This is a genomic window from Clostridium aciditolerans, assembly GCF_016316925.1.
GTDB classification, from domain to species: Bacteria; Bacillota; Clostridia; order Clostridiales; family Clostridiaceae; genus Clostridium_AM; species Clostridium_AM aciditolerans.
Map to the genome: position 1 here is coordinate 57,672 of NZ_JAEEGB010000010.1, position 57,671 is coordinate 115,342.

The 57,671-nt window shown below is 30.2% G+C and carries 66 protein-coding genes (2 of these 66 cut by a window edge); 1 reads left to right on the forward strand and 65 read right to left on the reverse strand.

Translation table 11 applies throughout. The features are described 5' to 3' along the window. The 41 genes from I6U51_RS09950 to dapF form a co-directional block, all read right to left on the reverse strand. Nucleotides 1-176: the 5' portion of a D-alanyl-D-alanine carboxypeptidase family protein gene (locus I6U51_RS09950; RefSeq protein ID WP_211142501.1), read on the reverse strand. It extends 1,021 nt beyond the left edge of the window; 176 of the gene's 1,197 nt are visible here — the first part of the coding sequence; it begins with the start codon at nucleotides 174-176; its stop codon lies beyond the left edge, outside the window. A 134-nt stretch (nucleotides 177-310) separates the two neighbouring features. Continuing rightward, the gene (locus tag I6U51_RS09955; RefSeq protein WP_211142502.1) at nucleotides 311-1,483 is read right to left on the reverse strand and encodes a phosphopentomutase; all 1,173 of its coding nucleotides are present in this window, start codon (nucleotides 1,481-1,483) and stop codon (nucleotides 311-313) included. A 91-nt stretch (nucleotides 1,484-1,574) separates the two neighbouring features. Further along, a complete protein-coding gene (gene xerD / locus I6U51_RS09960) occupies nucleotides 1,575-2,453 on the reverse strand; it encodes a site-specific tyrosine recombinase XerD (RefSeq protein WP_211142503.1) in 879 nt (292 codons plus the stop codon). A gap of 259 nt (nucleotides 2,454-2,712) precedes the next feature. After that, nucleotides 2,713-3,363: a stage II sporulation protein M gene (spoIIM, locus tag I6U51_RS09965; RefSeq protein ID WP_211142504.1), complete on the reverse strand. Its 651-nt coding sequence runs from the start codon at nucleotides 3,361-3,363 to the stop codon at nucleotides 2,713-2,715. An 83-nt stretch (nucleotides 3,364-3,446) separates the two neighbouring features. After that, nucleotides 3,447-3,968, reverse strand: coding sequence for an NUDIX hydrolase (locus I6U51_RS09970; RefSeq protein WP_211142505.1), 522 nt, complete (start codon nucleotides 3,966-3,968; stop codon nucleotides 3,447-3,449). A gap of 287 nt (nucleotides 3,969-4,255) precedes the next feature. Beyond that, on the reverse strand, nucleotides 4,256-4,432 hold the full coding sequence (locus I6U51_RS09975) for a hypothetical protein (protein WP_211142506.1): 177 nt from the start codon (nucleotides 4,430-4,432) through the stop codon (nucleotides 4,256-4,258). 126 nt (nucleotides 4,433-4,558) lie between these two features. Continuing rightward, a complete protein-coding gene (gene spo0A / locus I6U51_RS09980) occupies nucleotides 4,559-5,374 on the reverse strand; it encodes a sporulation transcription factor Spo0A (RefSeq protein WP_211142507.1) in 816 nt (271 codons plus the stop codon). A 237-nt stretch (nucleotides 5,375-5,611) separates the two neighbouring features. After that, a complete protein-coding gene (spoIVB, locus tag I6U51_RS09985; protein ID WP_211142508.1) occupies nucleotides 5,612-6,829 on the reverse strand; it encodes a SpoIVB peptidase in 1,218 nt (405 codons plus the stop codon). Between the two features lie 216 nt (nucleotides 6,830-7,045). Next, nucleotides 7,046-8,752: a DNA repair protein RecN gene (recN, locus tag I6U51_RS09990; protein ID WP_211142509.1), complete on the reverse strand. Its 1,707-nt coding sequence runs from the start codon at nucleotides 8,750-8,752 to the stop codon at nucleotides 7,046-7,048. Between the two features lie 14 nt (nucleotides 8,753-8,766). After that, nucleotides 8,767-9,219, reverse strand: a complete 453-nt coding sequence (locus tag I6U51_RS09995; RefSeq protein WP_211142510.1) for an arginine repressor — start codon at nucleotides 9,217-9,219, stop codon at nucleotides 8,767-8,769. Then, nucleotides 9,197-10,069, reverse strand: coding sequence for an NAD(+)/NADH kinase (locus I6U51_RS10000; protein ID WP_211142511.1), 873 nt, complete (start codon nucleotides 10,067-10,069; stop codon nucleotides 9,197-9,199). The genes I6U51_RS09995 and I6U51_RS10000 overlap by 23 nt, the downstream gene beginning before the upstream one ends. Next, on the reverse strand, nucleotides 10,066-10,890 hold the full coding sequence (locus I6U51_RS10005) for a TlyA family RNA methyltransferase (RefSeq protein WP_211142512.1): 825 nt from the start codon (nucleotides 10,888-10,890) through the stop codon (nucleotides 10,066-10,068). The genes I6U51_RS10000 and I6U51_RS10005 overlap by 4 nt, the downstream gene beginning before the upstream one ends. 263 nt (nucleotides 10,891-11,153) lie before the next feature. Beyond that, nucleotides 11,154-13,016: a 1-deoxy-D-xylulose-5-phosphate synthase gene (dxs, locus tag I6U51_RS10010; RefSeq protein WP_211142513.1), complete on the reverse strand. Its 1,863-nt coding sequence runs from the start codon at nucleotides 13,014-13,016 to the stop codon at nucleotides 11,154-11,156. Between the two features lie 38 nt (nucleotides 13,017-13,054). After that, nucleotides 13,055-13,942: a polyprenyl synthetase family protein gene (locus tag I6U51_RS10015; RefSeq protein WP_246517222.1), complete on the reverse strand. Its 888-nt coding sequence runs from the start codon at nucleotides 13,940-13,942 to the stop codon at nucleotides 13,055-13,057. A gap of 94 nt (nucleotides 13,943-14,036) precedes the next feature. Continuing rightward, complete coding sequence (locus tag I6U51_RS10020) at nucleotides 14,037-14,252, reverse strand: exodeoxyribonuclease VII small subunit (protein WP_211142514.1); 216 nt, start codon at nucleotides 14,250-14,252, stop codon at nucleotides 14,037-14,039. Between the two features lie 24 nt (nucleotides 14,253-14,276). After that, entirely contained in the window at nucleotides 14,277-15,488 is a 1,212-nt protein-coding gene (xseA, locus tag I6U51_RS10025; protein ID WP_211142515.1) for an exodeoxyribonuclease VII large subunit, read from the reverse strand. 77 nt (nucleotides 15,489-15,565) lie between these two features. Beyond that, complete coding sequence (nusB, locus tag I6U51_RS10030) at nucleotides 15,566-16,039, reverse strand: transcription antitermination factor NusB (protein WP_178908040.1); 474 nt, start codon at nucleotides 16,037-16,039, stop codon at nucleotides 15,566-15,568. 412 nt (nucleotides 16,040-16,451) lie between these two features. Continuing rightward, the gene (locus I6U51_RS10035) at nucleotides 16,452-16,844 is read right to left on the reverse strand and encodes an Asp23/Gls24 family envelope stress response protein (RefSeq protein WP_211142516.1); all 393 of its coding nucleotides are present in this window, start codon (nucleotides 16,842-16,844) and stop codon (nucleotides 16,452-16,454) included. 191 nt (nucleotides 16,845-17,035) lie between these two features. After that, entirely contained in the window at nucleotides 17,036-17,551 is a 516-nt protein-coding gene (locus I6U51_RS10040) for a SpoIIIAH-like family protein (protein WP_211142517.1), read from the reverse strand. A gap of 60 nt (nucleotides 17,552-17,611) precedes the next feature. Next, a complete protein-coding gene (spoIIIAG, locus tag I6U51_RS10045; RefSeq protein ID WP_211142518.1) occupies nucleotides 17,612-18,247 on the reverse strand; it encodes a stage III sporulation protein AG in 636 nt (211 codons plus the stop codon). Between the two features lie 104 nt (nucleotides 18,248-18,351). After that, nucleotides 18,352-18,942 carry a stage III sporulation protein AF gene (gene spoIIIAF / locus I6U51_RS10050; protein ID WP_211142519.1) on the reverse strand — a complete coding sequence of 197 codons (591 nt, stop codon included), beginning with the start codon at nucleotides 18,940-18,942 and terminating at the stop codon, nucleotides 18,352-18,354. A gap of 97 nt (nucleotides 18,943-19,039) precedes the next feature. Further along, a complete protein-coding gene (gene spoIIIAE / locus I6U51_RS10055; RefSeq protein ID WP_211142520.1) occupies nucleotides 19,040-20,203 on the reverse strand; it encodes a stage III sporulation protein AE in 1,164 nt (387 codons plus the stop codon). Between the two features lie 9 nt (nucleotides 20,204-20,212). Continuing rightward, nucleotides 20,213-20,596 (reverse strand): stage III sporulation protein AD, encoded by a 384-nt coding sequence (gene spoIIIAD, locus I6U51_RS10060; RefSeq protein ID WP_211142521.1) that lies wholly within the window; start codon nucleotides 20,594-20,596, stop codon nucleotides 20,213-20,215. Between the two features lie 90 nt (nucleotides 20,597-20,686). Beyond that, complete coding sequence (spoIIIAC, locus tag I6U51_RS10065; RefSeq protein ID WP_178908047.1) at nucleotides 20,687-20,884, reverse strand: stage III sporulation protein AC; 198 nt, start codon at nucleotides 20,882-20,884, stop codon at nucleotides 20,687-20,689. Nucleotides 20,885-20,913: 29 nt separating this feature from the next. Further along, nucleotides 20,914-21,432, reverse strand: a complete 519-nt coding sequence (gene spoIIIAB / locus I6U51_RS10070) for a stage III sporulation protein SpoIIIAB (protein WP_211142522.1) — start codon at nucleotides 21,430-21,432, stop codon at nucleotides 20,914-20,916. Nucleotide 21,433: 1 nt separating this feature from the next. Then, on the reverse strand, nucleotides 21,434-22,351 hold the full coding sequence (gene spoIIIAA, locus I6U51_RS10075) for a stage III sporulation protein AA (RefSeq protein ID WP_211142585.1): 918 nt from the start codon (nucleotides 22,349-22,351) through the stop codon (nucleotides 21,434-21,436). Nucleotides 22,352-22,561: 210 nt separating this feature from the next. After that, nucleotides 22,562-22,951 carry a CD1247 N-terminal domain-containing protein gene (locus tag I6U51_RS10080; protein ID WP_178908049.1) on the reverse strand — a complete coding sequence of 130 codons (390 nt, stop codon included), beginning with the start codon at nucleotides 22,949-22,951 and terminating at the stop codon, nucleotides 22,562-22,564. A 41-nt stretch (nucleotides 22,952-22,992) separates the two neighbouring features. After that, entirely contained in the window at nucleotides 22,993-23,550 is a 558-nt protein-coding gene (gene efp, locus I6U51_RS10085; protein ID WP_211142523.1) for an elongation factor P, read from the reverse strand. A 70-nt stretch (nucleotides 23,551-23,620) separates the two neighbouring features. Continuing rightward, nucleotides 23,621-24,697 (reverse strand): M24 family metallopeptidase, encoded by a 1,077-nt coding sequence (locus I6U51_RS10090; protein WP_211142524.1) that lies wholly within the window; start codon nucleotides 24,695-24,697, stop codon nucleotides 23,621-23,623. A 223-nt stretch (nucleotides 24,698-24,920) separates the two neighbouring features. After that, nucleotides 24,921-25,337 (reverse strand): hypothetical protein, encoded by a 417-nt coding sequence (locus tag I6U51_RS10095; RefSeq protein WP_211142525.1) that lies wholly within the window; start codon nucleotides 25,335-25,337, stop codon nucleotides 24,921-24,923. Between the two features lie 13 nt (nucleotides 25,338-25,350). Beyond that, the gene (locus I6U51_RS10100; RefSeq protein WP_211142526.1) at nucleotides 25,351-25,695 is read right to left on the reverse strand and encodes a hypothetical protein; all 345 of its coding nucleotides are present in this window, start codon (nucleotides 25,693-25,695) and stop codon (nucleotides 25,351-25,353) included. 153 nt (nucleotides 25,696-25,848) lie between these two features. Continuing rightward, nucleotides 25,849-26,607: a hypothetical protein gene (locus I6U51_RS10105; protein ID WP_211142527.1), complete on the reverse strand. Its 759-nt coding sequence runs from the start codon at nucleotides 26,605-26,607 to the stop codon at nucleotides 25,849-25,851. Further along, nucleotides 26,604-26,957 (reverse strand): hypothetical protein, encoded by a 354-nt coding sequence (locus I6U51_RS10110; RefSeq protein ID WP_211142528.1) that lies wholly within the window; start codon nucleotides 26,955-26,957, stop codon nucleotides 26,604-26,606. The genes I6U51_RS10105 and I6U51_RS10110 overlap by 4 nt, the downstream gene beginning before the upstream one ends. Nucleotides 26,958-27,013: 56 nt before the next feature. Beyond that, the gene (locus I6U51_RS10115) at nucleotides 27,014-27,511 is read right to left on the reverse strand and encodes a prepilin-type N-terminal cleavage/methylation domain-containing protein (RefSeq protein ID WP_211142529.1); all 498 of its coding nucleotides are present in this window, start codon (nucleotides 27,509-27,511) and stop codon (nucleotides 27,014-27,016) included. Next, a complete protein-coding gene (locus tag I6U51_RS10120) occupies nucleotides 27,480-27,941 on the reverse strand; it encodes a type IV pilus modification PilV family protein (RefSeq protein WP_343069614.1) in 462 nt (153 codons plus the stop codon). The genes I6U51_RS10115 and I6U51_RS10120 overlap by 32 nt, the downstream gene beginning before the upstream one ends. Continuing rightward, nucleotides 27,907-28,350: a type II secretion system protein gene (locus I6U51_RS10125; protein WP_211142531.1), complete on the reverse strand. Its 444-nt coding sequence runs from the start codon at nucleotides 28,348-28,350 to the stop codon at nucleotides 27,907-27,909. Before I6U51_RS10125 ends, I6U51_RS10120 begins: the two co-directional genes overlap by 35 nt. A 33-nt stretch (nucleotides 28,351-28,383) precedes the next feature. Then, complete coding sequence (locus I6U51_RS10130; RefSeq protein WP_211142532.1) at nucleotides 28,384-28,842, reverse strand: type II secretion system protein; 459 nt, start codon at nucleotides 28,840-28,842, stop codon at nucleotides 28,384-28,386. Between the two features lie 100 nt (nucleotides 28,843-28,942). After that, nucleotides 28,943-30,025: a type II secretion system F family protein gene (locus I6U51_RS10135; RefSeq protein ID WP_246517226.1), complete on the reverse strand. Its 1,083-nt coding sequence runs from the start codon at nucleotides 30,023-30,025 to the stop codon at nucleotides 28,943-28,945. Between the two features lie 190 nt (nucleotides 30,026-30,215). Then, complete coding sequence (locus I6U51_RS10140) at nucleotides 30,216-31,718, reverse strand: GspE/PulE family protein (RefSeq protein ID WP_211142533.1); 1,503 nt, start codon at nucleotides 31,716-31,718, stop codon at nucleotides 30,216-30,218. Nucleotides 31,719-31,872: 154 nt separating this feature from the next. Beyond that, the gene (locus I6U51_RS10145; protein ID WP_211142534.1) at nucleotides 31,873-32,949 is read right to left on the reverse strand and encodes a DPP IV N-terminal domain-containing protein; all 1,077 of its coding nucleotides are present in this window, start codon (nucleotides 32,947-32,949) and stop codon (nucleotides 31,873-31,875) included. After that, nucleotides 32,950-33,771 carry a diaminopimelate epimerase gene (dapF, locus tag I6U51_RS10150; RefSeq protein ID WP_211142535.1) on the reverse strand — a complete coding sequence of 274 codons (822 nt, stop codon included), beginning with the start codon at nucleotides 33,769-33,771 and terminating at the stop codon, nucleotides 32,950-32,952. It abuts the gene before it with no gap. 208 nt (nucleotides 33,772-33,979) lie between these two features. Here dapF and I6U51_RS10155 point away from each other — a divergent pair, with 208 nt between their 5' ends. Further along, on the forward strand, nucleotides 33,980-35,713 hold the full coding sequence (locus I6U51_RS10155) for an NFACT RNA binding domain-containing protein (protein ID WP_211142536.1): 1,734 nt from the start codon (nucleotides 33,980-33,982) through the stop codon (nucleotides 35,711-35,713). Between the two features lie 42 nt (nucleotides 35,714-35,755). Here the strand turns inward: I6U51_RS10155 and I6U51_RS10160 are convergent, their stop codons facing one another. From I6U51_RS10160 to I6U51_RS10275, 24 genes are all read right to left on the reverse strand, one after another. Further along, entirely contained in the window at nucleotides 35,756-36,895 is a 1,140-nt protein-coding gene (locus I6U51_RS10160) for a THUMP domain-containing class I SAM-dependent RNA methyltransferase (RefSeq protein ID WP_211142537.1), read from the reverse strand. An 84-nt stretch (nucleotides 36,896-36,979) separates the two neighbouring features. Beyond that, nucleotides 36,980-37,825, reverse strand: coding sequence for an N-acetylmuramoyl-L-alanine amidase family protein (locus tag I6U51_RS10165; protein ID WP_211142538.1), 846 nt, complete (start codon nucleotides 37,823-37,825; stop codon nucleotides 36,980-36,982). Nucleotides 37,826-37,959: 134 nt separating this feature from the next. Continuing rightward, nucleotides 37,960-39,294: a uracil permease gene (uraA, locus tag I6U51_RS10170; RefSeq protein ID WP_211142539.1), complete on the reverse strand. Its 1,335-nt coding sequence runs from the start codon at nucleotides 39,292-39,294 to the stop codon at nucleotides 37,960-37,962. A gap of 125 nt (nucleotides 39,295-39,419) precedes the next feature. Then, a complete protein-coding gene (gene pyrR, locus I6U51_RS10175; RefSeq protein WP_211142540.1) occupies nucleotides 39,420-39,953 on the reverse strand; it encodes a bifunctional pyr operon transcriptional regulator/uracil phosphoribosyltransferase PyrR in 534 nt (177 codons plus the stop codon). A gap of 275 nt (nucleotides 39,954-40,228) precedes the next feature. Then, a complete protein-coding gene (locus I6U51_RS10180; RefSeq protein ID WP_211142541.1) occupies nucleotides 40,229-41,146 on the reverse strand; it encodes an RluA family pseudouridine synthase in 918 nt (305 codons plus the stop codon). Further along, on the reverse strand, nucleotides 41,136-41,591 hold the full coding sequence (gene lspA / locus I6U51_RS10185) for a signal peptidase II (RefSeq protein ID WP_178906594.1): 456 nt from the start codon (nucleotides 41,589-41,591) through the stop codon (nucleotides 41,136-41,138). Before lspA ends, I6U51_RS10180 begins: the two co-directional genes overlap by 11 nt. Before the next feature lie 488 nt (nucleotides 41,592-42,079). After that, entirely contained in the window at nucleotides 42,080-42,694 is a 615-nt protein-coding gene (locus I6U51_RS10190) for a TraR/DksA C4-type zinc finger protein (protein WP_211142542.1), read from the reverse strand. A 248-nt stretch (nucleotides 42,695-42,942) separates the two neighbouring features. After that, nucleotides 42,943-44,244: a 3-phosphoshikimate 1-carboxyvinyltransferase gene (aroA, locus tag I6U51_RS10195; RefSeq protein ID WP_211142543.1), complete on the reverse strand. Its 1,302-nt coding sequence runs from the start codon at nucleotides 44,242-44,244 to the stop codon at nucleotides 42,943-42,945. 286 nt (nucleotides 44,245-44,530) lie between these two features. Beyond that, nucleotides 44,531-45,331: a 3-deoxy-7-phosphoheptulonate synthase gene (gene aroF, locus I6U51_RS10200; protein ID WP_211142544.1), complete on the reverse strand. Its 801-nt coding sequence runs from the start codon at nucleotides 45,329-45,331 to the stop codon at nucleotides 44,531-44,533. A 24-nt stretch (nucleotides 45,332-45,355) separates the two neighbouring features. Beyond that, a complete protein-coding gene (locus I6U51_RS10205; RefSeq protein WP_211142545.1) occupies nucleotides 45,356-46,048 on the reverse strand; it encodes a 5'-methylthioadenosine/adenosylhomocysteine nucleosidase in 693 nt (230 codons plus the stop codon). Nucleotides 46,049-46,053: 5 nt separating this feature from the next. Continuing rightward, complete coding sequence (aroB, locus tag I6U51_RS10210) at nucleotides 46,054-47,136, reverse strand: 3-dehydroquinate synthase (RefSeq protein WP_211142546.1); 1,083 nt, start codon at nucleotides 47,134-47,136, stop codon at nucleotides 46,054-46,056. 86 nt (nucleotides 47,137-47,222) lie between these two features. Next, a complete protein-coding gene (locus I6U51_RS10215; protein ID WP_211142547.1) occupies nucleotides 47,223-47,864 on the reverse strand; it encodes a DivIVA domain-containing protein in 642 nt (213 codons plus the stop codon). Between the two features lie 15 nt (nucleotides 47,865-47,879). Continuing rightward, nucleotides 47,880-48,650: a YlmH family RNA-binding protein gene (locus I6U51_RS10220; RefSeq protein WP_211142548.1), complete on the reverse strand. Its 771-nt coding sequence runs from the start codon at nucleotides 48,648-48,650 to the stop codon at nucleotides 47,880-47,882. A 7-nt stretch (nucleotides 48,651-48,657) separates the two neighbouring features. Then, entirely contained in the window at nucleotides 48,658-48,924 is a 267-nt protein-coding gene (locus I6U51_RS10225; protein WP_211142549.1) for a YggT family protein, read from the reverse strand. A 15-nt stretch (nucleotides 48,925-48,939) separates the two neighbouring features. Continuing rightward, nucleotides 48,940-49,404, reverse strand: a complete 465-nt coding sequence (locus I6U51_RS10230; RefSeq protein ID WP_211142550.1) for a cell division protein SepF — start codon at nucleotides 49,402-49,404, stop codon at nucleotides 48,940-48,942. 12 nt (nucleotides 49,405-49,416) lie between these two features. Continuing rightward, the gene (locus I6U51_RS10235; RefSeq protein WP_211142551.1) at nucleotides 49,417-50,082 is read right to left on the reverse strand and encodes a YggS family pyridoxal phosphate-dependent enzyme; all 666 of its coding nucleotides are present in this window, start codon (nucleotides 50,080-50,082) and stop codon (nucleotides 49,417-49,419) included. Between the two features lie 159 nt (nucleotides 50,083-50,241). Further along, nucleotides 50,242-50,967, reverse strand: a complete 726-nt coding sequence (locus I6U51_RS10240; protein WP_211142552.1) for a DUF881 domain-containing protein — start codon at nucleotides 50,965-50,967, stop codon at nucleotides 50,242-50,244. A gap of 10 nt (nucleotides 50,968-50,977) precedes the next feature. Beyond that, nucleotides 50,978-51,319, reverse strand: coding sequence for a small basic family protein (locus I6U51_RS10245; RefSeq protein WP_211142553.1), 342 nt, complete (start codon nucleotides 51,317-51,319; stop codon nucleotides 50,978-50,980). A 14-nt stretch (nucleotides 51,320-51,333) separates the two neighbouring features. Next, nucleotides 51,334-52,044 carry a DUF881 domain-containing protein gene (locus I6U51_RS10250; RefSeq protein WP_211142554.1) on the reverse strand — a complete coding sequence of 237 codons (711 nt, stop codon included), beginning with the start codon at nucleotides 52,042-52,044 and terminating at the stop codon, nucleotides 51,334-51,336. A gap of 13 nt (nucleotides 52,045-52,057) precedes the next feature. After that, nucleotides 52,058-52,828 (reverse strand): cell division protein FtsQ/DivIB, encoded by a 771-nt coding sequence (locus tag I6U51_RS10255; protein WP_211142555.1) that lies wholly within the window; start codon nucleotides 52,826-52,828, stop codon nucleotides 52,058-52,060. A gap of 190 nt (nucleotides 52,829-53,018) precedes the next feature. Further along, nucleotides 53,019-54,134: a stage V sporulation protein E gene (gene spoVE, locus I6U51_RS10260; RefSeq protein ID WP_211142556.1), complete on the reverse strand. Its 1,116-nt coding sequence runs from the start codon at nucleotides 54,132-54,134 to the stop codon at nucleotides 53,019-53,021. A 68-nt stretch (nucleotides 54,135-54,202) separates the two neighbouring features. Continuing rightward, nucleotides 54,203-55,168, reverse strand: a complete 966-nt coding sequence (gene mraY, locus I6U51_RS10265; protein ID WP_211142557.1) for a phospho-N-acetylmuramoyl-pentapeptide-transferase — start codon at nucleotides 55,166-55,168, stop codon at nucleotides 54,203-54,205. Between the two features lie 42 nt (nucleotides 55,169-55,210). Further along, the gene (locus tag I6U51_RS10270; RefSeq protein WP_211142558.1) at nucleotides 55,211-56,605 is read right to left on the reverse strand and encodes a UDP-N-acetylmuramoyl-tripeptide--D-alanyl-D-alanine ligase; all 1,395 of its coding nucleotides are present in this window, start codon (nucleotides 56,603-56,605) and stop codon (nucleotides 55,211-55,213) included. Between the two features lie 234 nt (nucleotides 56,606-56,839). Beyond that, nucleotides 56,840-57,671, reverse strand: the 3' portion of a protein-coding gene (locus I6U51_RS10275; RefSeq protein ID WP_211142559.1) for a UDP-N-acetylmuramoyl-L-alanyl-D-glutamate--2,6-diaminopimelate ligase. 620 nt of this gene lie beyond the right edge of the window; 832 of the gene's 1,452 nt are visible here — the last part of the coding sequence; the start codon falls outside the window, past its right edge — the gene reads right to left on this strand; it ends in the stop codon at nucleotides 56,840-56,842.

The window sequence follows — 57,671 nt, forward strand, 5'->3', positions numbered from 1 at the left end:
TTACCACTTGTTGGTTCCATCAATAATGCAGATCTTGCATCTACATTTAGTCCAGCTTCTGTTACATTAGTTTCTTCTTTTTTGTTTGGTTCCGCTTTAACAATTGTTGAAAAAATACCTATAACAAAAAATAGAATTAATAGTAAACTTACTAAGGCTTTATTTCTCTTTTTCATTTCAATTTCCTCCTTCCTTCAATTCTATTTTTTCCCGAAATTAATAATATTATCACCAAAATATTTAAAATAGACGTGAAATAACAAACCAGAGATATCTAATTTGACACCTCTGGTTTGTTATTAAATTTAAATTATTTTAATATTTCCTTTGCGAAGCTATCTCCATATAAGTTATTCTCAATTTTGAGCAAATCAAGTATAGTCTTGCCAATATCAGAAAAGCTTTTTCTTACACCTATGTTTATACCACTTTTTATTTTTTTACCATATACAATCACTGGTATGTATTCTCTAGAGTGATCTGTACTTTCAGTAGTTGGGTCACAACCATGATCCGCAGTTAATATTAAAATATCATCTTCCTTCATAGCGGATATAACTTCAGGTATTCTATTGTCTACGTCCACTAAAGCTTTAGCATACCCTACAGCGTCATTTCTATGTCCATACAACATATCAAAATCAACTAAGTTAGTAAATATAAGTCCATTCTTGTTTTCTTTCATGTATTCTAATGTCTTATCTATTCCATCCATGTTATTCTTGATATGAACAGCATCTGTTATTCCTTTTTTGTTATATATGTCTTCTATTTTCCCTACAGCCATAACACTTATGCCCTTTTCTTTGATATACTCCAACATAGTTTTATCAAAAGGATCTAGCGCAAAATCTCTTCTATTTGATGTCCTAGTGAATTGCCCTGGCTCTCCTATAAAAGGCCTTGCAATTATTCTTCCTACAGCCTTTTCTCCTATAAACATTTTTCTTGCTATCTGGCACATATTGTAAAGCTCATCTAAAGGTATAACATCCTCATGAGCAGCTATTTGAAATACACTATCAGCTGATGTATAGACTATAGGCGATCCAGTTTTTATGTGTTCCTCTCCTAATTCTTTGATTATTTCCGTTCCTGATGCTACTTTATTTCCAATTATTTTTCTTCCAATCTTTGATTCAAATTCTTTTATTATATCTTCAGAAAAACCTTCAGGATAGGTATTAAGTGGTTCTTCGAGCACAACTCCTGCTATTTCCCAATGTCCTGTTACTGTATCTTTTCCTATAGATAACTCTGCACATTTACCAAAGGAGCCCATTGGATTCTCACACTTAGTTATATTTTTTACTCCATCTATATTACCTAAGCCTAACTTCTCCATATTAGGTAACTTAAGTCCTCCAACAGCCTTAGATACATTTCCTAAAGTATCACTTCCTACATCTCCATATTTTGCTGAATCTGGCATTTCTCCAATACCAACGCTATCTAATACAATCAATATAGTTCTTTTTATCATATATATCTTCCTTTCTTCCCATATATCATATGTTTAAAGGACAGTTGAAAATTTCCAACCGTCCATTATTATTTTCAATTATTAACTTTTATTATGCTCTTGGGTGAGCATTTTTATAAATTTCAGCTATTTTGTTTTTTCTAGAAATACTAGAGTATATTTGTGTTGCAGATAAATCTTTATGTCCTAATAGCTCCTGTACAGATTTAATATCTGCACCATTTTGAAGCAAATGTACAGCAAAAGAATGCCTTAGAGTAAAAGAATTTATAGTCTTATCTATTTTAGCCTCTTCTGCATAATATTTAACTATTTTCCAAAAACCCTGTCTTGTCATTTGAACACCTTTTATATTTAAGAAAAGCAAGTCCAAATTATATGTATTCAACTCAGCTCGAATATTTAAATAATCTTCTAGACACTTTATTGCTACCGATCCTATAGGTATTATCCTTTCCTGCTCCTTTGAGCCCTTACATTTAACATAACATAATTTTAAATTTATATCATAAATAGTAAGATTTAAAAGTTCAGATACTTTCATACCTGTAGCATACATTACTTCAAGCATTGCTTTATCCCTTATACCCTTATTTAGTTTTAAATCTGGTGCCTCTAAAAGTTTATCTACTTCTTCTATTGTTAATACTTTTGGGATATTATGCTTAATTTTTGGTATTTGATAACTTGTTACTGGATTCTCACTAACAATTCCTTTTACTAGTAAATATTTATAAAAATTTCTTAATGATACAATATTCCTAACTATTGACGAAACAGCTCTCCCTTGCTTCTGTAGATATTGAACATATGCCATTACTGAAACTGTTCCAACATCTTGAATTTTCTCTTCTCTTTCTTTTATAAAATCACAAAACCTACTTACATCTCTAATGTATGCATCCATAGTATTTTTACTAGCATGTTTTTTCTCTAAATTATTAATATACTTTAATAGATAGTTATCCATAACCTTCTCCTACCTTTTGGGTATTATATTTATTAAAATCCCAAAAATTTTTCAAAAACGTAAATATAATTATAAATTATGTCTAAATTTCTACGAACTAAACTGTGCACAAATATACTGTTGTCATACACATTAGGCTTACTTATAAAATTATATAATAAATAATCTAAAAATCTAGGTAAAAATAATCCAAAAAAAATAAGTATAAAGAAACATTTTAACACAATTATGAAAAATGAAACAAGTTCTTCATTTCTAATCATATAGCTACACTTCCTATACTTGCTACTATCAATTTAATCATATGAGGGGTAATATATGCTTCCGTAAAAAATCCTATAAACATAACAACTATAAGAAGTACAAACGAAAGTGAATAAGAGGTTATTCTAATCCATATATTAGAAATCCAATGCTTATTCGTCTTATCTTTTAATATAGTTAATGAAAATTCCATAGCAAGTACAGATGCGAATATTATACATGGAATATAAATAATATTTTGTGGAAGTACGCCTATAAGTGAAAACCACATTCCTTTTATACCCATTCCATTTATTACAAAACTAATGGTAAATCCTATGGTAAATCCTTTTATGATGTCAATTATTAATATTACAGGTATACCTATCATAGTTAAACCTAAAAACCACACAACTGCCAATATAGGTATATTACTTTTTATTGTCTCAATAAAAATAGACTTGTAATTTATGTTTCCCGATCCAATTGAACTATTAAAGTTCTTTAAATAACTTAAAAGGTCACTTTTTTCAAAGCTTCCCATATACTTTACACTGTATATTCCCAGTACTATTCCTGTACATATACATAAAAGACTTATAACATAGAGCCAAAAATTATTTTGTACGTGTTTATTTATGATATTTAACATTTTGTTTTCTGACATAGTTTTATCCCCCTTTGTTTAGTTACCTTTTTAATATTTATGATATTCAAAGGAGTTATATGACTATGTTTAAAATCATATATTTACAAAAACATAAATGCACTTATGGTCTTAGCGTCTATTATTTCACCACTTTTTATCATTTCTTTAATTTTCTCTATCTTCATCTCTCTAACATTAATGAATTCATCTTCATCAGCTAAATTATCTTTACCTTTATACAAATTCTCAGCCTTATATATATAAATATACTCATTACAAAATCCTGGGCTAGTAACCATCTTACCTAAATAGCTAAATTCTTTAGCTTTATATCCAGTTTCCTCTTCCAATTCTCTAATACCACATAGTTCTATATCTTCATCTTTTTCAATTTTCCCCGCAGGTAACTCTAAAATAACTTTTTCTATTGGCTTTCTGAATTGTTCAACTAAAAGTATTGTATCTTTATCCTTGTATGCTATTATGGCAACTCCTCCAGAATGATTAACAATTTCTCTACTAGATTTTCTTCCATTTGGTAATTCAACAGTGTGAACATCTACATCAATAATTTTGCCATTATATATATTTTTAACTTCTAAGGTCTTTTCATTAAAATTCATATTAGTATCCCTCCGCTATATTAGCATATAAAAACTTTACTCCGAAAATTATAATAATGTATTTTCAGTAATTTATTATAATTTTATACTTTCAATATATAATTGTCAATTAAAGGAACATACTCAAGTCTAGTCATATAAGATAAAATAACAAGTCAAAGATTCTAGGGATAAATTTATCCCCTAGATTTCTACAATCCAGGGGATAAATTAATTTCTAAAAACAAAGCATAGACTTTATAAACATAAAATCAATAATAAAACTTACGCAAGGTGAAGTAAAACTTTTACTCTTCTATTTGCTCATTAATTTTCTTCATAAGTCTTTTATAATATCTAATAATTTCTCTTAATTCTTCTTCCTTATCGTCATCGTCTACAAGTTTTTCTCTTAATTCGTTAATTCTATTTGATATGAGATTTTCTATGTTTTTTATTTCTTCAAATTCTAATTCTAGTTTCATTATATCACCTTCCTTGTTAAATTATTATGTCAAGATTTTTTATTTTAGAATATTATATAAAAAAAAGGCAGATTTTCAAATTCTATTATCTGCCATTTTTGAAATCATCTACCTTTGAGTTTGTTTTTAAGATACCTTATTTTTTAATCTCAATTTATCAGCTACCATTGCTATAAATTCACTATTTGTAGGCTTACCTTTATCATTATGTATAGTATAGCCAAATATTTTATTAATAGTTTCAACTTGACCTCTTGACCATGCCACTTCAATAGCATGTCTTATAGCTCTTTCTACTCTACTAGCTGTTGTATTATATTTTTTTGCAATGGAAGGATACAATTCCTTAGTTACTGCAGATAAAAGTTCCATATTATTTACTACCATTGTTATAGCTTCTCTTAAATACATATAACCTTTAATATGAGCAGGCACTCCTATTTCATGTATTATATTGGTTATTTCTTGCTCAAGATTTGTAGGTTCGCTCTTAGTAAATTTTATTTCTGTTGTGTCAATTAATGATATTGTCTTTTTTGTCTCATCTCCACTGCTTATTGTGTTATTAAACATTTGTCTAATTCTTTTCGTAAATACATCCATATCAAAAGGTTTTACAACATAATAGTCTGCTCCTAATGTAATTGCTCTTTGAGTAATTTTATCTTGCCCTACTGCAGAGAGTACAATTACTCTTGGCATAGGATTTATATCCATACTATTTAATCTTTCTAAAACTCCAAGTCCATCAAGATGAGGCATAATTATATCTAATACTACTAAATCTGGTTTCTTTTCTTCAATAAGCTTTAAAGCTTCTACTCCATCTTTTGCAATGCCTGTAACAACAATATCCCTTTGGTTTAGCAGATAATCATTTAGAATGTTACAAAATTCTTTATTGTCATCTGCTATAATTACACTTATTTTTGATTGTTCCATATTCCTTACTCCCCTTTGTTTTTATTTCATTCCCATATCTTAACAAATAATAGATTCGACAAAACAATTTTAATTCCTTCTTGTAATGAAAAATTTTTATCAAATATGAATAAAAGATAGCATAATTATCATGCTATCTTTTATTATACTACTTTTTATATTCATTTTGCCATAGATTTTGATATTATTAAAATTTTTTACAGTATTTTTTTCATTATTCTTAGTTTTACTACTACTTTATTTTGTTAGTATATTTGCATCTTTAAGCATCCATTCTATATATATCCCATACCCAACATCTGGTTTATTTATCAGTACATGGGTTACAGCTCCTATTATTTTATTATCTTGTATAATTGGACTTCCACTCATACCTTGAACAATTCCTCCTGTTTTCTCTAAAAGTACTGGGTCTGTAACTTTTATAATCATGCTTTTAGGTCCAGGGGTATCTTGAGATAGAAGTTTCTCTATTTGTATATCATAATATTTAGGCTCATCTCCATCTATAGTCGTTAATATTTTTGCTGGTCCTTCTTTTATCTCATTACGTAATGCAACTTTCATTGGTTTATTATATTTGTTTACCAATTTGGTATTACTTTTACCGAATACGCCACATTCAGTATTCTTTTGTATATGACCTAGTATTGTTTCTTCATTTACAAATATACCTTTTAATTCTCCTGGATTTCCTCTTAACCCTTTTTTAACTGACACTATTGAAGATGATACTATTTCTCCAGAGTTTATGCTTAAAATTGTGCCTGTGTCAATATCCGTTATAGGATGACCAAGAGCAGCAAACATCTCTGTTTTTTCATCATAGAATGTTAGAGTTCCTACTCCAGCTGTAGAATCTCTTATCCAAAGTCCTATCTTATAATTTTTATCTTCTGAACTTTTAATAGGCTTTATTATTTTTTCAAGTTGTTCTCCTTTTCGATCAATAGTGATTTTTAAATTCTTTCCTTCTGAACTATTAATCTGACTTTGTGTTTGTTCTGCATTTTTAACCAATGTATCATTAATTTTTGTTATGTTATCTCCTATTTGTATCCCACCTAAGGCTGCTGGGCTTGGTGCTTTTCCATTTTCAGTTTTTATATCTGATAAAGCTACGACCAGTACTCCTTTTGTACTTAGTTTTACTCCAACTGGCTGACCTCCAGGATATAAAACTATATCATTGCTTACAGATTTTATTGAAACAGATTTCACTGGAAAAATTCCTAATAAATTTACACTTGCTTTTTTCTCTTTATTAGTATTATTAGCAGCTTTTACAGTATCAGTTTCTTCACATACCTTTACAAATGTATTGGATTTTATGGATTGACCTTCTCTTATAAATATTGTTGTAGGTATATTTTGAATTTTAAAATAGGCAACTAATGTTATTAACAGGATTGGAATTAACATCCAGCACAATATTTTGCTCGTTTTTTTAACCATGCTTTTACCTCCTGTCACTTTTGCATTTTTATAATTTTAAGTTGCCCTCTTAAATATCTTATTATGCTACTATATACTTTCAATTAAAGTTAATACTTTGATGTAAAAACTAATTTTTTGACTATCGTTAATTTTTTTATAAATCAATCTTATTTTTACCAAAAGAATACAATTTTATGACTAAAATAAATAAAAAAGACTGCAATTAATGCAGTCTTATCCAACACTGGATTTTAATTCTATTTTTTTAGAATTTGCCATATCAATTAACTCTCTTGCATGTTCTAATGTTAGCTTTGTAACCTCAGATCCACCTATCATTCTTGCTATTTCGTATTCCTTTTCATTTTCACTCATTTGTCTTACTCTTGTAAATGTTTTATCTTCTTTAACTTCTTTAGATACCCAATAATGCATGTCAGATATGCAGGCAATTTGAGGTAAATGTGTAACACAAAATACCTGATGACCTTTAGAAATAGTGTACATTTTTTCAGCCACACATTGTGCTATTCTTCCACTTATTCCAGTATCTATTTCATCAAATATAACAGATGGAATTTTATCTTTATCCACAAATACTGTTTTTAAGGCTAGCATTATTCTAGATAATTCTCCTCCGGAAACAACTTTTTCGAGAGGTTTTAAAGGTTCTCCTGGATTTGTAGATATAGAAAATTGTACCTTATCTAAACCATTTTGAGTAAATTTATCTTCTAGATCTACATCAATTTTAAATGTACTTTTTTCTAGTCCAACAAAATTCAATTCACCTTTAATTTTCATTTCTAGACTTTCAGCTATCCTACATCTTTCCTTGTGAAGTTTTTCTCCTTCGACTTTTAGTTCTTCTATTATCTTAGCTTTATCTTTTTTTAGCTTTTCTACAATTTCACTACTATTTATCATCTCTTCATATTGAAGTTTTATTTTATCTCTATAATTAAGAATATCCTTAATAGCATTTCCATACTTTTTCTTGTAGGAATTAATTAAATATATTCTACTATTTATATATTCTAGTTCTTTTTCATCATAATAAATATTTTCTTTTATACTTCTAATTTGTTCTATACTACCCTCTATATTATAGAAGGCTTCTTCTAATGAACCTTTTATATCCTTTACTTTAGGAAGATTCTTTTCTAAGGAAGATATCTCCTTTATGACCATCGATAAACCATCATAAATCGATAAAACACCCTCATCATTAGTATAGAGATTGTTATAACACATGTTTAATGTATTATTTATTTTTTCTGCGTTAGAAAGAATTTTATACTTTTCTTCTAGCTCTTCCTCTTCGCCTTCCTTTAAGTTCGCAGAATTTATTTCATCTATTTGATACTTAAAGAAATCGATAAGTTTCTCCTTCTCTCCATCTTTACCTAGAAGCTGAGAAATTTTATCTTCAAGTTCATTTAGCTTATAATACTTTTCCCTATAATTTTTTAATAATCTTCTTATATTATCCTCACCATAGTAGTCCACATAATGAATATGATTCTCATTTGATAATAAATTTTGATTTTCATGCTGTCCATGGATATCCAGTAATGTACTACTTATAGACTTAAGTGATGATAGTAATATTGATTTACCATTAACTTTAGCAATACTTTTGCCGGATTGAAAGGTTTCTCTACTTATTATAATTAAATCATCATACTCTATATCTTGTTCTTTTAAAGTTTCTTCAGTTTTAGGATTTTCCATCGAAAAAATTGCCTCAACAAAAGTTTTATTTTCTCCTGTTCTTATCAAATCTTTACTGAATTTGCTTCCTAATACGTAATTAATAGCATCAATAAGTATTGATTTACCCGCTCCTGTTTCACCTGAAAGCACATTAAAACCTTTTTCAAATGAAATAGTTAAATCCTCTATTAATGCAAAGTTTTTTATGTTTAATTGAAGAAGCATAGAATAAAAGCCCCCTACTGTGCAATCATTTTTTTCATTTTTTGAGTTATAGTTAGTGCCTTTTCAGCATCTCTTGCCATTACAAAAATAGTATTATCTCCAGCAAGAGTTCCTGCAATTCCTTCAAAATTTAATGAATCTATAGCTTCTGCCGCTGCAGATGCTGATCCTGATATAGTTTTTATAACAACAAAGTTATTAACATTTTCAACCCCTATAACAGTTTGAGAAAATATATTTACAAGTTTATTAGACAAAAAATTTTCAGTGTGCATTATAGTAGCATACTTGTACTTTCCACTATCTGATAAAACCTTTATAAGTTTTAGCTCTTTTATGTCCCTAGATACGGTAGCTTGTGTAACATTCATTCCACCTTTTCTAAGTTCTTCTGCTAGTTCTTCCTGTGTCTCTATATCCCTTGAGTTTATAATTTCTAATATTTTAGCGTGCCTTGTCACTTTCATATTGTTCACCTTCACATTCCTTTGCTCTAAAAGTAATTTTTTTTCGTAAAGTGTTAAAATAATCGTTATCACCAAATCTTACAAGTTTACATTTATAATTTGATTTACTAATATCTACTGCTACTGTACTATCAGTTTCAATCCACTCCTGTCCATCTACTGACAAAAATATGTTTTCATTATTTTTCTTAACTCTAATAGATATTTTACTTTTTCCATCTAGTACAACTGTTCTAGCAGTAAGCGACTGAGAATACATTGGAGTTAAGGCTAAAACGTCAAGTTCAGGATGTATTATAGGTCCACCTGCTGAAAGATTATATGCAGTAGAACCTGTTGAAGTACAAACAACAACTCCGTCAGCATTAAAAGTGTTATAAAATTTATCATTAATAAATACTTCGTATTTTTGTATTCTTGACCAAACACCTTTGTACATTACTATGTCATTTAATCCATGATATACCTTAGTTTCCCCATTATAACTATAGGTACATTGAAGCATTGTTCGTTCTTCAACATCATATTTTCCGTCGATTAAATTTTTAATAGAAGTCTTAATATTTGAATTTTCTACCTGAGCTAAAAAGCCTAAATGTCCTATATTTATTCCTAGAATAGGTATGCTATGCTTATAAATACGTCTCGTAGTGCTTAATATTGTTCCGTCTCCACCTAGCACAATAATTGCATCCAATTTAGCACTTTCTTTTTCATCAAGGCCATTACCGTCTTCATAAACCTTAACTTCTATATTCTTTTTTTCGCTGCGAATCAAGTTTACAATAAAATCTAACGTATCCCCATTGTTATCTTTTGTTGTATTTACATTAATCCCTATACTTTTCATAATGCCTCCCCATTAAGCCCTTGATGAGCTGAGCCAACTACGCTTTTCATATCTTCGTATTCAAATGTTTCATTAAATTCCTTATTTTTTGTAAAATAAATTAAGTATTCTATATTTCCCTCTGGTCCTTTTATTGGCGAATAATCTAATGCAATTATTTTGCAATCACATTCCTTAACAAATTCTATAATATTGCCTACTACTTCCTCATGAGTTGATTTTTCTCTTACAACTCCTTTTTTACCAACTTTTTCTCTTCCAGCTTCAAATTGAGGTTTTATTAATGCCATGATACTTCCATTATCATCAAGCAACTTTAAAACAGTAGGAACAACCTTTTTTAGTGATATAAAGGATACATCTATACTAGCGAAATCACTATACTCACCAATATCATCTATAGTAACATATCTTATATTAGTTCTTTCCATACATACTACTCTTGGATCAATTCTAAGCTTCCATGCAAACTGACCATATCCTACATCTATAGAAAATACTTTTTTTGCACCATTTTGAAGCATACAATCTGTAAATCCTCCAGTAGAAGCCCCTATGTCAAGACAAATTTTATCATTTAAATCTATATTAAAATTCTTGACAGCCTTTTGTAATTTTAATCCTCCACGGCTTACAAAAGGTAATTGTTCTCCTTTAAATTCAATATTTGAACTTTCTTTAACCTTTTCACCGCATTTATCTACTCTGTGACCATCAATAAATATTTCACCAGCCATTATGCTAGCCTTAGCTCTTTCCCTTGAGTCAAAAATTCCTTTTTTCACTAATAGAATATCAAGTCTTTCTTTATTATCCGACATAACAAACTCCTTTTAATATTATATCCTAGCTAAACATCTGAAAAAATAATAAGTCAAAAATGTTAGTATATTTTGTGCTAGGCAAGGCAACAGTTCCTCTTATAATAGAGTATAAGCTGGATCCGTTGTCGCAGTATGGCATAAAATATACTGGCATACTGACTTATTATTTTTTAAAAATACCTTATTCAACTAAACTAAAAATACAAGCTAATTATACAAAATTCTTGTTTGATATTATTTTATCATTAATTTACTATTTATCATACTATTTTTAATATGTTTTTTATGATCCCGTCAACATCTAATCCATAAGTTTTATATAATATATCTGTTTTCCCATGAGGAATAAATTCATCATTAAATCCTAAATTTAAAACTTTTACCTTTTTATCTAAAGTATTCATGTACTCAAGTACACTAGATCCTAATCCTCCATGCACCACATTATCTTCAATAGTTACAATATTGACGTTTTGCTCTGACAGATCTTTAATTAATTCTTTATCAATAGGCTTTACAAAGCAAGCATTTATAACTCTTACATCTATTCCTGAATTCAACAATTTTTGCCTAGCCATAATAGCATGCTGTACCATTTTTCCTTGGGCAACTAAAGCTATGCTTCCTTTATCATATATCTTTTCCCATTTTCCACGTTCAAAATCCTTCAATGGTTCGATTGAATCATTTATACTGTCACCACCTCTTGGATATCTTAATGCTATAGGATAATTTTGCATAGTTGCCCACTTAAGCATATACCTAAGCTCTGGTATACTCTTAGGTGACATTACCGTCATGTTAGGTATATGTGTTAAATATGATAAATCAAATACACCTTGATGAGTTTCTCCATCATCACCAACTATCCCTGCTCTATCGATAGCAAAAACCACTGGAAGCTTTTGAATACACACATCATGCAGAATTTGATCGTATGCCCTCTGCAGGAATGTAGAGTATACAGCAAAAACTGGTTTTAATCCTTCTCTTGCCATACCTGCTGCCAAAGTTACAGCATGTTGTTCGGCAATTCCGACATCAAAGAATCTATCCGGGAACTCTTCTGAAAACGGTTTAAGTCCCGTCCCATCTCGCATTGCTGCTGTTATAGCTACAATATTTTTATTTTTTGCTGCAAGTTCTACCATCTCTTCTCCAAAGGCTTTTGAATAGGAATCGCATGAACTAAAACATACTTCCCCACTATCACAATGAAAAGGGCCTATACCATGAAATTTACCTGGATTTTTTTCTGCAAACTCATATCCCTTTCCTTTCTTTGTTATAACATGTATAATAACTGGTCCTTTTATATTTCTAGCTCTAGATAGAACTTCAGTTAATCCTTCTAAGTCATGCCCATCAATAGGTCCTAGATACTTTATGCCCATATCTTCAAAAAACATTCCAGGAACCACCATTTGTTTTATTCCTTTTTTTATTCTTTCAAGATATTTTGCCATTCCATTCCCTATATTAGGTATCTTCTTTAAGGTACTTTCAACTTCTTCTTTTAACCTGTTATATTTAGGGTCCATTCTTATTTTGCTTAAGTATCTAGAAACCCCACCTACATTCTTAGCTATTGACATTTGATTATCATTTAGAATAATTACTAATTTAGTCTTTCTATATCCTACATCATTAAGTGCTTCAAGAGCCATACCACCGGTTAATGCTCCATCTCCTATTACAGCAACTACATCATAATTTTCGTTTTTCAAATCTCGTGCTCTAGCCATTCCTAAAGCAGCTGAGATAGATGTACTGCTGTGACCGGTTTCAAAAAAGTCATATATACTTTCATTTCTCTTAGGAAATCCACTTATACCACCAAATTGCCTTAATGTATCAAACTTATCTTTTCTTCCAGTAAGTATCTTGTGTATATAAGCTTGATGTCCTACATCCCATATAAGCTTATCTTTATTTAAGTTAAATACATTGAATATACTTAAAGTGAGCTCTACTACTCCTAAGTTAGAGGCAAGATGTCCTCCGGTTTTTGAGACTTTATCTATTAAAAATTTTCTAATCTCTAATGCTAGCCTTCTTTGCTGTTCTAATGACATTTTCTTTATATCGTTAATATCTCTATAGTTTTCTAATAAACTAGGCATCTTTCATCTATCCTTCTTTTAAAATATAGTATATCTATTTATTTTTCTCTATTAAGTAAAAATAATGTTATTTCTTTTAATCTAGAGGTATCTCCCTCAACTTTATCTAATACCTCTACACATTCACTTGTTAATGAGTTACACATCTCCATACACTTATTTAATCCATATGTGGTGATAAATGTAGTTTTATTGTTATCTAAATCACTTTTAGCTTTTTTACCTAAAACTTCTGTATCTCCTACTATATCCAATATATCATCTTTTATTTGAAAAGCTAACCCTAGTTTTTGCCCATAATAATCTAATTTTTTAACATCCTCTTCTGTTGAGCCACCAAGAATTGCGCCTGCAACTATTGCCGCTTTTATTAGTGCTCCTGTTTTTTTACTGTGCATATAATATAGTTGATCTATTGGTATTTTTGTATTTTCACTTAGTATATCCACTGTTTGTCCGCCAACCATACCCTCTATCCCTGCACTTTCTGAAATTAAACTGCAAGCTCTTATGGCATTCTTATCATTATCTATACAGTATCTAAACATGATGTTCATTGCCTCATTTAAAAGACCATCCCCAGCAAGAACTGCGATTGCTTCACCAAATACCTTATGATTTGTAGGTTTTCCTCTTCTTAAATCGTCATTATCCATGCAAGGCAAATCATCATGAATCAAAGAATAGGTATGAATCAGTTCTATTGCCGCAGCTACTGGAAGTACAGACTTATAATTATTATTTTTTAGCATATATGTCAATAAAAATAATAATGGCCTAATTCTCTTTCCACCTGCATCTAAGCTGTAAGTTATAGCTTCGTATACCCTTTTATTGTAGGATCCTTTGTCTTTAAAATGCTCTGAAATCCAATTTTCTATTTCTTTTTTTAATTTTTCAATTGTAATCTCATCTTTTATATCCATATCCCACTTCTCCATTCATATTCTAATATTGATAACTTTCCCCATATCGCATATATTACTCTTTTAAGATTTGCTAACTCCTAATTTTAAGCTCTTACTCTTCTTCAAAATCTTTTTCTCCATCTTCTGTTAGAAGCTTTATTTTTCCTTCTGCATCATTTAACACTTTATATAGTTTATTGCAAAGTTTTACGCCTTCTTCATACTTCTTTAAGCTTTCTTCTAGAGATAGTTCTTTGCTATCCATTACATTTACTATATCTTCAAGTTTTTCCATCATACTTTCATAGGACTCATTTTTTCTAGGCATAAAATCACTCCCTTAATGCCATTTTTAGATCTTGCTACTATCTTTAACTGTAAGGTTTGCACAAACATAGCCATCTTTTAATGTAATTTTCACTTTTTCTGATTCTTTGAGTGTAGAAACTCTACTAATTAAATTTTCATTTTCATCTTGAATCATAGCGTAACCTTTATTTAAAACATTCAATGGATTGTGTGCTGAAAGTAGAGCACTTATTTTACCTAGTGCCTCTTTTTCTTTGTTTAATCTTCCTTTAACTTTTATATCTATCAATTCCCTCAATCTATCAATATTGTTATATTCATTTATTATATATATTGATGGACTAAGGGACATTAAATTCCGCTTCAATAAATTTATTTCGTTTTTTCTATTATTTAAGTTTATTTGGATACGAGTCTGTAGAATATTTTCATATGTTAAAATTCTATTCTTAAATTCCTCTAAATTAAATACAGCAATTTCTGCTGCCGCTGATGGAGTTGGTGCCCTTCTATCGCTAACAAAGTCTACAATAGTATAGTCAATTTCATGGCCTACACCAGTGATTATAGGTTTTTGAGAGTTAAAAACGGCTTTAGCCAGTTTCTCATCATTAAAACACCAAAGCTCTTCTATAGAGCCTCCACCTCTTGCAAGTATTATAAGTTCAATATCTTCAACTTTATTTAAAGTTTCTATACCTTTTATCATGTCTGCACTTGCATTTATTCCTTGAACCAATGCAGGATATATTACTAGTTCTACATTCTTATTTCTTCGTTTTGTAACATTTATTATATCTCTAATTGCTGCACCAGTTGGAGAAGTTATTATTCCAACTTTCTTAGCATACTTAGGCAAAGGCTTCTTATACTTTTCATCAAATAAACCTTCACTTTGCAGTTTATTTTTTAATTTTTCAAATGCTAAATATAATTCTCCTACTCCATCCGGCTCCATCATATCACAATAGAATTGATAGGCTCCTTCTTTTTCATAAACTGAAACTCTTCCCTTAACTACAACTTGCATTCCAACTTCGGGAATAAATTTTAAATTTTTTGCTGCACTTCTAAACATTATACAATTTATTTTACTAGACTCATCTTTAAGAGAAAAATATATATGTCCACTACTGTGGAGTTTTAAATTAGATATTTCTCCTTTTACGCTAGAGTTAGATAGTATAAAGTCATTATCTACTAGCTTTTTTATATAACCGTTTAAAGCTGATACTGTTAAGGTTTTTATATACATATTTACTACCTTCTCAAATATTGAAATTTTAATTTACAATTTAAAGAACATGAAAAAGCAGTTAAAAGAAGCTTATTCTACTGAATAACTTCCTTTAACATACTTCCAAGTACGCCATTAATAAAAGATGCAGATTTATCTGCTGAATACTTTTTAGCAAGCTCTATAGCTTCATTTATAGATACATTCTTAGGAATATCTTTTTCATATAAAAATTCATATGTACATATTCTTAATATAGATACATCTATTTTAGACAATCTATTAATCTTCCAATTTCTAAGGTGCTTTTCTATTTCTTTATCTATATCCTCGCCATTTTCTTGAACTCCCTTGAGAACTCTTATGATATATTCCATATCAACATCTTCTAAATCAATACTTTCAGGATCACTTTCCTTATAAGTTGATAGTCCAGTCATATCTAACTCTGAATTTTCAACCTCAATATTTTCCTTAAGATTTGCGATAACCTCTTTAAAATCTTCCTTATTTATAGTGGTTTGGAATAATAATTTCATGGCAATTTCTCTTGATTTTCTTCTATTCATTTCTTCCTCCTGATTTGGCTAAATGTTCTTCTACAATTAATTATTGTCAGTTTAGATATAATTATACTTAAAGTAATATTGTAGTTCAAGTATACATATTGAAATACTTAAATTCGTAATTTTAAAAAAATGCGAAGCATTTTTTAGAGGACAGAGGACAATTGACAGAGGACAATGAAGGAGGATTTTTCTCCGCTACACTACGAAAAATCCTTAATTTATATAAATTAGCGATGTTTTGCATTAGCAAAACAAGCCTAAAAAAATAAATTAGTTTTCTGACGTAAGGAAGAAAACTCACCATCATTGTCCTCTGTCCTCTGTCAATTGTCCTCTGATAAAAATTTTGCGTCGCAAAATTTTTAAAATGTCCAAGAATAAAAAAACCCTCTAAACACAGAGGGTGTAGATACTATTCTTCCATATCTTCAACAACATCCATTACTTTAGGAATCATAACATTCTGTACATGCACATTTACTGCAGAAACGTCAAGACCTGTCATGGACTCAACAGCCTTCCTTACATTTTCTTGCACTTCTAATGCTACATCTGGAATTCTTATTCCATACTCTACAACTACATATAAATCAATAGCAGCGCTATTTTCTCCAACTGTAACTTTAACACCTTTTGATAAATTCTTTTTTCCAGTTAATATTTGAGTTATACCACCTACAAGGCTTGCGCTCATACCAACTATTCCCTTTACTTCTGTAGTAGCTAGACCTGCAATTACACCTACGACTTCATCAGATATTTTTACAATACCCATGTCAATTTCATTTTTAATATTCTCTTCCATTCTCGTACCCCCTAGGTATTTGATATCAGTCAAAACTAACTTTACGTATATTATATCAAATAGCTTTCCCTTTTACAAATTAAACATTACCAAATTGATAAATAATTTCTTAAATAAAGATTTAGCCTGTACACTTTAACCTAGATTTAAAGTGTACAGGCTATGTATAATATTAAAATATGTTACTAATTTTATTGTTTAACTTCTATTTCAACTTCTTGAATTTTAGCTATTCCCATAACTACATTTTTTATCTCTCTTGTATCTTTATCTGTAAGTTTGTCCTTTCCTTTTACTATAACTCTCGCTTTACCACTTTCTTCTATAGAACAAAGTACATCTTCATAGCCTTTACCTTTTAAAGTAGTCTCAATTTTTGATTCATAATTTGTACTCATTGCTAATTCAGTATATTTTTTAGTTGCTTCATCTTTGTTCTCTTTAGATATATTTTTGTCATCAATTAAAGTTTTTAATGTCTGTAGTGTTTGTGCATTTTTTTGCTCACGAGTTAACTTAGCCTCATCAAAGAATGTGGTTTTACTATTTTTCTTATCTGTATTATTAAAAGATACTGCACTGCTTTTTGTGCCGCTGCTGTCATCACCATTCACATATAATGGGCTATTTAATTTTGTAGCAAGTACCCCCGCACAAACAATAAGAACTAAAAGAGTAGCAATAATTATACCTTGTTTTTTATTCATTTTTTTATTCCCCCTATCAACCTTTCTAACAAATTATATGCTTTAAGAAACATTTATATACTATTTTTTCATAGGATAAACATTAACTTTATTCTCTGGAATATTAAATAAATCAACCACTGCCTTAGTTATTCTAAGTGAAGTAACTTTTTCTTCAGCACCTTCAGCTACAACACAGACCCCTGAAACCTTTGGTTTATAGGTTTTAACTATAAGAGGCTTTGATTTATCACCCTCATTTGTTACAACAACAGTGCTTCCGTTATTCTTCTGTGTGGTATTTCTAGTTCCACCTTCATTGTCTTTTTCTTCCGTATTACTTGTTGAATCATTTATATTTACTGCAGGAACCTGCTCTTCTCCGCTTTCAAAACTAACCATAACCTCTACTTTACCGACACCTTCAATTTTTTCTAAAGTATCCTTTAACTTTTGTTGAATTGTACTTTCATAATCTTGCGCTGATCTATCGCTGCTACTCTGTTGTTCAGTTTTTCCTGACTTATTTGCCCCTTTATTATCTCCAGCACCTAAACTTTGAACTCCAATTGTGTTAGATGTTTTAAAAAAGCTTACGGTTAAAACTATTAGAACTCCTGCTAATAGCATTATAAGTAAATTAGCTACATTCTTTTTATCCGATGAACTTTTCTCACTATCTTTAATAAGTTTCTCAAAAAACTTTTTAAAATCCATATGGTTCTCTCCTTTTTATCTTTTAATCTTAGTCATCTTCAAGAAAATAACTAGTCACTATTCTAGTCTACTTTTTTCAGATGCCTTATAAAAGTTACTCAATTTTATATTTTATATACTTGTATTACGTCCTTTGAGACATTAAGCTCGTCGCCTAAGTATTTCTTTATAGCCTGGCTTTTTTCGTTATTAATTTCTTTATCACCGTTATCAACAGTCTTACTGTCATCACCTATTTTTATTTTTTTTATTCTTTCTATACTTCCATCCTTAACTCCTACTTTTATATCTTTTATAACAAGTTTATCATTATTGTCATCATAGGAAGCATCAACCTGCACTTTATAATTACTGTCTGGATATTTTTCTTTTAGCTTTTTTTCACAGTTAGTCTGAAGATTAAGCTTAAATACTTCTAAAGTGTCTTTTATATTCTTTTCTTTATATTTTTGAAATTCATTTTCCGTTTTTTTCGCATCAAGGGATTGAATAGCATTGCTTGTGTAGGTATTTATATCAAAATTCCTATCGAAAACTTTTATTAAGGGATTTATAAAAACTGTAATCAAAATTAAACCTAGTACAAACTTTGCATACTTTTTTAAACTGTTATCTGGAAGAATTATCTCCACAGCGGTTATGAAAAACACAGCAGTACAAATGCCTATAAGCCATTCCCTTAGAACTTGTAACAATGTTTATCACCTTCTTTCCTTCTTTTAGTCGGAACACTGGGTAACTTAAGATGTTCGCTTCCGCTCACAAGTTACCCGTTAAAGTCCATTTAGGACTTTAACCTCCCATCATTACCTTACCTGCTGATGCTATTATAGCTATCATTATGAAAAACATAACTGATACACTGATAAGGCACGCTGTCACCAGTACAAGAGAATCTCCAGCTGCGCTTATGCAATTTACTAATCTGCTATCACTTATAGGTTCTATTAATGCCGCAGTAAACTTGTACAAAAGTGACATTATAAGTAACTTAATTATTGGGAACAGCACTATAGCAATTAATATGACAAGCCCTAAGCTGCTTAATGCATTTTTTAATAAAATTGAGTAACCAGCTACTGTTGATACGGCATCTGAAAGACTCTTTCCAACTATAGGTACAAAATTGTCTACAGCGAATTTTGCTGTTTTTGCAGTAACTTCATCGATAGTTTTAGCTGTAATTCCTCTTATCGTAATTATTCCTATAAATATTGTCATTACAATGCCTTGTCCCCACATAGCCACTTGATTTAAAAGCTTTGTAAGTTTACTAATTTTGTATTCTTCAGACATATTGTTCACAAACTGTAATACAAAAGTCATGCATATTATTGGTATTATTATGTCCATAAATATTTTTGCACTTATGGTTATCGTTCCTATTATAATAGGGTCCATAACTGCTGCTTCTACAAATCCACCTACGCTTGCAATAAGCATTATAAGAATTGGCACAATAGCAGTCATAAAGTCCGTCATTTCCTTCATCGTAGATCTTGCTGTATCCACTCCTATATAAAAGCTTTTAGCCATTATTATTATAAGTAGAGAGTAACATGCAAAATAAGCTATGTTAGATAGACTTTCACCACTAAAGGCCTTTTGTAAATTAGTAAGAAGTGCACATATAAGTGCAATTACTACTAATAGAGCTAATAGCTTTAATGATGCAGCAATCTCTTTAAACATATATATGCCTAAAGCATTAAGCAGTTTTTTTGTGGATACTTTGCCATCTCCAGTTTTTATAAAATCCTTTACATATGTTTTTGCTTCAATATCTTTAAGCAATTCATATTTTGTTTTCATATTGGAGATATAATCATAAAATTTCTCTATTTGTTCAGTTTCAACTTTTTCGCGAGTATCTATATTAATGTTATTAACCTCTAATGCCTTCACATTAAAGGATGTTACAAAAATCATCAGTAAAACCAATATAATCTTCTTCATAGTTAACACCTACATAATCTTTAGAATTGACTGTAATACAGCCATAAGTATAGGGATTGCCAAAACTAAAATAAGTATTTTTCCTGCAAACTCCACTTTAGCCCCTAAGCTTCCTTGTCCAGCATCTCTACACAATTCCCCGCAAAAAGAGGCTAAGTAGGCAATGGCTAATATCTTAAATACAGTAGTTAAATATATAAAATCTATATTAGCTTTAGCTGCTAACTGCTGTAAAAATTGGAGCACTGCAGTTATCTTTGTTATCATAAATAAGAATATCATGACACCAACAGCCATGCTTATATATACTGCAAAGTCTTCTCTTCGCTCTTTAAAAAGCAGTACAATAAATAATGCCATAAACGCAAAAGCAACTATTTTGATTATTTCCATAGCTTCCTCCTTTCAGTGGTCACACCGGGTGATTTTGCTCGTTTCCAACAGCAAAATTACCCGTTAAAGTCCATTTAGGGCTTTAACCTCCTAAAGTTGGAACATTGTTCTTACTGTAGTAAATAGCTTGTTCACTAAGTTTATTACCATCATTAAAACTATTAATATACCAGCTAAATTTGTTACTACAGCATAATCTCCTTTTCCACTAGCTTCCAAGACTTTATTTATAATTATTACAATCATCCCTACCCCAGCAATTTTAAATATTAAACTAATATCCAACATTTTAATTACCCCCTTCTTTTATAAACATTCTAAACGAGTATTATTACTATAATGGCCCCCAGCGAAAATCCGAGGTATCTATACATCTTCACATTTTTACTCATCAAAACCTCTGAGTCTTTTATTCGCTTTTTTAAATTTTCTAAAGTAAGATGAAATATTCTTTGTTGACCTTCTATGTCTGATTCTCCTAGAGTTTTTGAAAAATCCAATAATATATTCATATCATCTCTTTTTAGGTTTAAAATGTCTTTTCTTCTATTTAATACATTACGGAATGCTTCATGTACATTGTTTACTTTATTATCAAATAATAGGCATGACACTTCTTCGAATATTTCTTTAACTGGATACACACTTTTTTTAGATACATCTTCAATCGCTTCAGGCAAAGGAGTGTGGGTATATACTATTTCATTTTGAAGTTGATAAATACATCTTTGGAGCTCTTCTAACTGTCTAGTTCTCTTTTTAAACTTCGCTGAATAAATAAATCCTATTCCTGTGGATGCGGCTAGAATCATAATGCAACCTAGAAACTTTAACATTCTACCCCCTCCATATCACTGATTTAGTTGAAAAATCATATATACGCTCTACTGTTCCAGCACCTTTCTTATTGCTTAAAACAATAGCTCTTTTAAATACATTATTTTCAACAATTTCTTTAAATACAGGTCTATTATATAAATCCTCTACGTCATACCCGTGAATTGTAGTAATTAAACTTACTCCTGAGTTAAGAGCATTTAAAATACTATCAATGTCCTTGTAGGCCCCTATCTCGTCACAAACTATAACATCTGGAGACATACTTCTTATAGCCATCATTATCCCTTCACTTTTTGGACATCCATCTAAAACATCTGTTCTAAGCCCGATATTAAGTTGAGGTATTCCATTAAAACATGCTCCTAATTCACTTCTTTCATCAACTACACATACTTTTTTTCCTTCAAAAAACATCTTGTCCATACCATCTGAAATATTTCTTGTTATGTCTCTTATCAGTGTAGTTTTTCCGCACTTTGGTGGAGAAATTATTATAGTATTTATTACTTCATTGTTTTTTATAATAAATTTCATTATAGAATCTGAACAACCTTTTACTTCTCTACAAATTCTGATATTAAGGGATGCAATGTTTTTTATAGTTTTAACTTCATTTTTTTCTATTACACACTTTCCGCATACACCGACTCTATGTCCACCTTTAATTGTTATATAGCCCTGTTTTAATTCTTCTTCAAAGGCATAAATAGAATAGTTACTCATCCTTTGAATGATAGTTTTTAAATCATCTGATCTTGGTGTATATTTGTTAACTATTTCTCTATTACCTACTTGAAAAACTAAAGGCTTGTCCGCTCTTATTCTGATTTCTTGAAGTGTCTTTGATTGAGCTAAATCTCCAAGAGCATCTTTAATACTTTGTGGTAAAATATTTAAAATTTCTTTTGTATCTATCTTTCTCATCTCCTTTCTTTATATTAATTTCTATTTTAATTACTCAGAAATTATTCCAAATAAATAAAAATTTTATGAGTAAATAAAAAATACCACATAAATGAGTAACCTCATTTATGTGGTATTAAAACAACTTATTCAATAAACCTCCACTCTAATACTTCTATTTTTGCTAGAAGTATAGAGTAATACCGCTATGAATTCGTTCAATTATTCACAACAACAATTTTTAGTTGCTATTTTTTTATGGCAATTAGGACATGTAATTTCTTCACCCTTAGCTATTATGTCCTTATCAACATACACAGTATCTCCACAGTTAGGACATTCAAGTTGAATAAAGTTATCACCTTCATCTTCATATAGTTCATAATCTTCATCATAAAAATCTTCTTGAAGTTCTGCTAGATCTTCATCTATGGCATCTATGTATTCTTGAACAACCTTTTGGGATTCTGAGATTTCAGATATTTCTACAGCTATGTCTTTAAGTACACTAACAATTTCTGTTAATATTCTTCCTTCTTTAGTGCTTTCATCGATACTTAATCCGTCAACTAATCCACTAAGATAAGAAACCTTTGACATAATAGAATTCATTTAACCACATCCTTAAATTTATTTTGCCATAATAGTATTCCTTAAACTCTTTCCATATATTCTCCAGTTCTTGTATCTATTCTTATGATTTCTCCTTCATTTACGAATATAGGAACCGGAACAACTGCTCCAGTCTCAACAGTAGCAGGTTTTAATACGTTTGTAGCTGTATTTCCTTTAACTCCTGGATCAGTTTGAGTTACCATTAATTCTACAAAGTTTGGCGCTTCTACTGAGAATGCTTCTCCTTTGTAAAATTTTATTACAGCAAACATATTTTCTTTTAGGAATTTTATTGCTCCTTCAACCTTCTCATAATTTAAAGGAATTTGTTCAAATGTTTCTTGATCCATGAAATAATATAATTCACCATCAGAATATAAGTACTGCATTTCTTTTCTTTCTATAACTGCTTCTTGAAGTTTTGCAGTTGGGTTGAAAGTTGTATCAGTAACCCCTCCAGTTATAACGTTTCTAAGCTTTGTTCTAACAAACGCAGCTCCCTTACCTGGTTTTACATGAAGGAAGTCTATTACTGTAAACACTTGTCCATCTTGTTCAAAAGTAGTTCCTTTTCTTAATTCTCCTGCTGATATCATTTGGTGTATCCCTCCAAAACTTTATTATTCATTTATTATATCATAACCCTTTAATAGGTAATCATATATACTATTCTATGCATATTAAATGCTTAGGTGATTTTGAGAATATTTCTATTCCATTTTCCTTTACTAATAATATATCCTCTATTCTTACCCCACCAAAACCTGGTATATAAATTCCTGGTTCATCTGTAACAACTATACCTGCTGGTAGTGGTTTATCATTTCTATATCCAACAGTTGGTGCTTCATGAATCTCTCTACCTACTCCATGGCCTAACCCATGGCCAAAATATTCTCCATAACCTTTTTCTTTGATGTGATCTCTTGCAATTTTGTCAACTTCTATTGCAGGAACTCCTGGTTTAAAACCTTTTAAAGCTTTTTCCTGTGCTTCTAGTACAATATTATATATTTCAACCATTTTTTCAGATGGCTTACCTATAACAATTGTTCTTGTCATATCTGAGCAATATCCTTCATAAACACATCCAAAGTCAAGTGTTAAGAATTCTCCGTTATTAATAACCTTATCAGTAGCTTCTCCATGAGGTAAACTTGATCTAACTCCAGATGCAATTATTGAAGGGAATGAAAGGTCTGTAGCTCCTAATTTTTTCATATAAAATTCAAGCTCAAGTCCTACTTCTCTTTCAGTCATTCCTGGTTTTATAAAACTAAGCATATGTTCGAAAGCCTTGTCAGCAATTTCTGCTGCTTTTCTCATAAGCACTAGTTCGCTTTCGTCCTTTACAACTCTTATTTCTTCAACTATACCTTCCATAGGGACTAACTCACAATTAAGTTTACTTTTATAAAGGCTGTATGTACCATAAGAAACTATATTTTCTTCAAATCCAAGCTTTTTAATATTATTTTTATTTACTAATTCTGATAGAAAGTCAGCAAAAGTAGTATTCTTACTGTATTCTAATAGTTCGTAGTCTTTAACTTGTTGCTGTGCTTGTTCAGTAAATCTTGAATCTGTAATAAAAAATGCCTTATCAGTTGTTATTACTGAAAAGCTTTCATTTCCAGTAAATCCACTTAAATAATTTCTATTATGATCTCCAATTAAAAGAACAGCATCTAATCCTTTTTTGCTCATTGCATCTCTTAATTTTCTCATTCTTTCTTTATACATCTTATATTACCCCCATATTTACGTAACGTGTAGCATTCACTATTACTTTCTCCAATTTATGTAACAATTATTCCTTATTAAACTTACAATTTAAGAAATAAGCGCCCTATGTTTTCACTTTTCAATATATAGACTACACAATACAGTTCTATTTGAACAATGTTATTTTATCAAAACTTGTGATTATTTGCAAATAATATTAATTTATTTGCTTTCAGATTCTCTACTTGTTTTTTATAAAATCAATATTCACTTTAGTAGTGTTATTGCTGTTTTCATCTTTATTTATTTTTATATTATTAATACGTTGATAATTATCTTTATTTTTTATATCTTCTAGTGTACTTTTAACTACAGAAATATCACCTAAGATTTCAAGTTCTACTGCTGCTTCTTTATTACTTTGACTTCTCAAACCGTTTATTTTAACTTTTTCTTTTTCACTTAACCCCTCTAATATCTCAGTAAATCCAAATTGTTTTAATTTGCTATCATCACTTTTATTTTCATTTATAACTCTTAATTTAGCCTCATTTTCAGCTATTTTTTGTCTAACATTGAAATTCATCACAATTAAAAATACAAATAATATTAAACATAGAATGACCATGATTGGCTTATAAATCGTATTTTTAAACATATATTTTCCCCTCTCACTTTAACTCCATATTTATTTTTATATTTCCCGGATTTTCACCACTCAGAAATAATATCTGTTTTATTATAAACTTATTTTTCATTTCTATTTCTTTTATGAGTAATTTATAATCTAATTTTGTTGAATCAAAACTTAGTTCTATTCTTCTTCCATCTATATATATACTTTCATAATTGTTATTTTCCTGTACGCTTGTTATATAAGTTAAAAATGTATCTAATGTTCTATTATTTTTACTCTTCGTTTCATTTATTTGTTCAGTATCTTTCTTTTGTGGTAAGAGCCTCTGATTAATTTCAGTATCTAACAGCTTTTTTTTATTTGTATTTACAAATAACATTTCTATAAGAATTAGGTCTATTATAATAAATATACTTATAAAAACTTTAAGTGACTTTTTTCTCTTAACTTTTCTATCTTCTAAATACCACTCTGGTAAAAAATATATCTTTTCTATTTAAATCATCTCCTTATGATGCCTAAGCTTTAAATTCTATACAAGATAGTTATTATCACAGCAAGCATTTCCTAAGTCTATGCAACTATATTGTTTTTCCACATCTTTAATTAAAGTTTTGTAAGGAAAGTTCAGAAAAAATATTTTGTTAAATTGATCATGTTCTTGCGATATACTGCATTTAACTTGAAATTTTTTCAACTCATCTATAAAACTATTTTCAGCAAATGTTTTTATAACACTATTGGCAATCATTTTATTGTCTGTACAGGCTAATAGATATAATATATTTTCATGTATAAAAATAAGGATGTAATTTTTATCTTTAATTCTATTTTTATAATTGTTCAAAATGCAAAATTGTATTGGAAATATTCCTTTTATTTTTCCTCCTCTTTCTGTACACTTTTTTATTAAATTTGATTTGCTCCAATTTAATAAAAAAACTATCACATCTAAGCTTGAACCATTATCTTTGATGATTTGATAGGTAAACATAATATTATCTATATTTTTAAATCGATACTGCAGCTCACCTTTAATAATTGCATGAAGTTTCTCCTTTTTTACCTTTGGAAAAGTCATAAATTTTACATATATTTCTTCACCATCTACTATTATAAATAGATTTTTATTTTTAAAATCTATTTTAATATCATCAATATTTTTTGCTTTAATATTAATTCCATTATATTTTTTTAAGTCTATTATTCTGTCTATGAAGCTTTTTCTCAGAATCTCCTTATAAGTTAAACTATCATTATAAACTTGTAATAATCCCTTTTTTCTTATCATTTTATTCCTCCTTTTTTATAAGAGTAATCGATGCATCCATAAAATATAGATCCATTAATAATTTTATACTCATATAACTCCTCTTTATAAAACTTATGATTGACATAGTATTCAGCTAAAAAACAATTTGAATCATTAATATATTTAACTAAATTATCATCACATTTTATAGCAGTGCTTGTTGTGGTATTGAAAAATTCTTTTACTTCTTCTTCACTTATTGAGCTAACATTTTTATAGATATTCTCATCTAATTCAGTTAGAAGAAACTCTCTTGGTTTTTGTATAATGTCCACTTTCATTGTGTTTTGCTGAAGCTTTAAATCATTATTTCTTATTAAAATTTCCATTTTATAAACACCTAAAACAATAAGAAAACATAGGCTACATGCAAATAGAACATATACTAAGATAAATCCTTTTTTGCTTTTCCTCTCTCTAGTCCTAAACATCTTTTATACACTTTACCTTTCCTTGTTTCTATAGTTATATATAACACCCTTCCTTTTTCCTCCACAATAAACTCCTTAGCATTTTTAAAAATGTTATTGGTTGTAGGTGAATATACAGCGCCATAGGATATTATAATATCTGAATCACGATCTTTTCTAATATAATCACAACCCTTACCATCGTATCTTTTTATAGTAATTCTGTTATCCGATATTTCTGCATACTTAGCATTATTTATTTGGTTTTCAATTATCATAAAAGCCTCATTTACATAAAAATATTCTCTACTTTCATTTATTTCTTGTCTATGTATTCTCATATACTTTGAAATAATAATTACTTGAATAGATGCTATAATTCCTATTAATGCTGTAACAATCATTAATTCAATTAATGTAAATCCTTTTTTAGCAGCTTTTCTATCTTTTATATTTTCCCTTATAAATCTCACACTCCATAACCTTAGTGTTATCTTTAATCTTTGTATATAATTTTAAATTTAGCTTTAATACCTTACCTTGCTCTATATCAATAGCTATATAAGGCTCTTCCGATGGTTTATTCTGAATAAATAAATTAGTTATTCCTTTTTCTTTGATTTTATCCTCTTGAATATTCTCCTTAGCAATATAATATCTATTTTCAAGGGCAAGCTTCTCTATTTCATCATAAGAACAATTATAAATTATGTTATTCTTTGCTGCTTCTATAAATATTGTATTATTATATATCTCATTACTTGTTTTTTTCAGCTTCAAATTATTTAGTTGAATTGACAATATTGTAATAAACAATATTGAAAATACAGTAATGCTACATATGACTTCTATTAAAGAGTATCCTTTGTTAATATTTGAATTCCACGAAAGCTGTTCCCACACACATCGTAATACAGTGCATCTTCCCTTCACGATCTTTGTATTGAATAGTACACGCATCTTCAGTTATACCTCTGTTATCTATTTTTATTTTGTTTCCTGGCCTCACTATATTTAATGTGAATTTATCTGGTAACTCTAATTTATAAACTCGCTGTGTTCCAGAGTTTAAACATACAAAGTTTTTTTCAGTATCAAAGTATAAATAGCCTCCTATATTTTTATCTCTACAATATTCTTTTGAATTATTTATTAAATTGATCAGAGAATTACTGAAAACATCAACATCTATTTCATTTTGTAATTTATTGTATCCACCAAAGTTTATTAAGCTAAAGCTAAATAGTATAGATATCATTCCTATTACTATCAATAATTCTATAACAGTAAAACCTTTCTTTTTAGTTTTCATATAAATTACTCCATTATGATTATCCTTAGAAAATTATTCACCAGAATTAGCACCTGACCGTGTGTTTGTAGACGTGGCTTTTGGATATACAGTTTTATTATCATACATTACTACAAGAGAGTTTTGATCTGCATTGATTGTCGCTGTGTATATTTTTCCATCACTTTTATAATTTATATCTACACATTGTTCCCCTGAAGATACATCTTCTACCGTTGTACCAGCTTCAACTGAAGTTAGTGTCTCTATATTGGCTTTTACATTATCTTTGTCAAATTTCCCGTCATTGTCTCCATAACTTGCCATAGCTGCTGTCTGAATTTGCTTTGCTGTATTTATTGCTTTTGTTACTTTTGCCTTTTCTTGATAAGCTGAAAATTTTGGAACTAAAAATCCCATAAGAACTAATATTATAGAAATAACCAACATAAGCTCTATTATAGTAAAACCTTTTTCCCTCGAATTTATTATTTTCTTATAATTTATTTTCATAACCTTTTCCTTTCCTATAAAATTTTTATACGATAACTACCATCCTGGATTTGTTCAACTAAACTTCAAGTAGCCTTTGAAAACCCAATTTGAAAATGCCTTACGCTATAGAATCCATGATATTTATAATAGGCATAAAGGCTGCTATTATAAACACTCCTACAAATAAAGCTAAAAATATAATAATCATTGGCTCCATTAAGCTTAAAAGCTTTTTTAAATACTCCTCTAATTCATTTTCAAGTATCCCTCCAAGCTTTGATAGCATCTCTTCAACCTTTCCAGTCTCCTCCCCAATGGAAATTAGAGATAAAAATAGTTCATTCCCTAGTTCCTGTTTCTTAAAAGAAGAATTCATACTCTCTCCTTGCTTTATATCTTCTATACAGTTCTTAATTTTATTCTCTATTACTTTATTATCTAAAAGACTTATAACAGTTTCTAAAGCTTTTATTATATTAAAACCTGCTTCTATAAGCATAGATAGTGATACTGAAAACTTATATAAAACAAAATTATTGTAATATCTTCTTAAGTAGGGAATTCTAATTTTTATATTGTCGAAATAAAGTTTACCTTCATTTGTTCTTGAATATTGATATATAGCAATCATAATTGTAAATAAAATTATATTTATTAGGTAAAAATTTGTTCTAAGAAAACTATAAAAATCTAATGTTACTTGCGTTATAAAGGGAATGTCTCCACCAATAGACAATAATGTATCTATAAAGTTAGGTATTATTTTAGCCATTAAGAATAGAATTATAAAGAAAGAGCTTGTTAGCACAACTAAAGGATATGTAATTGCTGATTTCACTTTATTAAATAATTTGTCTTGTTTATCATAATATTCTGATAAATTTTTCAGTATCTTATCCAGTTTCCCACTTTCTTCTCCTATCTTAATCATCTCATTCATGAACAATGGATACACATCAGATTCTTTTTTTAAGCTTTTATAGATACTTTCTCCTCTTGAAACATTTCTCTCTACTCTGCATAAACTCTCTCTCAATGTCTTTTTATTGCACTGGGATGCTATAATATTTAATGCTTGAGAGACTGAAATTCCAGCATTTATCATACAGCTTAACCCATTGCATAAAAAACTTATGTCTCGAGAGTTAACTCTTTCTTTAAATATATATTTTGAAATACCATTTTTCTTTTTAACATCCAAAAGATAATATCCATTATCCTTTAATTTGTCTCTTAGTTCAGTTATGTCTTCGCCTTCATATTCCCCCTCAAATTTATTTCCTTGAATATTTATGGCACTATATTTAAATATGTTACCACTCCTTCCATGTTGTAAAAGTATGTCTTAAGGCATCTGAAAGAAAATAACAAGTCAAAGATGCGACGGATATTTATAGATTTATTCTTATAAATTCTTCATAAGTAGTCACTCCACTTTTTATAAGATCAACACAATGCTCTCTCATGGAAGCCATACCGCTACTAATGTTTAAATTTCTAATATCCTCTACAGATTCTTTATATTTGATTTTGATGTTTTTCAATTTATTAACGTCCATTATTTCATATACTACAGTTCTTCCTTTATAACCTGTATAGTTACATTTCCAACATCCTTCACCTTTATATAACTTGTAGGGTAGCGAAAGATTTAAGTCTTTAATTTCATTATTTGAAACATTATAAGACTTTTTACAGTAGGGGCATATTTTCCTAATTAGTCTCTGAGATATGACAGCTTTTAAAGCTTCCTCAATAAAATATGATTGTATTCCCATATCTTTAAGCCTTAATATGGATTCTGCTGCGTCATTAGTATGCAGTGTGCTTATAACTAAATGCCCTGTTACTGCTGCTCTAATAGCAATCTGCGCTGTTTCCTCATCTCTAATTTCACCAACCATTATTACATCTGGATCTTGTCTCAATATGCTTCTAAGACCTTCTGCAAATGTAAAACCTATTTTTGTATTCACATTAACTTGATTAATATTTTCAAGGCTATATTCTACAGGATCTTCTATACTAGTTATGTTTTTTTCTATCTTATTTAAAGAATTTAACATAGAGTATAAAGTTGTAGTCTTTCCGCTACCTGTAGGACCTGTTACAAGTATAATTCCATATCTGCTTTTAATCATTGATTTTATTGCATCTACGTCCCTATTCATAAATCCTAACCTATCTAAAGACTTCATCTTATCAGATCTATATAGAATTCTTATAACAATTTTCTCTCCATATACGGTAGGAAGAGTTGAAACTCTTAAATCATAATCTTTATCCTCATATAAGTATCTTATTTTTCCATCCTGTGGTACCCTCTTCTCTGATATATCCATTGAACCCATTATTTTAAGTCTGGTACATACAAGGAAATATATATTTTTAGGTATTGATGTAAAGTAGCTTATAATTCCATCTACTCTGAATCTTACTATAGTTTCTTCTTGAAAGGGCTCAAGGTGAATATCACTAGCATTTTGATAAATAGCTCCATTCAATATAGAATTAACTATTTTAACTACAGGAGCATCCTGCAATTTTTCTTCATCATAGTTTTTTATACTTTCTTTTTTAATGTTTAATTTGCTTTCCAGTTCAATAATTTTTATAGCATTCTCTAAACTGTACTTACAATAATATTTATTAATGGCACTTACTATTTTTAATTCACTGGAATAAAAAAATTTTATATCTTTTCCACTTATAAACCTTAATTCTTCTTCTAATAAAATAGTTGGTGTTTTACTTGTTGCTATATAAATATAATCAGCGACTTCTTTGAAAGCTAATAAACAGTTATCATTTGCTATTTTTTCTGGTATCTTTTGTACAACTTTACTATTTATAGCTGTATTTTCTAAATCTACAGTCTCCATAATCTTATTCATATAAATACCTTTCTCACCTCAACTTTCTTACTCTCATATTAGAATTATGTCCACTGTTTTAATTCGTAAACAAATTTCCTGTATTTTACCAAATAAAAATAAAAATCACATAAAATCTACTAAATATTTAAGTAGATTTTATGTGATTAAAACGTTATCCTGAACTATACACATTATACTTTCCTTTATGAGTTGATATAAGATTTATGGAGCCTTCTTCTCTATCATACATATATACGTCTAAAGAATTTTCTTGGTCTGGTTCATCCATTCCACAAAAGTATATGTTTCCTTGGATATCCATAGCTATTTCAGAATCCTCATCCAACTCCTTTGGAAAATCATAAGTAAGCCTCTGTATTTTTAAACCTTTAGATGAAAATTTATATACTGCCATTTGTTTTTCATCGCCTTCACTGCCAATAAAAAAAGCCTCGCCCTTTTGGTAATTTGCAGCTGATCTAATTATACTAGTTACATTAGTAGCTATACTTTTTGTTATGTTTTTTTCACTGTCAAAATAATATACAGCTTGTGAATTCCCCTGACTTGAAATAAATAATATATTATTCCCAATTGGAATAAAGTGTAGACAATATCCATTTGTATTGTCTAAATAAACTTCCTCTTTGTTGCTATCAAAATCATAAGAATAAATTTTATCTGAATCAGATTTTCCTTCCATGCTTCCATAGTAAATTATTTTATTGTCACTTATCCATCCATAAAGATTACCTGAGACTAACACCTTCGATTTCAAACTTATATACTTACTTTTTTTAATATCATATATCTTCATTCCTTCAGCACTTTCCATTGAGTCTTCCTTAAAACTTCTGAAGGCAAGCTTATCTCCTGTTGGACTAAGTTTTGTGTCTAAAGCGGCATAAAAGTCCTTTAGTTCTTTTTTTCTATTATCTTTTATTATTGTAATTTTATTATGATCAAAATTCTGCCCTTTAGATATATTTTCGGTATAAACATAAATTTGATTTTTAGAGTTGTATGTTAATCCGAGCAAACTTTCTATTGCCCCAATCTTATACAAATCCTTATTTTCTATTTTATATACCTCTGAATTTTCTCCCTTATTTTCTAATGCGGTCACCTGAGAATAACGTGGTAGATTATTTACCTCTTCAGAAGTCTCTTTGTTTAAGCCACAAGCTGTAAAATTTAAGACAAAAGATAAAATTATAATGATAGATAAAGTTTTGTAAAATGCTTTCATTTAAACTTCATATTCCCCTTTAAAAGAAACTACTGCAGGTCCTGTCATAAATACTCCATTTTCTTTTATTTCTACAAATAGTTTTCCACCTGGTACTTCAACTTCTACATTTTTACCTGTAAAACCTAACCTATTGGAAGCTATTACAGAAGCGCAACATCCAGTTCCACAGGCCAAAGTAGGTCCTGCACCTCTTTCCCAGGTTTTAACTCTAATTTTATTATCGTTTATAACTTCACAAAAATTAACATTAGTTCCTTCTGGAAAAATATCATGTTTTTCTATAACTTTTCCTTCTTCAACGTCATACTCATCAAGTTTTCCGAATAAAACTGTATGGGGTACACCCATAAACATAGTTGTTATATTATATTCCTTGCCATTAACTTTTATTTGTTCATTTACAATTTCTTTATCAAGCTTAGAAGGTATTTGCTCTGGATCAAAGGTCGGGGTTCCCATATTAATTGTGACCTCTTTAGCTTCATTATCCTTTACATGGATAAAAGCCTCCTTTATTCCATCTCCAGTCTCTATTTTTATGCAATCTCCTTTTGCAATTCCTTCATCCCAAACGTATTTTGCAAAGCACCTTATGCCATTACCACACATGGAAGCATAAGAACCATCTGAGTTCATAATAATCATTTGCGTTTGTGCGATGTCGCTATTTCTGACTATTAATATCCCATCTCCGCCGATTCCAAAATTTCTGTTACAAAGTTCTCTTGCAAGTTCCCCTTCTTTTCCTAAAAACATACCATTTCTATCATCAACTACTATAAAGTCATTTCCATTACCATGCATTTTCGTAAATTTCATCTATTATTCGCCGCCTTTCTCAAAAATGTTCTTATTAAATAAAACTTCAAATTTAGTTTACTACTACACTAAAATTTTATCAATAGATTATACTACTCAACAAGTTAAATTACCAAAAATATTACTTAATATAGATATTTTTATGTTATAATATGCCCATAATATTCTTTGATAAGATATTCATATAGATATAGAAAGGATGATATCTGTGGCATTAGACGGAATTTTTATACATAGTGTAATAGAAGAACTTAAGCATACCATATTAAATGGTAGAATCGATAAGGTAAGTCAACCAGAAAAAGATGAAATAGTTTTATCAATAAAAAATGAACGAAAAACTTATAAGCTTTTGATTAGCTCCAGTTCTGTTTATCCTAAAATACATTTTACAAAAATAAGTAAAGTAAATCCAATGCAACCGCCTATGTTTTGTATGGTTTTAAGAAAACACCTAAATACTGCTAAGTTAATAAAGATACATCAGCTTGATACTGACAGAGTTGTTTTGTTAGATTTTGAAACTACTGATGAATTAGGATTTAATAGCATTTACACCCTTGTAGTAGAAATCATGGGAAGGCATAGTAATATTACTTTGATTAGACAAAGAGACAACATGATTATGGATAGTATAAAACATATTACTCCAGAAATAAATTCCATAAGATCCGTTTATCCTGGAATTAAATATATTTTTCCTCCAACTTCAACTAAGTTAAATCCTTTTGACTATAGTTTAGAAGACTTCAAGTTATATATTATTGAAAATAATATTAAATATGATAAGAATTTTTTCTCCAAAGTATTCACAGGAGTAAGTTCCCAATTTTCAAAAGAACTTACTTATCAAATTAATAATTCAGGAAAAGAACTTACTGAAAGCAACTTAGAATATATATATAATTATTCTGTTAAAAAATTTGAAAATATAAAAAATGGTGAGTTTTGCTTCTCTGAATACTCACTAAATGGGGCAGTTAAAGACTTTTACTGCCAAAAGCTTACTCACCTATGTGAGTATGATGAAAGGATTTTTAATTCACCATCAGATTTAATTGAAGAATTTTATTTTGAAAAGGATAAAGCTGATAGATTAAATAATAAAAGTTCTGATCTTCAGAAACTTGTAAATACAAACCTGGACAGATGTAGTAAAAAAATACAGATACTGAAAAATAGCTTAGAAGAATGTGATCGTAAGGATACTTATAAGATTTATGGTGAACTTTTAACAGCAAATATATACAGTTTGAAAAAAGGGGATATATCTGCTCAATTACAAAATTACTATAGTGAAGACTTAGAGTATATTGAAATTAAGCTTGATCCTAATAAAACTCCATCTGAAAACATTCAATACTACTTTAAAAAATATGGCAAACTAAAAAAGACCGAAGAGGCAGCCAAGACTCAACTAGAGGTAACAGAACAAGAAATGGAATATCTAAGCTCCGTACTGACAAATATAAATAATGCAGAGGATTATGAAAGCATTGAAGAAATTAAGCGAGAACTAATGGAAACTGGTTATATAAAATTCAAAAAAGTAAACAACAAAAAAGTTAAAACAACTAAACCTATGAAATTTATATCTAGCGATGGTATTGAAATATATGTTGGTAAAAATAATTTTCAAAATGATTATTTAACCTTAAAATTTGCAGATAAAAGAGACATATGGATGCATACCAAAAATATACCTGGCTCTCATATTATAATAAAGAACTTTGGAACTGTTCCTGATAAAACCTTAGAAGAGGCTGCTATGCTAGCTGCTTTTTATAGCAAAGCAAAAGAATCCGCAAAAGTAGCTGTAGATTATACTGAAGTGAAAAATGTTCATAAACCTAATGGTTCAAAACCTGGAATGGTTATATATTATACCAATAAAACAATATATATAGACCCTAAAAAACCCGAGATAGAACAAGTAAATTAAAACTACAGGGTTATAAGCCCTAAACTTATAACCCTGTAGTTTCTATTCATAATACTTCTTTTCAGGCTTTGGTCCAAAATATTGATAATAGTAACATTTAAGTCTACCATTATAGAGCTTTCTGTTTTTATCTGCATCTTTTCCAAAATGTCTTTGAAATTCTGGATGTGCTGTTATAACAAAATAGGACCAATCTTTAAGGTTTTGGAATACTTCTCCCATATCTTTATATAGTTTTTCAACCTCTTTAATTTCTCCTAATCTTTCTCCATATGGAGGATTAGTGATTATAAATCCATACCTTTTTTTAGAGCTAAAATTTTGCATAGGTATTTTTTGAAAGTTTATGTAGTTCTCTACCCCTGCCTTTTTTGCATTTTCCATAGCAGTTCTAATTACTCTACCGTCCATATCAGAAGCTAGTATTTTAAATTCTTTATTATTTATTGCATTTGTTGCATATTTTCTACTTTCATCCCATATGCTTTTAGGTATTATATCCCATTGTTCTGATATAAAACTTCTATTTAATCCTGGAGCAATATTTTTGCCTATAAGTGCAGCCTCAATGGCTATAGTTCCCGATCCACACATTGGATCTGCCAGTATCCTTGATGGCTCCCATTTACTTAAAAGTACTAGTGCCGCTCCTAAAGTTTCTTTTATAGGTGCTCCTCCTGCGTTTTCTCTGTATCCTCTTTTATGAAGTCCTGCACCAGAAGTATCTAAAGTTATAGTAGCTAAATCTTTTAATATTCCTATTTCTATTTTATATTCTGGGCCATCTTCGCTAAACCAATCTGTTTTATACTTTCTTTTCATCGCTTCAACTACCGCTTTTTTTACAATGGACTGGCAGTCAGGAACACTAAATAAAGTAGATTTAACAGATTTACCCGAAACATGCATAAATGCATTTACTGGCATTATACTTCCCCAATCAACTGCGAGAGTGCCTTGGAATAAGTCCTCAAAAGTTTCTGCTTTAAACTCTGCCATTTTTATTAAAATTCTATCTGATGTTCTAAGCCACATATTGCATGTTACTATATCTCTCTCATCACCTTCAAAAGTTACCTTACCGTTTTCTATTTTTAAATCGTCATACCCCAATTCTTTTAATTCACTTGCCACTACTGATTCCAATCCAAAAGTTGATGTTGCAATTAATGTATAGTTCATTTACTTCTCTCCCTTTTCTCTAATCATAAGCCTATTATATACTATCATTACCACATTCTTAAGACAATATGAAAATTAACCATCTTATTGTAATGCTAAATCTATTCCATCTGCTAAAGCTTTAGCTAGTTTATTTTGATATTCAGTGCTACTAAGTAATTTATCTTCCTCAGCATTTGAGAGAAAACCCATCTCCACTAATACTACAGGAACCTTTGACCAGTTAAATCCTGTCATGTCCTTCCGTTCACTTAAACCTCTATTCTGCATACCTACATCTTTAACTAATCTATCCAATATTATCTTTCCATACTTAGAGCTTTTATCATATATTAATTTTGTATTCTCATTAATTGGTGCTGGAATAAGCATTGAAGCTCCATTTACACTTGAGTTATCACTAGAGTCTGCATGTATTCTAATTGCTAAATCAGCATTTTCTTTATTTGCAATCTCTGCTCTTTCGACGTTTCCCAAGCTTTTAGAATTCTCTGCTTTTGTCATTTTAACAATATATCCTCTTTCTTCAAGAATAGTCCTGAGCTTTAATGCAACCTGCATATTAACAAGATATTCTGGCGTTTTACTAAGAACGCCTTCTGCTCCTCCTCCATCTTTTATTTTCATCGACCTTGAATTAGGTTCAATAGGTTCTTTATCTAAATTAGATTTATTAGCATGTCCAGGATCTATGACAATGATCTTCCTCTTTATTTCCCCTGTAGAAACTTTTTTATCTATCTTCAATTTATCATCTTTCTTTTCAGATTTCTCTACACTTTTACTATGGACGAAAATGTTATTCACCTTCCAGGGTATAGCTTGTTCACTTGTTATTTTTAAATAAGATTCCTGCAATGCTTTTGATACGAATACTACAATTAAAAGAACTAGAATTAAACTTACGACAATGTTTTTAGATTTTCTCATGAATGTCGATACCTCTTTTTATTAAAATTGTCACCCAGTGGCATTATAAAATCCCTAAAACTATTATACCAAGTTTTAGGGATTTTTTTAACATCAATTTGTATTCATTGTTTTCTCTTATCTTTTAATATATACTACACCGCTTCTATTATCTGCTTTTTTGTTTCTGAAGTTTCTTCTACAACAAAATCTTCCTCTGTTGCACTCTTATCTGGAAGTATTAGATTTAAAACTATTCCTACTATAGTTGCAAGAGCAACACCTGCAATCTCTACCTCTGCACCATTAAAGTTAAACTTAACTGCTGCTCCTCCAATTCCTATAACTATTATAACTGAGGATAGTATTAAATTTTTCTTCTTGCTAAAATCTATTTTGTCTTCTACGAATATTCTAAATCCTGATGAAGCTATTATACCAAATAGAAGTATACTTACTCCACCCATTACCGGCATTGGCATATTTTCGATTATAGCTGCTACTGGGCCAATAAAGGAAAGCATTATTGCAATTACTCCTGCTCCGCCTATTACCCATACACTATATACTTTTGTTATTGCCATAACACCTATGTTTTCTCCGTAAGTTGTATTGGGTGGTCCTCCAACTAAACCAGCAAACATCGTAGCTACTCCATCACCAAGTATAGATCTATGAAGGCCTGGCTCTTTTGTAAAATCTCTTCCTACTACATTGTTTGTAACATATACATGTCCTATATGTTCAGCAAGTGTTACAAAAGACACTGGCGCCATTAACATCATTGCATTCAAGTTAAATTTTGGTGTAACAAATGGTGGAAGTCTAAATAGTTTTGCATTTGCTATTGCTTCAATTGCTTGGTGAGGAATTACTCCAAGAACTAATGCTGCTATATATCCTGCTATCATTGCAACAAGTATTGGTATAACTGCCAAGAATCCCCTGAAGTACATGCTTCCAAGCACTCCTATGCCTAATGTTATCATAGAAACTGTAATCCATGCCCATCTTGGTACATTTTGCATCGTTGGAGTCGTAAAGCTTGAATTTAATCCTGCCCAATTTATAGCTACAGCTGCAAGTCCAAGTCCTATAACTATAACTATAGACCCTACTACTACTGGTGGCAATGCCTTATTCAACCATCTTACTCCACAGAATCTTATTATTACAGCTACTGTAATATATACAAGACCTGCTGCCATAACTCCTGAAAGCATAGCTTCTGGACCATAATTTTTAGAAGCCACCATCATAGGTCCTATAAATGCAAAGGATGAACCAATATATGCTGGTAACTTCGCCTTAGTACAAACTATATAAAGCAATGTTCCTATACCACTACAAAACAATGCAATAGATGGACTCATTCCTGTTAATATAGGTACTAGTATTGTGGCACCCACCATTGCAAAAAGATGTTGAAAGCTCAATGGTATAGTAGTAAAAATCGGTAGTTTTTCTTCTACGTCTACATAATTTTTCATTTTTATTTCCTCCCTTTTTTAGCCTCACAGGACTATTTTAAAAGTAGTAGCTATATTTCATAATTCAGTAGCTAATATATATTTGCCATGCTTAGATTATTTCAAATCACTACATAACTCCAAGCCTATATATCATATATTTTTACTGAATCATTTCCGTCGATTTCAGCAACTTCAACAGATACCATTTCATTCTTGGATGTAGGTATATTTTTCCCTACATAATCTGCTCTTATAGGAAGTTCTCTATGACCTCTATCAACAAGTACTGCTAATTGAACCATTTTAGGTCTTCCTGCATGCATAACTGCATCGATAGCAGCTCTCACTGTTCTTCCTGTATAAATTACATCATCTACTAATACTACTTTTTTATCTCTTACATCTATTAGTTCTACTTCGTTTACTATCGGCTGGTCATGTAATTTACTTAAATCATCTCTATAAAGAGTAATGTCTACACTTTCTACTTCAATTTTTATACCTTCAATTTGCTCAATAATTTGTGCTATTCTTTGTGCTATTGGATATCCCCTTCTTTTTATCCCTACAAGAATTACATCTTCTACACCTTTATTTTTTTCAATTATTTCATGAGATACCCTAGTTAAAGTTCTTTTTACTCCTTTTTCATCTAGGATTACCGCTTTTGGCTCCATTTTCTGTACCTCCCCAGGTTTTATAATTTAAAAAAGCCCATGCTTAGTGAGCATGGGCGCAAAATGCCTATAATAATCATTGTTCGTCGCCTTATGACCTCACTGGATCATCTTAAAGGATACTCATAATTTAATTGTTCAAAGGCTGTAAATCAATACTTCCCAACCTATTGAAAATATATTAACACATATTTAATCAGATTTCAACTACTATTTTGTCGATTATTTTTAAGTCTACTTTGCTAAATTTTAAGTTTTCAGTATTTGTTTAACCCTTACTTAAATTCATTTCTAAGAATATTTAACACTCTTACAAAGTAATCTGGTAATTCGGATTGAAATTCTATGTACTCTCCACTTTTAGGATGTATAAATCCTAGCTTTTTAGCATGAAGCATTTGACCATCTAGATTAAATCTCTGCTTTTTATATCCATAAACTGGATCTCCAACTAATGGATGACCTATATGAGCCATATGTACTCTTATTTGATGGGTTCTGCCTGTTTCTAGGCTGCATTCAACTAACGTTGTATTCTTTAACCTTTCTAAGACCTTATAGTGTGTAACTGCTCTTCTTCCATCCTTAATCACCGCAATTTTTACTCTCTCTACAGGATGCCTTCCAAGTGGTGCATCTATGGTACCTTCATCATTTTTTAAGATACCTTCCACTAAAGCTACGTAAGATCTTGTCATTGAATGATCTTTAAATTGTTCCGCCAATTTATTATGAGCATTGTCATTTTTAGCTACAACAAGAATTCCTGAAGTATCTTTATCAATTCTATGAACTATTCCTGGTCTCGCAACTCCATTTATGCCTGATAAATCTTTACAGTGATTTAGAAGAGCATTAACCAAAGTACCATTATATACACCAGCAGCTGGATGAACTACCATTCCCTGAGGTTTATTTACTACAATTACATCAGCATCTTCATATACTATATCTAAAGGTATATTTTCAGGTTCTATGTTAAGTCCTATAGGTTCAGGAATAGTAATCTCTACTTCATCATTAATCCTTAATTTATAGTTGCTCTTTTTTAATGCTCCATTTATCTTTACATTTCCTTCTTCTATTAAATTTTGAATATAAGACCTTGACTTATCTTCCAATTGATTGGATAAAAATACATCTAATCTTAAATTTGTTGAATCCTGCTCTATTATAAATTGTTTATTTTCCATCATTATCTTCCTTTATCATGTAAATTACTAGTAACATAGTTCCAATTACCACAAGCATATCTGCCACATTAAAGGTAGGAAAATAGTATACATCTTTATAGTGAAGCATGATAAAGTCTACTACATATTTGTACCATATTCTATCAATTAAATTTCCTATAGCTCCACTTATTATTAATGCTAAACTTATCCTCAGAATTTTAGAGGTAGGTTTGTACTTAAATAGGTAAAATACAACCCCCCCTGTTATAATTAATGTAACTAACGACAAAAAAATCAACTTATTTTGGAGGATACCAAAGGCCGCCCCCCTGTTTTCGAGATATGAAAAACTAAAGAAATCTTTTATTATAGGAATTTCAGTAGTTTTAGTCAAAACATTAAGGGCCCATATCTTAGTGATCCTGTCTAAAATCAGTCCTAGAACTATTATTATAAATTCCACTTTTATCCCCCCAACACTTTTAATTTGACAAACGTCAACTCTCAATTTAAGAATCATAAATTCATAATTTTAAAATTATGCGACGCACTTTTCAGAGGACAATTGACAATTGACAGAGGACAGTGAAGGAGGATTTTTCTCCGCTGCGTTACGAAAAATCTTTAAGTTTATGAGAAACTCCTGATCTTTTGTTTCGCAGGAGTACACTCTGTGTAAGCGATTCACTCCAAATCATAGATTTGGGTTCTCTGCTTAAGCGACCATCTCAAAATCAACACTCTGTGTAAGTGACTATCACCAAATCAAAGATTTGGGATATCTACTTAAGATTTTGGATGTCTGCTTAAGTTAGCGATGTTTTGCTTTTGCAAAACAAGCCTGAAAAAATAAATTAGTTTTCTGCCGTGAGGAAGAAAACTTACCTTCTCTGTCCTCTGTCCTCTGTCAATTGTCCTCTAAAAAAATTACGTCGTAATTTTTTTATAATCTTAGTCTGGTAATTGTTCTCTATATTGTTGATTGCTTATTCTCTCCATTGGGTCTACATAGCTATTGTCACTATCTGTATACCATTCTGTTCGGTCTTCCAATCTTTCAAATTTCATAACCGATTGAAGACTGTCCTCAGCATCAAATTCTACTTCTGCATCTTCATCATAATCATTAAAGCCATATCCAAAAGGATAATCAATTACATATTCTTCAAGAGGTCTATTATGTTTTTCAAGAGGTCTTGAATCATTTACCTCTCTCTGGCAATCAACACAAAACTGTGCATAAGGAATAAATTCCAGTCTTTCCTCCACTATGTCCTTGCCACACATTTTACATTTACCATAAGTACCTTCATCGATACTAGCTAATGCATCATCTATCTTTTTTATTATGGTTATTTCGTTTTCTTTGAAAGCTAGACCTCTCTCTTTATCAAATAGTTCGGTAGCAGTATCTGCTGGATGGTTATCATAAGCTGATAACTCCCTTGACATTGCTGAATTGGAGTCAATTGTTTCATTTTGTTCCATCTGATTCAAAAAATCATATACCTTGCTTCTTTCCTCTTTTAAAGTTCTTTTAAAATACTCCAATCTTTCCTTATCCATAGCTACAGAAACTCCTTTCTTAAAGCATCTGAAAGAAAATAACAAATCAAAATATATTAGAATACTGACTAGTTATCTTATGAAGATGCCTAACATTAAAATAAGAATATTAACAATATAAGTATTTTAACTACACTTTTACTTATGTTTCACTTTATATTTTACTTAATTATTTATTGTTATTCTTATTTTAACTAGAAATCTTTTATTTATTCTGCAAATATGGAACTTATTAGATAACAATATAACTACTGTTCTGTATATAAATCATAAAAGCACTTAAAATAATCTATTGCTTCAGGAAAGGATATTTCTGTACATTCAAAATTCTCAATGTAAGTTTTACCTTTATTTTTTGCAGCCATAGCTAAAAAACTTAGAGCTATCCTGTGATCCTTTTTAGGATTTACAGTTACTTCAGCATCTATATAGTCATTATCACCATATATAATCAAATTGCTATTTATGTGTTGAGATTTTACTCCAAAAGCTTTAAGGTTATCAATTATAGCTTCAATTCTATTGCTTTCTTTATATTTTAATTCATCTACCTCTTCAAAAACTGTAGTTCCTTTAGCAAAAGCACTAATAACTGAAAGAATAGGTATTTCATCTATGATATTTGGTATTCTTTCGCTGCTTATTGTAATTCCATGAATATTACTGCTTTTAACCTTTATTATTCCTATCTCTTCTTCATTTACTTTTTCTTTTATATATACCTCAATGTTCGCTCCCATGTCTTTTAATATATCTATATAGTTTTTTCTTCCTGGATTTAATAAAACATTTTCTAATACAAGTTCACAATTATTAGAAATTATAGCTGTTGCAATTAAAAATGCAGCAGTAGAAATATCTCCTGGGACATAAATATCTTTACACTTTAGCTCGGAATTTTTTATCTTTATAATATTATCCTCTTTATTTATAGAAGCGCTTATATACTTAAACATTCTTTCACTATGATCTCTTGTAGGCGATTGCTCTTTTATAACCGTTTCTCCTTCGCCTAAAAAGCCAGCAATGAGTAAACAGGATTTTACCTGAGCTGAAGCTACAGGCATTTGATAATTTATATCCTTTAACTTACTATTTTCCTCAAACTTTAATGGTAACAATCCCTCACAACTTTTTATTTTTGCTCCCATTTTTTCTAATGGATTAATTATTCTTTTCATTGGTCTTCTACTTAAAGATTCATCTCCAATGAAAGAAGCTTTAATACCACAGCCGGCTAACACTCCTGACATAAGCCTTACCGTAGTTCCAGAATTTTTTGCATCAAGAATTCCAGGATATTTATTAAAGCCTTCATATCCTGGCGAATTTACAAAAATTGTATTTTCTTTCATCTCTGCATTTACACCTAATTTTCTTACACAATCAAGTGTAGCCAAACAATCTAGTCCCATTGGAAAGTTTTCAATTTTATACCTTCCCTTTGCAAGTGAACCTATTATCAATGATCTGTGAGCAATAGACTTATCCCCTGGAAGATTAAAGCTTTGTTTCACATTGTCTCTTACTTCATTTACAATTAATCTCAAACTTAAGTTCACCTCTCTATTTATAGAGTTTCAGATTAGAAAATTGACTTACACAAAGGGCTATGTTTCCAAAGCTGAAGGTAGATTTAAAAACTTTGTATCAGTCTTAGTGAAGGGTTTTAAGAGAACCTTAGAACTTTAGAGTTGTTTGAGCACAGCGAGTTCTCGAAAGTTCTTAGGTTGTCTTGAAACACAAGCTTTAGACTGACTAAAAGTTTTTAACGGACTGAAGCTTGGAAACATAGTCCGGGGTGTAAGTCAATTTTCGGCCTTGAACTCCTATATACTAAAGTACTTCTTCTAATTTCTTTATACCAGATACAATGTTTTTAAGACTTTCCATTGATATTGTCTGCCTTGCATCAGATACAGAGTTATCTGGGCTTATGTGACTTTCTATAATAAGTCCATCTGCTCCTGCTGCAATTGAAGCTAGACTCATGGTAGGGACAAGTTCTCTTAATCCCGTTCCATGACTTGGATCCACAATAACTGGAATTCTGTACTTTTGCTTTACAACTGCTACACTATTTAAATCTAAAGTATTCCTTGTATAGTTTTCAAAGGTTCTTATACCTCTTTCACATAATACTACATTATTGTTTCCTTCAGACATTATATATTCAGCTGCGTACAACCATTCACTTATTGTGGCACTTAGTCCTCTTTTAAGAAGAATTGGTGCTTTAGTTCTTCCTACTTCCTTAAGAAGAGTATAATTGTACATATTTCTAGAGCCTATCTGAATCATATCAGTATAATTAAGAGCATTATCAATATCTCTTGCATCCATAACTTCTGTGACTATTGGAAGCTTTACTTCTTCTCCTACTGCTTTTATTATTTCTAATCCCTCTTCCTTCAATCCCTGAAAGTCATAAGGGGAAGTCCTAGGCTTAAAGGCTCCACCTCTAAGCATATGAACCCCCATGTCTTTTAGCTCTTTTCCTATTCTAATCATTATATCGTAGCTTTCAACAGAACAAGGTCCTGATATTATTACCTTTTCCTTTTCTCCAAAAACTACATTTTTAACTTTTACTTTAATAGAGTCTCCACTATTTTGGTCTATTAATAAATCTTTCATTTAGTAATCACCTACATAAACTGCCTATATGTTCATAAGCATATTCTTTAAAATTTCAGTAGAATTTTTTATAGCTATAGGTGCAAATTTTTCATAATCCATATGAGCACCATTATTTCCATTGTCAGATATAGATCGTATTACAACAAAAGGTATATTATTTAAATAGCATACTTGTGCTATACTTCCACCTTCCATTTCACAGGCAATAGCTTTAAATTCCTCATTTAGCCATACTATTTTGTCTGTACTGCTGATAAACTGATCTCCTGTTACTATTCTACCTACAAAACTCTTTATACTTCCAGCATTCTTACATGCTGAAATAGCTTTGTCCACAAGCTCTTTATCGCACTTAAAATCGTAAGTATCTAATCTTGGTATTTGGCCTATTTTATCTCCAAATACTGAAGTGTCTACATCATGTTGCACAAGACTATCTGCTACTACAACATCACCTGGATATACATCTTTTCCAATTCCGCCTGCTATTCCTACATTAATTACTCTATCAACATTAAAATCATCTATTAATATTTGAGTACATATGGCTGCGTTCACTTTACCAATACCGCTTCTTACAACAACTACATCTTTATTATGTAACTTTCCGGATTTAAAATTCATATTTGCCTTAACTTCAGCTCTATCTAACTGCATTTCTCTTAATAAAATTTCTAATTCTTCATCCATAGCTCCAATAATTCCTATTTTCATTATTATTACCCCCTACTAATACTTCCTTCTACTGCTGAATAAATTTCTTCAGCAGTAACTTCTACTTTTATTTTGCACTTTGATATATCTTCTAATAGTACAAATCTTATTTTATCAGTATTTTTTTTATCATGATTAATAGCATACAAAAAGGTAGAATAATTGTCAACTTTATATCTTGTAGGCAACTCTAATTTTTCCAATAAGGCTTCAAGTTTCATATATACCTCACTATTAAGTGACAATTTTTTTTCCGATAACTTAACTGCTGCAAGCATACCTAAAGCTACAGCTTCTCCATGTGAAATTGTAAAGTTTGAAGATACTTCTATTCCATGTCCTACCGTATGTCCAAAATTTAATATGTTTCTTAGGTCCGAATCATTAAAGTCCTTTTCAACTATTTCTAACTTTATATTTAAACATTCCTTCACTATATAAAATAGTTTATCATTTTTCTTCTCTAATATGTATTTATAATTTTTATCAATAAAATCAAGCAGTTGTATGTCTTTTATCATACCATATTTAACTACTTCACCTAACCCATCCTTAAATTGCTTTTCTTCAAGAGTCTTTAAAAATCTAGTACATATGTATACAAAAACTGGGTTATAAAAACTACCTATAACATTTTTTATTCCATTGTAGTCATAGCCTACTTTTCCACCTATACAGCTATCAACTTGAGATAACAGTGTTGTAGGCACATTTATAAATTTAATTCCTCTCATATATGTAGAAGCCACAAATCCTACTAAATCTCCTACCACTCCGCCGCCTAGAGCTATGAGAGTACTGCTTCTATTAGCATTATTCTCTATAAGAAAGTTATATATGGACTGTACTGTATTTATATTTTTATTATTTTCACCATGAGCAAAATAATAAACTTTGCATTCTGTCTTAGACTGCAGTTCATATATTAAATCCTTATATATATTATAAATAACATCGTCAGTAATTAAAAATATTTTGTTTTTTATTTTAATTTTATGTCTGTTAAGTAAGGTATAAAATCTATTAATATTATCTTCTATATATATTTCATTTCCTTCCTTTAAACATGACGTATTTAATGTTTCCATAGACACACTCCTCAGTCTATATTATACCATAAATGGATCAATTTTATTAAAAATAAAAAAATCTCACTCAATATGAGTGGGATTTTTTAATCTTTTACAAAGAAATTTTTAATTTCTTCTAGTTCGTTATTGTTTGTAAATGACTCATCCTTTGGCATAGTCTTTTCTTCTTGTTTAATTATTGTTGCTTCTTCACTATTTTCCATTTCTATTTCTTTTACATTTAAATCTAATTTTAGGTTTTCGTTTGCTTCATAACCTATGTTATAGTTCTTCACAAGATCTTTTTCCATATCATCAAACATTTCTAATTGTGATTCCATAAAACTTCTAAACTTTGTTCTAAACTTACAGAACTCCTGTTTCATCCTCTCAAAGTCATCAGTAATCTGAAGCACATCATGATGAGCTTTATCTATTATTCTCTGAGCAGTATCATTAGCGTTTTTTACAATAAGCTCACTTTCCTTTTTAGCATTTTCTCTAGCTTGTTCAGCAGCATTTTGTGCCAAAAGAAGAGTGTTTTGTATTGTACTTTCCATCTTATTATAATGCTCTATCTTGTCTTCTATGTTTGAGAGCTTTTCTTTTAAAGTTGAGTTTTCTTTATAAAGATTCTCGTAGTCTTCCGCTATCTTATCTAAAAATTCATCTACTTCATCTGGACTATATCCTCTTATAGTTCTCTTAAATTCTTTATTAGTTATCTCCATAGCTGTTATTTTCATTGTGAACACCTCAAATCAAATAAATTTTTTTACTTGAATTTTAACTCTTCCGCTTCCTGTCCATCCGGCTTCTTCTAAAATCTTAAATTTTCCGTATCCCCTTATAGTTATTATACAATCCTCTTTTAAAATCTTGTCTTTTCTTAAAGCTTCAGAATAATCTATAAGTACTTTACCCTGTCTTATTAACTCTTCAGCTTTACCTCTTGATATATTGCATAATGCACTAACTACACAATCAATTCTGAGAGAGGAAACATTCACAATAATATTCTGAAAGTCATACACAGGAATTTCGCTGCTGTTTACATCTAAAATATTAATAGTACAGGTAGACTTACCTACACTTGTTAAATTCATTTTTATATAATCTGTTATTTCATTATGAACTGCTAAATAGCACTCATCATTTTTTAATATTAAGTCCCCTAGCTTCTCCCTCTTAATCCCAAGAGCCATTATTGCTCCAAGATAATCCTTATGCTCAATTTTAGTAAACTTAGCATTGGTAGATATTTTAAGTAAATCTATTGGATAATACCAAACATCTTCCTCTGAAAAAGCTATTATCTTTCTTTGCGCATCTTCAAAAACCCCATAACAATTAACTTTAACATCAAGCTCACTGCTCATATGTTCTAAAGTCTTGTATATATCAGGTGTATAGAACTCTGATGTATATGTGGTCCTAGTAGTTTTTTGTGTTAAAATAACTTTATCATAAATTTTAGAAGCTATACTATTGTCTACAAAAGACATCTTATTTAAAAAAGTTTTCTTATCCATAAAAGCCCTATAATAATATACTAAATACTATTCTCTGTAAAATATCTAGTATTAATAAAGCAATTATAGGAGAAAAATCAATCATTAATCCTGGTATAAGCTTCTCTTGAATTTTTCTTCCTGGAATCATAAAAGGATCTGTAAAAACGTGAAGCAAGTCTATAAAACCGCCTCTTCTTCCTGGCATAACCCAAGAAAGAATTACATCAATTAATATAGCTCCTTCAAGAAGTCTAAATAGTAAAGAAAGGGCAACTCCTAAAGTATTTAACATTTTAGCCTCCAATTATTACTTATTCCAATTAAAAAGTCCCTTACTGGATAATTCATTTTTTAAATCATTGCTCACTTCTACTGTGGCTGGTGACAATATATATACGTTTTTTTCAATTTCCTCTAAATCTCCACCTAGGGCATAACTAGCTCCTCCCATGAAATCTAAAAGTCTTTGAGCTATTCTTGCTTCTAAACCAGTTGTATTTATAACTACAATTTTTCTGTTTTTTAATTCATCACATATATCAGCTGCTTCTTCATATGTAGTGGGTTTAACTATTTTAACTTTAGCAGCGATATTGTTATGTATGCTTACAATCTTATTCTGTCTTTTTGAATTTGATATAACAGGTTCAACTTCTGATATATCATTAACTGCTTTTTTTTCTTCTCTTTCCTCTGATAGTTCTATGTCTTCCTCTAAATCATCTTCTAATCCCAAAAATCCCATCATTTTAGTTATAACTTTTCCTGCCATTTTATTTACCTCCTACTTATCATTATAGTTTCTTTTACCAAATATGCCTTCTCCCACTCTTACCATATTTGAGCCTTCTTCGATTGCAATTTTATAATCTCCAGTCATTCCCATAGATAAGAATTCCATGTTGATGTTTTTAAAACTTCTGTTTTTTAATTCATCAAATATCTTTTTGATTTGATAAAAATAACCTCTGCAGCTATCTTCATCACCTTGAGGAATTATGGACATGATCCCTCTTACTTTTACGTGATTGCAGTTTTCACAAGCATTAATTAATTCTTCTAAGTCATCTACATCGACTCCTGTCTTATTTTCCTCCCTGCCGATATTTACTTGAATCAATACCTCTGCAGTCATTCCACTGGCTGAGTAATGTTTTTCAATCTCATCAAGAAGTCTAATACTGTCTAGAGAATGAATAAGATATACCTTCCCTACAATATATTTAACCTTGTTTCTCTGTAGATGACCTATTAAATGCCACCTTATATCCTGCGGCAACTTTTCAAATTTATCAGTAAGCTCTTGAACTTTATTTTCACCAAAGTCCCTTACCCCCATGTCATATACCTTTTGAAGATCTTCCACAGGTTTTGTTTTAGAAACCGCTATTAAAGTGACACCTTCTGGAATAGTTTCTCTTATTTTAATTATATTTTCTTCAATTGACAACTCTACCGTCTCCTTTTAATGCCAAATTGAATTGTGTACTTTACCTTATAAGGATATTTATTCTTCATAAATCTTAAAATTCCTGCAAAAATTAATAAAAATTTTAATTAAATTTAAATAAATTAAAGTAAAACATTGGAGTAAAATGTAAATTTATTGTTATTGGTTTACTTTCATAAATTCCTTTTTATATTCTCCAGTATAGGCAGGTATTTTAACATCATCCGTTTGTTCAACATCAACTCTAATTTTTCTCATCATTAGCGTTTTTAAGTAGTTTTCGTTAGATAACATATAATTATACAAAACTTCCTTATTTCCAATAGCACTAATAGTAAAGGGTACTGCTATTTTTACTCCATTAGCTCTTATAAAAGGACCACTGCAATAAATCTCTGTCATATCCATTATTCTCTGCCCATTTATAGAAATAGCTTCTGCTCCTGCATTCTTTAAATCGTTTATTACTTGTATTATATCTGTATTATGAACAAGTCTAAGTTCACGTTCATAACCATAGGAGTTGTTTATATTTTCTGTACTTGCATCATCTAAGTTTATTACTATTCCCTGCCCTTGTAATGGAACCTTCCCTAATACAATGTTATTCTGATCTAACTCTTCCTTTATGCTTTCACTAATATGAGTTTGATTTTCCTCATTGCTATTATACTTTGAGAGTTTTTTATAATAATTGTCATATTGCTCCATTAGTCCAGCTATATCACCATAGAGCTTATTTCTATAATTGTATGCATCTTGATATTGTTTTGCACTTAAAAATACTCTATCCGATCCTCTTGAAAAGCTAATATTCATGGATATTAGTATGCCTATAATTATAGAAGCTATGAACACAAATATATCAGCTTCATGATTTTTCATCTAATTCACCTCATTGACGGGCTCTAGCCTTTTCAATTAACAATCTTCTTATGGTAGCAAAGTTGTCGAATATTCTTCCACCGAAAACTATTACTGCTGCTAAATATATAGGAACTCCAAGTTTATCACCTAAATAAGCAAGTCCTGCTGCTAGAACTGCATTTCCAAAGAAACCTGATATAAAGATATCTGGTTGAAACTTCTGCGAAAGACTTCCTTTAATAGCTCCAAAAACTGAATCTAAGCAAGCTAATATTGCCACTGACATATATGGTGAAAATTTATCTGGAATATTAACATTACATGCAACACCTACAATAATACCTATTACAAGTCCAATAAATCCTATCATCTTTCTCCCCCCTATTATTCTTTAACTGGTTTAGCATACTCAAATTTATAAGTCTTATTGTATTTCTTAATAAGAATATCATCGGTTTTTTCAAACTTCACATCACATATTAACTTAAAATCTGAAAAAACCTCTGGAAAACTCATAGACTTATACAATAGTGTTTTATCCCCTATAGCTTTTATTACTATTCTGCTTGAAGGAGAAATTTTCTCATCATTGATTAATATATAATTGCCTGCATTTCTTATGCCGGTTTTAGACACTACTCTAATATCATTGATAGATATAGCTTCTGCACCGGCAAATCTTAATTCATTTACAATATAAACTAAGTGTTTATCTGTTATACGATCCTCTGTATTGCCGAAAAGCTTAGTGTCAGGTGTAAGGTAAATAGTTATTCCTGGTCCACTAACATCTGTAGAACCCATAAGAGTTCTTGTATCATCTAATTCCTTTAAGAGATTTTTAGTAGTATCACTTTTACCTGCTGCTGCACTTTCATAGTTTTTAATTTGATTTTGGAGCTCGTTTACCTTTTGTTCAAGCTCCTGTTTTTGTTTTTTATACTGTTCTATCTCTACAGTAACATCAGTGCTGTTTTTATTGTTAAAATTGAAAGTTTTATCTTGTTTCATAAGAATTTTAAATTGATATGCAAGCATAAACCCTAGTATGCCGCAAACAACTGCTACACTAATTTGTGATCTGACCTTTCGCATATATTACATCCTCCTACTTTTGAATAAAAAACACAGGATTTCCATTAAAACTTACATCAATGTATCCCTTTACCCCTTGTAATTCTTTTCTATCTAAGATATTTAAAGCCTTATTGAATTTTTTATCTATATCCTCAGCATTTCCAAACTTTATACAAATATCACCATAATAAACTTTGATATCTATTGAACTGCTTACATCAACAAGAGTTAAGCCCTGAGAAACCTTATTGTTGCAAACAATATCGCCTAGATTAACAACTGCATCGACTTTTCTCTTATCACTATCTTGTATCGGCTTTCCAACTTCACATTTTGAAAAATCAATTCCATCAAGCTTAATCAGTTTCATTCCTTTAATATTATCTCTCTTTTGCAGAACAACTCCAGCTTTATCTATAATGAAATACTGGTTGTCCTTATTATTGTAAAATACAGCTTCTCTTTCTTTCACACTTATAATAAGAGTAGATGGGAACTTTCTAGTTATAGTTACGTCAGATATATATGGGTTACTTAAAATATTATTTTCACCCTCTTTTAAATTAACATAGAAAATGTTGTTTCCTGCTTTTATATTCGAAAGTGTAATGATGTCGTTAATGGAAATATTTTTATTACCATTAACTTGAATTTTCATTATGTTAAAATAAGGAAGCTTTAAACAAAGAGTAACACATATTGACAATAACATAATAAATAACATAAATAATTTCTTTATTTTTTTCTTTTTTCTTCTTTTAAGTATTAATTCGTTATCTGCTTTACTTAAAGCCTGACTCATTTATATCAACCTTTCTTGCCTCGTATATAGATTCGTAAACATTATTAATAAATAAAAATTAAACAAGCTATATATATAATAACATTTTGCAAGATGAATTTCATTAAATTATGTGTTAATTTTATATACTTTTTCTATAAAATTTTACATAAATTATAGCATTGCGAAACGCAATGCTATAATTGTAAAATTAATTATATTCTTTTTGCCGTGAAATATTTAAGAGTACACCTGCCGCTACCATATTGAATATCAGTGAAGACCCTCCATAACTTATAAATGGAAGTGGAACTCCTGTAACTGGCATTAATCCTGTAACAACAGCAATATTTATAATTGCCTGCACTGCTATAACAGCTGTAATTCCTGTGGCTAGTAAAGTCCCATAAGTGTCCTTAGCTTTTACAGCGGTGACTATTCCTCTCCATATAAATACAATAAAAAGTATTACAATTAAAGTACATCCTATAAGACCTAATTCTTCTCCAATTATAGAGAATATGAAGTCATTGTGAGGTTCTGGTATGTAATAACACTTTTGCCTTGATCTTCCTAAGCCCATACCCCAAATTCCACCTGACCCTAAAGCAAGCAGTGATTGTATCAATTGATACCCATCTCCTTTAGGATCTCGCCATGGATCTAAAAAGCTTGTAAATCTAGCCATTCTGTATGGTTCAAGAACTATGCCTGCTACCCCAGCCAGCGCAACTATGCCTACAAGTCCAATCATATGAGAGGTTTTAGCTCCTGAAACGTATAGAACTATGAGTGTAACTATCATTATTACTGAAGCTATACTTAAGTTTTTTTCTGCAAGTACCATACCAGCATAGAATCCTGAAACCATAAGGTATGGTATAATCCCATGAGTTAAACTTTTAATTCTTTCACCTTTACGCTCTATACTTTTGGCCATATATAAAACTACTATATATTTTGCTATTTCTGAAGGCTGCAGTGAGAATGGTCCTCCAAGTCTTATCCATCTTCTAGCACCATTTGTTGCAGGAAAAGCAAATACAGCTGCTAGGAGTATTATTGTTACTATCATAGCTAATTTTGTATGTTTCTTTATCTTATGATAATCAATTTTAATTGTAAAAAACATTGCTACAATTCCTATTATAGCGCTGAAGCCTTGTTTTTTTAAGAAATACATACTATCATGATTTGTTGCAGAGCTAAAAAATGCACTATATGAACTAGCACTATAAACCATAATTACTCCAATAGCTACTAAAAGCATTATAGTTGAAAATAATACAAAGTCTATAGGCCCCATTTTAACATTGGGTTTGTTCATTTTAAATCCTCCTACCTGATTACTTATCTCAATCAATTAGCATGATTGACCGTTGTCAATCTTTCTGTTTATAAATTTACAGTTAGTGATAAAAATGCTACTAGGCAAAGTATAACAGTACCTATGCAAAATACTGAAACTACCTTAGTTTCATGCCATCCAGATAACTCGAAATGATGATGTATTGGACTCATTTTAAATATTCTCTTTCCTGTAAGCTTAAAGGAAATAACCTGAAGTATTACAGATAAAGTCTCCATTACATATATTCCACCTACTATTATAACCAATAATGGAAGTTTTAATATCATAGCAACTGCAGCAATTGCTCCACCTAATGCTAGTGACCCCGTATCTCCCATAAATACTTGAGCTGGAAAAGCATTATACCTTAAGAATCCTAATAAGGCTCCAGCAACTACTGCACAAAATATTGCTAATGTATAATGCCCCATAGCCAAGCTAACTAGCGCAAAGAAGGTCATAACTAGTAAAGTAACTGATGTTGCTAGTCCATCAAGTCCATCTGTTAAATTTACAGCATTTGTTGTACCTGCAAAGTAGATTATTATAAATGGTATATAAAATGCACCTAAGTTCCAGGTTTTATGAGCAAATGGAACAATTATTGATGTTCCTATATAGGGATTGTGTGCCGCATAGTATGCAAAGCTTCCTGAAACAACTAGAAGCAAAATCATCTTTTGATAAGCTCTTAATCCTAGGTTTTTCTTGCGTATAATTTTTAATCCATCATCTAATGCCCCTATTACTCCAAAGGCAACAAAAGCATAAAGTGCAATCATAGCTTCATCATTAGGCTTTTTTACTATAAGTGCCATAGCTATAAATGAAGAAAGTATAAATATTATTCCGCCCATTGTAGGGGTTCCTGATTTTTTTTGATGACTTTTAGGTCCTTCATCTCTAATACTTTGACCAAATTTAAATTTACGTAATAATGGTATTAAAATAGGTCCTTCTAGTATTGATATAAAAAATGCAACTAGTACAGAATAAATTAGCTTATTCATATTAAAATTCCGCTCTAAAGTTTAGAGCGTCTTCACCTCCTATTAGCTGATGTTCTTCTTTAGTTTTTCTACTATTAATTCAAATTTTGCTGCTCTTGAGGCCTTTATTAGCACTGTATCTCCTTCTTGCAAATATTCTTTTGTAAGGAAATCTACTGCATCATCATAGTTTTCAAAAGCCCTATGTTGCTGCCTGTTATCTTGTACTTCACTAAAACCTTCTTCATAAGCTTTACTATACTCACCAATTGTTATAAGTAAGTCTACATTATTTTTTCCCGCGTACTCTCCTACATCCTTATGTGAGTTAAAGGCCTCTTCTCCAAGCTCTCCCATTGTTCCAAGTACTGCCACCTTTCTTTGTGCATTAGAATTTTTAAGCACATCAATAGCAACCTTCATAGAATCTGGGTTAGCATTGTAACAATCATTGATTATAGAGAATTTTTCACCTTTAATGATGTCCATTCTCATAGATGTGGTCTGTATGTTTTTTAGTCCTTGTCTTATATTTTCATAATCCATATTCATAATTTTACTACAGCCTATAGCAAGCAGTGCATTTGAAATGGTATGTTTACCAGGCATATCTATATGAAATTTTTCTTTAGTGCAGCCTTTACCTTCTATAACTTCAAATTCAACGTAATCTTCCCCTAGCTCTATATTATCAGCCTTAAAATCAGCATTGCTGTCTATCCCAGTTTTAATTACTTGGTAATTACTATTTTCAACTGAGGAAAGCATATCATTATCCCCATTTATTATTAAAATATTTTTTGAGTTAAAAAAGTCTGTAATTTCAAGCTTTGCTTTCAAGATATTTTCTCTGCTTCCTAGTTTTCCTATATGAGCAGTTCCTACATTAGTTATTAGCGCTACATCCGGTCTTGCAGCCTTTGCCATTGTATGTATTTCTTTTAAATTATTCATTCCCATTTCTAAAACTGCAATATCATAGCTATTGTCTAATTTAAATATCATAAGTGGAAGTCCTATTTGATTATTGAAGTTTCCTGCTGTTTTAAAAACCTTATATTTACCACTTAAAGCTGCTGCCACCAAGTCTTTAGTTGAGGTCTTACCAGCTGAGCCAGTTATACCAACTACCTTCAAATTCAATTTTGATCTATAAGCTTCTGCTAGGTCCAATAGAGCACTTCCTGTACTTTGTACCTTTATAACTGTAGTATAATTTTTAATTTCTTCATCTTTATATCTAATTTCATCTACTATGCAAATAGCTGCACCTTTTTCACTAGCCGTTTTAATATATTCATTACCATTAAAATTTTCACCCTTTAACGCAACAAATATATTTCCTTTTTCTATCTTTCTAGTATCTGTGCTAACAGCGTTAAAACCGGAATACTCTCCTTTTAAAACTACCTCTCCCTGTACTGCACTTACTATTTCATCAAAGCTCATATATTCCAACTATGAACAACTCCTTCCCTTTTTCAGAGGACAATTGACAATTGACAATTGACAGAAGACAGTGAAGGAGGATTTTTCTCCGTTACACTACGAAAAATCTTTAAATTTATATAAGTTAGCGATGTTTTGCTTTAGCAAAACAAACTTAAAAAAACAAATTAGTTTTCTGACGTAAGGAAGAAAACTCACCTTCACTGTCCTCTGTCCTCTGTCAACTGTCCTCTTAAAATTAAACTATTTTTTAAGTTCTTCAACTATTTCAGCTATAACTTCTCTTTCATCAAAATGTATAGTTTTATCCTTTAGTATTTGATAATCCTCATGTCCTTTTCCAGCTACTACAATTACATCATCTTTTTTTGCTAATTCCATAGCTTTCTTAATGGCATCTCTTCTATTTTCTACTACAATATAGTTATCTTTTTGAACGCCCTTTTCTATCTCCTTTATTATAGACATAGGGTCTTCTGTCCTAGGATTGTCAGAAGTAATAACCGCTAAATCACTTAGTTCTGTACCTATTTTACCCATAATTGGCCTCTTAGTGTTGTCCCTATCTCCGCCACAACCAAATACGCTTATAAGTTTTCCTTTTGTGAATTCTTTTGCAGTTTTTAATATATTTTCTAATCCATCAGGGGTATGAGCATAATCCACTATTACCTCATAGCCTAAATTATAATTTTGAGTAACTATTTCACATCTACCTGGTACACAGAGCATACTTTCCAAGCCTTTTTTTACAATATCTATTGATATTCCCTCGCCTAAACATGCACCTACACATCCCAGAGCATTCATTACATTGTATTTACCTGGTATATTTAAATTTATATGCGTCATTTCATTTTTGTATGTTACATCAAAATCCACACCTCTAGAATGCATATGTATATTTTTAGCCCAAACATCTGAAGGATTATCTATGGAATAAGTAACTTTATTCCCTTTAGAGTCCTTATACACTCTGTTCCCGTATTCATCATCTATATTTACAACTGAATTTTTAGTATTTTTAAATAAAATAAGCTTAGCATCGTAATAATTTTCAAAGGTTTTATGAAAA

Bases quoted from the DNA above. Each gene is read 5' to 3' on its own strand.
- I6U51_RS09955 (WP_211142502.1), bottom strand. From the start codon at position 1,483: ATGATAAAAAGAACTATATTGATTGTATTAGATAGCGTTGGTATTGGA.
- xerD (WP_211142503.1), bottom strand. From the start codon at position 2,453: ATGGATAACTATCTATTAAAGTATATTAATAATTTAGAGAAAAAACAT.
- spoIIM (WP_211142504.1), bottom strand. From the start codon at position 3,363: ATGTCAGAAAACAAAATGTTAAATATCATAAATAAACACGTACAAAAT.
- I6U51_RS09970 (WP_211142505.1), bottom strand. From the start codon at position 3,968: ATGAATTTTAATGAAAAGACCTTAGAAGTTAAAAATATATATAATGGC.
- I6U51_RS09975 (WP_211142506.1), bottom strand. From the start codon at position 4,432: ATGAAACTAGAATTAGAATTTGAAGAAATAAAAAACATAGAAAATCTC.
- spo0A (WP_211142507.1), bottom strand. From the start codon at position 5,374: ATGGAACAATCAAAAATAAGTGTAATTATAGCAGATGACAATAAAGAA.
- spoIVB (WP_211142508.1), bottom strand. From the start codon at position 6,829: ATGGTTAAAAAAACGAGCAAAATATTGTGCTGGATGTTAATTCCAATC.
- recN (WP_211142509.1), bottom strand. From the start codon at position 8,752: ATGCTTCTTCAATTAAACATAAAAAACTTTGCATTAATAGAGGATTTA.
- I6U51_RS09995 (WP_211142510.1), bottom strand. From the start codon at position 9,219: ATGAAAGTGACAAGGCACGCTAAAATATTAGAAATTATAAACTCAAGG.
- I6U51_RS10000 (WP_211142511.1), bottom strand. From the start codon at position 10,069: ATGAAAAGTATAGGGATTAATGTAAATACAACAAAAGATAACAATGGG.
- I6U51_RS10005 (WP_211142512.1), bottom strand. From the start codon at position 10,890: ATGTCGGATAATAAAGAAAGACTTGATATTCTATTAGTGAAAAAAGGA.
- dxs (WP_211142513.1), bottom strand. From the start codon at position 13,016: ATGCCTAGTTTATTAGAAAACTATAGAGATATTAACGATATAAAGAAA.
- I6U51_RS10015 (WP_246517222.1), bottom strand. From the start codon at position 13,942: ATGGATATAAAAGATGAGATTACAATTGAAAAATTAAAAAAAGAAATA.
- I6U51_RS10020 (WP_211142514.1), bottom strand. From the start codon at position 14,252: ATGCCTAGAAAAAATGAGTCCTATGAAAGTATGATGGAAAAACTTGAA.
- xseA (WP_211142515.1), bottom strand. From the start codon at position 15,488: ATGTATATAAAAACCTTAACAGTATCAGCTTTAAACGGTTATATAAAA.
- nusB (WP_178908040.1), bottom strand. From the start codon at position 16,039: ATGAATAGAAGAAAATCAAGAGAAATTGCCATGAAATTATTATTCCAA.
- I6U51_RS10035 (WP_211142516.1), bottom strand. From the start codon at position 16,844: ATGGAAGAGAATATTAAAAATGAAATTGACATGGGTATTGTAAAAATA.
- I6U51_RS10040 (WP_211142517.1), bottom strand. From the start codon at position 17,551: ATGAATAAAAAACAAGGTATAATTATTGCTACTCTTTTAGTTCTTATT.
- spoIIIAG (WP_211142518.1), bottom strand. From the start codon at position 18,247: ATGGATTTTAAAAAGTTTTTTGAGAAACTTATTAAAGATAGTGAGAAA.
- spoIIIAE (WP_211142520.1), bottom strand. From the start codon at position 20,203: ATGAAGAAGATTATATTGGTTTTACTGATGATTTTTGTAACATCCTTT.
- spoIIIAD (WP_211142521.1), bottom strand. From the start codon at position 20,596: ATGGAAATAATCAAAATAGTTGCTTTTGCGTTTATGGCATTATTTATT.
- spoIIIAC (WP_178908047.1), bottom strand. From the start codon at position 20,884: ATGTTGGATATTAGTTTAATATTTAAAATTGCTGGGGTAGGGATGATT.
- spoIIIAB (WP_211142522.1), bottom strand. From the start codon at position 21,432: ATGTTAAAGTTTCTAGGTTGCATTATGATTCTAGCCGCATCCACAGGA.
- I6U51_RS10080 (WP_178908049.1), bottom strand. From the start codon at position 22,951: ATGAATTCTATTATGTCAAAGGTTTCTTATCTTAGTGGATTAGTTGAC.
- efp (WP_211142523.1), bottom strand. From the start codon at position 23,550: ATGATATCAGCAGGAGAATTAAGAAAAGGAACTACTTTTGAACAAGAT.
- I6U51_RS10090 (WP_211142524.1), bottom strand. From the start codon at position 24,697: ATGTATAAAGAAAGAATGAGAAAATTAAGAGATGCAATGAGCAAAAAA.
- I6U51_RS10095 (WP_211142525.1), bottom strand. From the start codon at position 25,337: ATGTTTAAAAATACGATTTATAAGCCAATCATGGTCATTCTATGTTTA.
- I6U51_RS10100 (WP_211142526.1), bottom strand. From the start codon at position 25,695: ATGTTATTTGTAAATACAAATAAAAAAAAGCTGTTAGATACTGAAATT.
- I6U51_RS10105 (WP_211142527.1), bottom strand. From the start codon at position 26,607: ATGATAAGAAAAAAGGGATTATTACAAGTTTATAATGATAGTTTAACT.
- I6U51_RS10110 (WP_211142528.1), bottom strand. From the start codon at position 26,957: ATGGAAATTTTAATAAGAAATAATGATTTAAAGCTTCAGCAAAACACA.
- I6U51_RS10125 (WP_211142531.1), bottom strand. From the start codon at position 28,350: ATGAAAACTAAAAAGAAAGGTTTTACTGTTATAGAATTATTGATAGTA.
- I6U51_RS10130 (WP_211142532.1), bottom strand. From the start codon at position 28,842: ATGAAAATAAATTATAAGAAAATAATAAATTCGAGGGAAAAAGGTTTT.
- I6U51_RS10140 (WP_211142533.1), bottom strand. From the start codon at position 31,718: ATGAATAAGATTATGGAGACTGTAGATTTAGAAAATACAGCTATAAAT.
- I6U51_RS10145 (WP_211142534.1), bottom strand. From the start codon at position 32,949: ATGAAAGCATTTTACAAAACTTTATCTATCATTATAATTTTATCTTTT.
- dapF (WP_211142535.1), bottom strand. From the start codon at position 33,771: ATGAAATTTACGAAAATGCATGGTAATGGAAATGACTTTATAGTAGTT.
- I6U51_RS10160 (WP_211142537.1), bottom strand. From the start codon at position 36,895: ATGAACTATACATTAATTGCAACATCAACTTTTGGATTGGAATCAGTA.
- I6U51_RS10165 (WP_211142538.1), bottom strand. From the start codon at position 37,825: ATGAGAAAATCTAAAAACATTGTCGTAAGTTTAATTCTAGTTCTTTTA.
- uraA (WP_211142539.1), bottom strand. From the start codon at position 39,294: ATGAAAAATTATGTAGACGTAGAAGAAAAACTACCGATTTTTACTACT.
- pyrR (WP_211142540.1), bottom strand. From the start codon at position 39,953: ATGGAGCCAAAAGCGGTAATCCTAGATGAAAAAGGAGTAAAAAGAACT.
- I6U51_RS10180 (WP_211142541.1), bottom strand. From the start codon at position 41,146: ATGGAAAATAAACAATTTATAATAGAGCAGGATTCAACAAATTTAAGA.
- I6U51_RS10190 (WP_211142542.1), bottom strand. From the start codon at position 42,694: ATGGATAAGGAAAGATTGGAGTATTTTAAAAGAACTTTAAAAGAGGAA.
- aroF (WP_211142544.1), bottom strand. From the start codon at position 45,331: ATGAAAGATTTATTAATAGACCAAAATAGTGGAGACTCTATTAAAGTA.
- I6U51_RS10205 (WP_211142545.1), bottom strand. From the start codon at position 46,048: ATGAAAATAGGAATTATTGGAGCTATGGATGAAGAATTAGAAATTTTA.
- aroB (WP_211142546.1), bottom strand. From the start codon at position 47,136: ATGGAAACATTAAATACGTCATGTTTAAAGGAAGGAAATGAAATATAT.
- I6U51_RS10215 (WP_211142547.1), bottom strand. From the start codon at position 47,864: ATGAAAATAACAGCTATGGAGATAACTAATAAAGAATTTAAGAGAACT.
- I6U51_RS10220 (WP_211142548.1), bottom strand. From the start codon at position 48,650: ATGGATAAGAAAACTTTTTTAAATAAGATGTCTTTTGTAGACAATAGT.
- I6U51_RS10225 (WP_211142549.1), bottom strand. From the start codon at position 48,924: ATGTTAAATACTTTAGGAGTTGCCCTTTCTTTACTATTTAGACTTCTT.
- I6U51_RS10230 (WP_211142550.1), bottom strand. From the start codon at position 49,404: ATGGCAGGAAAAGTTATAACTAAAATGATGGGATTTTTGGGATTAGAA.
- I6U51_RS10240 (WP_211142552.1), bottom strand. From the start codon at position 50,967: ATGAAAAATCATGAAGCTGATATATTTGTGTTCATAGCTTCTATAATT.
- I6U51_RS10245 (WP_211142553.1), bottom strand. From the start codon at position 51,319: ATGATAGGATTTATTGGACTTGTAATAGGTATTATTGTAGGTGTTGCA.
- I6U51_RS10250 (WP_211142554.1), bottom strand. From the start codon at position 52,044: ATGCGAAAGGTCAGATCACAAATTAGTGTAGCAGTTGTTTGCGGCATA.
- I6U51_RS10255 (WP_211142555.1), bottom strand. From the start codon at position 52,828: ATGAGTCAGGCTTTAAGTAAAGCAGATAACGAATTAATACTTAAAAGA.
- spoVE (WP_211142556.1), bottom strand. From the start codon at position 54,134: ATGAACAAACCCAATGTTAAAATGGGGCCTATAGACTTTGTATTATTT.
- mraY (WP_211142557.1), bottom strand. From the start codon at position 55,168: ATGAATAAGCTAATTTATTCTGTACTAGTTGCATTTTTTATATCAATA.